The sequence below is a fragment of the Brevundimonas bullata genome (assembly GCF_014207965.1).
GTDB classification, from domain to species: Bacteria; Pseudomonadota; Alphaproteobacteria; order Caulobacterales; family Caulobacteraceae; genus Brevundimonas; species Brevundimonas bullata_A.
This window is the reverse complement of the sequence record NZ_JACHLM010000009.1, coordinates 1-53,233: the sequence shown is the minus strand read 5'-3', so window position 1 is coordinate 53,233 and position 53,233 is coordinate 1. Positions and strand designations below refer to the sequence as shown.

59 protein-coding genes and 7 tRNA genes are annotated in these 53,233 nt (G+C 66.4%); 33 read left to right on the top strand and 33 right to left on the bottom strand.

Annotated elements, in window-relative coordinates; translation table 11 throughout:
* The 3 genes from HNP51_RS17900 to HNP51_RS17890 form a co-directional block, all read right to left on the bottom strand.
* On the bottom strand, positions 1-212 hold a 212-nt coding region (locus HNP51_RS17900; RefSeq protein ID WP_260398582.1), incomplete at its 3' end, for a GTP-binding protein.
* Between the two features lie 60 nt (positions 213-272).
* Positions 273-346: transfer RNA gene (locus HNP51_RS17895), tRNA-Gly, on the bottom strand.
* Positions 347-443: 97 nt separating this feature from the next.
* Positions 444-527, bottom strand: a tRNA-Tyr gene (locus tag HNP51_RS17890).
* A 146-nt stretch (positions 528-673) separates the two neighbouring features.
* On the opposite strand from HNP51_RS17890, the gene rlmB reads away from it, so the two are divergent.
* Both rlmB and HNP51_RS17880 read left to right on the top strand, forming a co-directional pair.
* Positions 674-1,549, top strand: coding sequence for a 23S rRNA (guanosine(2251)-2'-O)-methyltransferase RlmB (rlmB, locus tag HNP51_RS17885; protein ID WP_184273944.1), 876 nt, complete (start codon positions 674-676; stop codon positions 1,547-1,549).
* A gap of 91 nt (positions 1,550-1,640) precedes the next feature.
* Positions 1,641-2,489, top strand: a complete 849-nt coding sequence (locus HNP51_RS17880; protein ID WP_184273941.1) for a TerC family protein — start codon at positions 1,641-1,643, stop codon at positions 2,487-2,489.
* Between the two features lie 51 nt (positions 2,490-2,540).
* Here HNP51_RS17880 and HNP51_RS17875 read toward each other — a convergent pair whose 3' ends face one another.
* The 7 genes from HNP51_RS17875 to HNP51_RS17845 all read right to left on the bottom strand — a co-directional run bounded on the left by HNP51_RS17875 (position 2,541) and on the right by HNP51_RS17845 (position 11,804).
* The gene (locus HNP51_RS17875) at positions 2,541-3,233 is read right to left on the bottom strand and encodes a 2OG-Fe(II) oxygenase family protein (RefSeq protein ID WP_260398581.1); all 693 of its coding nucleotides are present in this window, start codon (positions 3,231-3,233) and stop codon (positions 2,541-2,543) included.
* Between the two features lie 17 nt (positions 3,234-3,250).
* Positions 3,251-4,957 (bottom strand): methionine--tRNA ligase, encoded by a 1,707-nt coding sequence (gene metG / locus HNP51_RS17870; RefSeq protein WP_184273935.1) that lies wholly within the window; start codon positions 4,955-4,957, stop codon positions 3,251-3,253.
* Between the two features lie 73 nt (positions 4,958-5,030).
* Complete coding sequence (locus HNP51_RS17865) at positions 5,031-6,377, bottom strand: MATE family efflux transporter (RefSeq protein ID WP_184273932.1); 1,347 nt, start codon at positions 6,375-6,377, stop codon at positions 5,031-5,033.
* 65 nt (positions 6,378-6,442) lie between these two features.
* Positions 6,443-6,841, bottom strand: coding sequence for a DUF1489 family protein (locus HNP51_RS17860; RefSeq protein WP_184273929.1), 399 nt, complete (start codon positions 6,839-6,841; stop codon positions 6,443-6,445).
* Positions 6,842-6,991: 150 nt separating this feature from the next.
* Entirely contained in the window at positions 6,992-8,989 is a 1,998-nt protein-coding gene (locus HNP51_RS17855) for a biotin carboxylase N-terminal domain-containing protein (RefSeq protein ID WP_184273926.1), read from the bottom strand.
* A 193-nt stretch (positions 8,990-9,182) separates the two neighbouring features.
* Positions 9,183-10,085: an enoyl-CoA hydratase-related protein gene (locus tag HNP51_RS17850; RefSeq protein ID WP_184273923.1), complete on the bottom strand. Its 903-nt coding sequence runs from the start codon at positions 10,083-10,085 to the stop codon at positions 9,183-9,185.
* A gap of 126 nt (positions 10,086-10,211) precedes the next feature.
* The gene (locus tag HNP51_RS17845; protein WP_184273921.1) at positions 10,212-11,804 is read right to left on the bottom strand and encodes a carboxyl transferase domain-containing protein; all 1,593 of its coding nucleotides are present in this window, start codon (positions 11,802-11,804) and stop codon (positions 10,212-10,214) included.
* An 81-nt stretch (positions 11,805-11,885) separates the two neighbouring features.
* Between HNP51_RS17845 and HNP51_RS17840 the strand changes: the two genes are divergently transcribed.
* Positions 11,886-13,685, top strand: coding sequence for a patatin-like phospholipase family protein (locus tag HNP51_RS17840; protein WP_184273918.1), 1,800 nt, complete (start codon positions 11,886-11,888; stop codon positions 13,683-13,685).
* Here HNP51_RS17840 and HNP51_RS17835 read toward each other — a convergent pair.
* The 15 genes from HNP51_RS17835 to HNP51_RS17765 form a co-directional block, all read right to left on the bottom strand.
* A complete protein-coding gene (locus HNP51_RS17835) occupies positions 13,618-14,409 on the bottom strand; it encodes a methyltransferase domain-containing protein (RefSeq protein ID WP_184273915.1) in 792 nt (263 codons plus the stop codon). The two genes, HNP51_RS17840 and HNP51_RS17835, sit on opposite strands and share 68 nt — an antisense overlap.
* A gap of 43 nt (positions 14,410-14,452) precedes the next feature.
* Positions 14,453-14,529, bottom strand: a tRNA-His gene (locus HNP51_RS17830).
* 82 nt (positions 14,530-14,611) lie between these two features.
* Positions 14,612-15,361, bottom strand: coding sequence for a M48 family metallopeptidase (locus HNP51_RS17825; protein ID WP_184273912.1), 750 nt, complete (start codon positions 15,359-15,361; stop codon positions 14,612-14,614).
* Positions 15,362-15,491: 130 nt separating this feature from the next.
* Positions 15,492-16,211 (bottom strand): energy transducer TonB, encoded by a 720-nt coding sequence (locus HNP51_RS18920; protein ID WP_184273909.1) that lies wholly within the window; start codon positions 16,209-16,211, stop codon positions 15,492-15,494.
* Positions 16,212-16,229: 18 nt separating this feature from the next.
* Positions 16,230-16,661 carry a biopolymer transporter ExbD gene (locus tag HNP51_RS17815; protein ID WP_114817772.1) on the bottom strand — a complete coding sequence of 144 codons (432 nt, stop codon included), beginning with the start codon at positions 16,659-16,661 and terminating at the stop codon, positions 16,230-16,232.
* 5 nt (positions 16,662-16,666) lie between these two features.
* Entirely contained in the window at positions 16,667-17,581 is a 915-nt protein-coding gene (locus HNP51_RS17810) for a MotA/TolQ/ExbB proton channel family protein (RefSeq protein WP_184273907.1), read from the bottom strand.
* Between the two features lie 440 nt (positions 17,582-18,021).
* Positions 18,022-18,097: transfer RNA gene (locus HNP51_RS17805), tRNA-Phe, on the bottom strand.
* A gap of 72 nt (positions 18,098-18,169) precedes the next feature.
* Entirely contained in the window at positions 18,170-18,328 is a 159-nt protein-coding gene (locus HNP51_RS17800) for a DNA gyrase inhibitor YacG (RefSeq protein ID WP_311769974.1), read from the bottom strand.
* Positions 18,328-19,362 carry a ribonuclease E/G gene (locus HNP51_RS17795; RefSeq protein WP_184273901.1) on the bottom strand — a complete coding sequence of 345 codons (1,035 nt, stop codon included), beginning with the start codon at positions 19,360-19,362 and terminating at the stop codon, positions 18,328-18,330. Before HNP51_RS17795 ends, HNP51_RS17800 begins: the two co-directional genes overlap by 1 nt.
* A 1-nt stretch (position 19,363) precedes the next feature.
* A complete protein-coding gene (locus HNP51_RS17790) occupies positions 19,364-19,963 on the bottom strand; it encodes a nucleoside triphosphate pyrophosphatase (protein WP_184273898.1) in 600 nt (199 codons plus the stop codon).
* A gap of 8 nt (positions 19,964-19,971) precedes the next feature.
* Positions 19,972-20,190 (bottom strand): translation initiation factor IF-1, encoded by a 219-nt coding sequence (infA, locus tag HNP51_RS17785; RefSeq protein ID WP_008261544.1) that lies wholly within the window; start codon positions 20,188-20,190, stop codon positions 19,972-19,974.
* Positions 20,191-20,291: 101 nt separating this feature from the next.
* Positions 20,292-20,759: a UPF0262 family protein gene (locus HNP51_RS17780; protein ID WP_184273895.1), complete on the bottom strand. Its 468-nt coding sequence runs from the start codon at positions 20,757-20,759 to the stop codon at positions 20,292-20,294.
* Entirely contained in the window at positions 20,756-21,253 is a 498-nt protein-coding gene (locus HNP51_RS17775; protein WP_184273892.1) for a DUF2948 family protein, read from the bottom strand. The genes HNP51_RS17780 and HNP51_RS17775 overlap by 4 nt, the downstream gene beginning before the upstream one ends.
* A complete protein-coding gene (gene murA / locus HNP51_RS17770) occupies positions 21,243-22,532 on the bottom strand; it encodes a UDP-N-acetylglucosamine 1-carboxyvinyltransferase (RefSeq protein WP_184273889.1) in 1,290 nt (429 codons plus the stop codon). The genes HNP51_RS17775 and murA overlap by 11 nt, the downstream gene beginning before the upstream one ends.
* Before the next feature lie 102 nt (positions 22,533-22,634).
* Positions 22,635-22,841 (bottom strand): hypothetical protein, encoded by a 207-nt coding sequence (locus tag HNP51_RS17765; protein ID WP_184273950.1) that lies wholly within the window; start codon positions 22,839-22,841, stop codon positions 22,635-22,637.
* A 64-nt stretch (positions 22,842-22,905) separates the two neighbouring features.
* Here HNP51_RS17765 and HNP51_RS17760 point away from each other — a divergent pair.
* The 6 genes from HNP51_RS17760 (at position 22,906) to HNP51_RS17735 (ending at position 26,718) form a co-directional block, all read left to right on the top strand.
* Positions 22,906-22,980: transfer RNA gene (locus HNP51_RS17760), tRNA-Thr, on the top strand.
* Positions 22,981-23,231: 251 nt separating this feature from the next.
* The gene (locus HNP51_RS17755; protein ID WP_184273886.1) at positions 23,232-23,393 is read left to right on the top strand and encodes a hypothetical protein; all 162 of its coding nucleotides are present in this window, start codon (positions 23,232-23,234) and stop codon (positions 23,391-23,393) included.
* Positions 23,390-24,523, top strand: coding sequence for an AAA family ATPase (locus HNP51_RS17750; RefSeq protein WP_184273883.1), 1,134 nt, complete (start codon positions 23,390-23,392; stop codon positions 24,521-24,523). The genes HNP51_RS17755 and HNP51_RS17750 overlap by 4 nt, the downstream gene beginning before the upstream one ends.
* Positions 24,520-24,705 (top strand): hypothetical protein, encoded by a 186-nt coding sequence (locus HNP51_RS17745; protein ID WP_184273880.1) that lies wholly within the window; start codon positions 24,520-24,522, stop codon positions 24,703-24,705. Before HNP51_RS17750 ends, HNP51_RS17745 begins: the two co-directional genes overlap by 4 nt.
* Entirely contained in the window at positions 24,698-25,096 is a 399-nt protein-coding gene (locus HNP51_RS17740; protein ID WP_184273877.1) for an HNH endonuclease signature motif containing protein, read from the top strand. The genes HNP51_RS17745 and HNP51_RS17740 overlap by 8 nt, the downstream gene beginning before the upstream one ends.
* Positions 25,096-26,718: a terminase large subunit gene (locus tag HNP51_RS17735; protein ID WP_184273873.1), complete on the top strand. Its 1,623-nt coding sequence runs from the start codon at positions 25,096-25,098 to the stop codon at positions 26,716-26,718. Before HNP51_RS17740 ends, HNP51_RS17735 begins: the two co-directional genes overlap by 1 nt.
* On the opposite strand, the gene HNP51_RS18395 is transcribed toward HNP51_RS17735, so the two are convergent.
* Positions 26,715-27,017, bottom strand: coding sequence for a hypothetical protein (locus HNP51_RS18395; protein WP_184273870.1), 303 nt, complete (start codon positions 27,015-27,017; stop codon positions 26,715-26,717). The genes HNP51_RS17735 and HNP51_RS18395 overlap by 4 nt on opposite strands.
* A 325-nt stretch (positions 27,018-27,342) precedes the next feature.
* Here HNP51_RS18395 and HNP51_RS17730 point away from each other — a divergent pair, with 325 nt between their 5' ends.
* The 9 genes from HNP51_RS17730 to HNP51_RS17690 all read left to right on the top strand — a co-directional run bounded on the left by HNP51_RS17730 (position 27,343) and on the right by HNP51_RS17690 (position 36,724).
* Positions 27,343-27,660 carry a hypothetical protein gene (locus tag HNP51_RS17730; RefSeq protein WP_184273866.1) on the top strand — a complete coding sequence of 106 codons (318 nt, stop codon included), beginning with the start codon at positions 27,343-27,345 and terminating at the stop codon, positions 27,658-27,660.
* Positions 27,657-27,830, top strand: a complete 174-nt coding sequence (locus HNP51_RS17725) for a hypothetical protein (protein WP_184273863.1) — start codon at positions 27,657-27,659, stop codon at positions 27,828-27,830. The genes HNP51_RS17730 and HNP51_RS17725 overlap by 4 nt, the downstream gene beginning before the upstream one ends.
* Before the next feature lie 71 nt (positions 27,831-27,901).
* Entirely contained in the window at positions 27,902-28,540 is a 639-nt protein-coding gene (locus HNP51_RS17720; protein ID WP_184273861.1) for a hypothetical protein, read from the top strand.
* 129 nt (positions 28,541-28,669) lie between these two features.
* Complete coding sequence (locus tag HNP51_RS17715; RefSeq protein WP_184273858.1) at positions 28,670-29,926, top strand: phage major capsid protein; 1,257 nt, start codon at positions 28,670-28,672, stop codon at positions 29,924-29,926.
* Positions 29,926-30,465: an HK97 family phage prohead protease gene (locus tag HNP51_RS17710; protein WP_184273855.1), complete on the top strand. Its 540-nt coding sequence runs from the start codon at positions 29,926-29,928 to the stop codon at positions 30,463-30,465. Before HNP51_RS17715 ends, HNP51_RS17710 begins: the two co-directional genes overlap by 1 nt.
* On the top strand, positions 30,462-31,676 hold the full coding sequence (locus HNP51_RS17705; RefSeq protein ID WP_184273853.1) for a phage portal protein: 1,215 nt from the start codon (positions 30,462-30,464) through the stop codon (positions 31,674-31,676). Before HNP51_RS17710 ends, HNP51_RS17705 begins: the two co-directional genes overlap by 4 nt.
* Complete coding sequence (locus HNP51_RS17700) at positions 31,669-31,941, top strand: head-tail connector protein (protein WP_184273850.1); 273 nt, start codon at positions 31,669-31,671, stop codon at positions 31,939-31,941. The genes HNP51_RS17705 and HNP51_RS17700 overlap by 8 nt, the downstream gene beginning before the upstream one ends.
* 169 nt (positions 31,942-32,110) lie before the next feature.
* Positions 32,111-33,178, top strand: a complete 1,068-nt coding sequence (locus HNP51_RS17695) for a site-specific integrase (protein WP_184273846.1) — start codon at positions 32,111-32,113, stop codon at positions 33,176-33,178.
* 237 nt (positions 33,179-33,415) lie between these two features.
* Positions 33,416-36,724, top strand: a complete 3,309-nt coding sequence (locus HNP51_RS17690; protein ID WP_184273843.1) for an amidohydrolase family protein — start codon at positions 33,416-33,418, stop codon at positions 36,722-36,724.
* Positions 36,725-36,940: 216 nt separating this feature from the next.
* Here HNP51_RS17690 and HNP51_RS17685 read toward each other — a convergent pair whose 3' ends face one another.
* The 4 genes from HNP51_RS17685 to HNP51_RS17670 all read right to left on the bottom strand — a co-directional run bounded on the left by HNP51_RS17685 (position 36,941) and on the right by HNP51_RS17670 (position 40,529).
* The gene (locus HNP51_RS17685; RefSeq protein WP_184273841.1) at positions 36,941-37,597 is read right to left on the bottom strand and encodes a DedA family protein; all 657 of its coding nucleotides are present in this window, start codon (positions 37,595-37,597) and stop codon (positions 36,941-36,943) included.
* Positions 37,598-37,727: 130 nt separating this feature from the next.
* Positions 37,728-38,330 (bottom strand): hypothetical protein, encoded by a 603-nt coding sequence (locus HNP51_RS17680; RefSeq protein ID WP_184273838.1) that lies wholly within the window; start codon positions 38,328-38,330, stop codon positions 37,728-37,730.
* A 49-nt stretch (positions 38,331-38,379) separates the two neighbouring features.
* On the bottom strand, positions 38,380-38,871 hold the full coding sequence (gene msrB, locus HNP51_RS17675) for a peptide-methionine (R)-S-oxide reductase MsrB (RefSeq protein ID WP_184273835.1): 492 nt from the start codon (positions 38,869-38,871) through the stop codon (positions 38,380-38,382).
* Positions 38,872-39,050: 179 nt separating this feature from the next.
* Positions 39,051-40,529, bottom strand: coding sequence for a hypothetical protein (locus tag HNP51_RS17670; protein ID WP_184273832.1), 1,479 nt, complete (start codon positions 40,527-40,529; stop codon positions 39,051-39,053).
* 178 nt (positions 40,530-40,707) lie between these two features.
* Here HNP51_RS17670 and HNP51_RS17665 point away from each other — a divergent pair, with 178 nt between their 5' ends.
* A complete protein-coding gene (locus HNP51_RS17665; RefSeq protein WP_184273829.1) occupies positions 40,708-41,091 on the top strand; it encodes a DUF805 domain-containing protein in 384 nt (127 codons plus the stop codon).
* Here HNP51_RS17665 and lipB read toward each other — a convergent pair.
* Positions 41,088-41,804 (bottom strand): lipoyl(octanoyl) transferase LipB, encoded by a 717-nt coding sequence (gene lipB, locus HNP51_RS17660; protein ID WP_184273826.1) that lies wholly within the window; start codon positions 41,802-41,804, stop codon positions 41,088-41,090. The two genes, HNP51_RS17665 and lipB, sit on opposite strands and share 4 nt — an antisense overlap.
* Positions 41,805-41,813: 9 nt before the next feature.
* On the opposite strand from lipB, the gene HNP51_RS17655 reads away from it, so the two are divergent.
* The 7 genes from HNP51_RS17655 (at position 41,814) to HNP51_RS18715 (ending at position 47,020) form a co-directional block, all read left to right on the top strand.
* A complete protein-coding gene (locus tag HNP51_RS17655; protein ID WP_184273823.1) occupies positions 41,814-42,119 on the top strand; it encodes a FliM/FliN family flagellar motor switch protein in 306 nt (101 codons plus the stop codon).
* Between the two features lie 148 nt (positions 42,120-42,267).
* A tRNA-Leu gene (locus HNP51_RS17650) sits at positions 42,268-42,352 on the top strand.
* Positions 42,353-42,415: 63 nt separating this feature from the next.
* Positions 42,416-43,831 (top strand): magnesium transporter, encoded by a 1,416-nt coding sequence (gene mgtE / locus HNP51_RS17645; RefSeq protein ID WP_184273820.1) that lies wholly within the window; start codon positions 42,416-42,418, stop codon positions 43,829-43,831.
* A 74-nt stretch (positions 43,832-43,905) separates the two neighbouring features.
* Entirely contained in the window at positions 43,906-44,712 is an 807-nt protein-coding gene (locus HNP51_RS17640) for a lysozyme (RefSeq protein ID WP_184273817.1), read from the top strand.
* Between the two features lie 42 nt (positions 44,713-44,754).
* Positions 44,755-45,921, top strand: coding sequence for an isovaleryl-CoA dehydrogenase (locus tag HNP51_RS17635; protein WP_184273814.1), 1,167 nt, complete (start codon positions 44,755-44,757; stop codon positions 45,919-45,921).
* A gap of 52 nt (positions 45,922-45,973) precedes the next feature.
* Positions 45,974-46,162 carry a DUF3008 family protein gene (locus tag HNP51_RS17630; RefSeq protein WP_184273811.1) on the top strand — a complete coding sequence of 63 codons (189 nt, stop codon included), beginning with the start codon at positions 45,974-45,976 and terminating at the stop codon, positions 46,160-46,162.
* An 81-nt stretch (positions 46,163-46,243) separates the two neighbouring features.
* On the top strand, positions 46,244-47,020 hold the full coding sequence (locus HNP51_RS18715) for an exopolysaccharide biosynthesis protein (RefSeq protein ID WP_184273808.1): 777 nt from the start codon (positions 46,244-46,246) through the stop codon (positions 47,018-47,020).
* A 272-nt stretch (positions 47,021-47,292) separates the two neighbouring features.
* Here HNP51_RS18715 and flaF read toward each other — a convergent pair whose 3' ends face one another.
* Positions 47,293-47,655, bottom strand: coding sequence for a flagellar biosynthesis regulator FlaF (gene flaF, locus HNP51_RS17620; protein WP_184273804.1), 363 nt, complete (start codon positions 47,653-47,655; stop codon positions 47,293-47,295).
* Positions 47,615-48,040 carry a flagellar biosynthesis repressor FlbT gene (flbT, locus tag HNP51_RS17615; RefSeq protein ID WP_184273801.1) on the bottom strand — a complete coding sequence of 142 codons (426 nt, stop codon included), beginning with the start codon at positions 48,038-48,040 and terminating at the stop codon, positions 47,615-47,617. Before flbT ends, flaF begins: the two co-directional genes overlap by 41 nt.
* A gap of 178 nt (positions 48,041-48,218) precedes the next feature.
* Here flbT and HNP51_RS17610 point away from each other — a divergent pair, with 178 nt between their 5' ends.
* From HNP51_RS17610 to HNP51_RS17580, 7 genes are all read left to right on the top strand, one after another.
* Complete coding sequence (locus HNP51_RS17610; RefSeq protein WP_184273798.1) at positions 48,219-48,653, top strand: hypothetical protein; 435 nt, start codon at positions 48,219-48,221, stop codon at positions 48,651-48,653.
* On the top strand, positions 48,650-48,856 hold the full coding sequence (locus tag HNP51_RS17605) for a hypothetical protein (RefSeq protein ID WP_184273795.1): 207 nt from the start codon (positions 48,650-48,652) through the stop codon (positions 48,854-48,856). Before HNP51_RS17610 ends, HNP51_RS17605 begins: the two co-directional genes overlap by 4 nt.
* Before the next feature lie 76 nt (positions 48,857-48,932).
* Positions 48,933-49,793, top strand: a complete 861-nt coding sequence (locus HNP51_RS17600; protein WP_184273792.1) for a MoxR family ATPase — start codon at positions 48,933-48,935, stop codon at positions 49,791-49,793.
* A gap of 81 nt (positions 49,794-49,874) precedes the next feature.
* Positions 49,875-50,789, top strand: a complete 915-nt coding sequence (locus HNP51_RS17595) for a methyltransferase type 11 (protein ID WP_184273789.1) — start codon at positions 49,875-49,877, stop codon at positions 50,787-50,789.
* 156 nt (positions 50,790-50,945) lie between these two features.
* Entirely contained in the window at positions 50,946-51,539 is a 594-nt protein-coding gene (locus HNP51_RS17590; protein WP_184273947.1) for a YfbR-like 5'-deoxynucleotidase, read from the top strand.
* A gap of 7 nt (positions 51,540-51,546) precedes the next feature.
* A complete protein-coding gene (locus HNP51_RS17585) occupies positions 51,547-52,503 on the top strand; it encodes an NrtR DNA-binding winged helix domain-containing protein (RefSeq protein ID WP_184273786.1) in 957 nt (318 codons plus the stop codon).
* 95 nt (positions 52,504-52,598) lie between these two features.
* A tRNA-Ser gene (locus HNP51_RS17580) sits at positions 52,599-52,688 on the top strand.
* Positions 52,689-53,233: the final 545 nt, after the last annotated feature.

The following is a 53,233-nucleotide window of genomic DNA, read 5'->3' as shown; positions in this document are numbered from 1 at the left end:
TCATATTCCACGTGCGAGGTGTTGATCGTGATGCCGCGGGCTTTTTCTTCCGGGGCGGCGTCGATGTCGGCGTAGTTCATCGCCTTGCCGCCGCCGGCCTTCGCCAGCGTCATCGTGATCGCAGCCGTCAGCGTCGTCTTGCCGTGGTCAACGTGGCCGATCGTGCCGATGTTGCAGTGCGGCTTAGTGCGTTCGAACTTTTCCTTGGCCATGGCCAAACTCCTGTGGCCCGGGTCCAAAGCGGAGGGGCGCTTCTGCTCAGTTCAAAAATCTGGAGCGGGTAGACGGGATCGAACCGACATCCTCAGCTTGGAAGGCTGCTGCACTACCATTGTGCTATACCCGCGCGAAGAATGCGTTGCCCCGACCCGGTGAGAGGTCGGCGTTTCCGCACCCGATTCCTTTTCAGGGTTCCCGTACCTCTCGGCCTCGAAAAATGCGCGTGGTGGGGGAAGAAGGACTCGAACCTTCGAAGCTTACGCAGGGGATTTACAGTCCCCCCCCTTTGCCACTCGGGACATTCCCCCAGCGCGCATTTTCAAAACCGGTCTGGATACGCAACACCACGATCTTTCGATCATTTTGTCGCGAAAGCCTTCGTGTCCGGCGACGCCTGCAGTAGAGGAAGCGCCTGACCCGAAGCCCTAGGGCCCAAATCGGAGGCCGTCTTATAGTGTCGTCATTTTCAGAACGCAACGACCGGAAACCCGGTAAAAAGCAGTCTTTCCACAAACGCGTGGAAAGTCGGCCCGAGAAAGGTTGGTCGCCTGCGCCAACAGGCCGTTCCGGGGGCGATTCAGCCCCCAAAGGCACGCGCGGCAAGGCCGATGCGGATAATTTTGTCTGGGGCCGCCATCCCGTTTTAGCGGCTTTGGCCAATCCAGCCCGCCGCGGGATGGGTCGTTTGATGGTTACAGAGGACCGAGCCGCTGAAATAGAACGGGAAAATCTGGCGAATGGCCACCGAATCGAGGTGATTGATTCGACCGCTCTAGCCCGAATGCTGCCCGCCGGCGCCGTTCACCAGGGCATGGTGTTCAAGGTTCAGCCACTGGAAGGCGTCTCGCTGGAAGACATCGCCGAGGATCCCAGCGGCGTCATCGTCCTGTTGGACCAACTGACCGACACTCAGAACGTCGGCGCCATCTTCCGCTCGGCCCTGGCCTTCGGGGCCAAGGGAATCGTCGTGCAGGATCGGCATTCGCCCGCCCTGGCCGGCGCCCTGGCCAAGGCGGCGGCCGGCGCGACCGAGCGCCTGCCCTGCGCCCGCGTGACGAATCTGAGTCGCGCACTGGAAAAACTGGCCGATCTGGGCTGGCGCGCCGTCGGTCTGGACGGCTCGGCAGAACTGACGCTGGAACAGGCGCTTGATTCGCGCCCGACCGTTCTGGTCATGGGCTCCGAAGGCGACGGCGTGCGCCGCCTGGTAGCCGAACACTGCGACGTCATGGCCAAGATCCCCATGCCCGGCGGGTTCGAAAGCCTGAACGTGTCCAACGCAGCGGCCATCGCCCTGTATGAAGTCGCCCGCGCCCAGCGGTCGGCCTGATAGATCTCCCTCCCGTCGGCATTTGTCGGCGGGAGGACGACTTTAGCTGCGACGTCTTGGCGCAGCCTGTAGCGGCGCTTAAAGAGCGCTGATGGAATTCCTCTCAGATCCCCACCTCATCAGTCAGGCCACCGCCCTCGGCAAGGTCCTGATGATCGACCTGGTCCTGGCCGGCGACAACGCAGTGGCCGTGGGCCTGGCCGCCGCCGCCCTGCCCCAGGAACAGCGCCGCAAGGCCATCCTGATCGGCTTGGCCGCCGCCGTCGTCATGCGCATCGGCCTGGCCCTGATCACCGTCCAACTGCTGGCCATCGTCGGCCTGCTGCTGGCGGGCGGCTTCCTGCTGCTGTGGGTGTGCTGGAAGATGTGGCGCGAACTGCGCGAGCAGGCGACGCACGATCAGGCCGAGGCCGAGGCCGAGATCGAACGCGCCCTGGCCATCGAGCACGGCGGCGGCCCCAGCCCTGAGGAACTGGGCCTGAAGCGCAAGACCTTCGGCGCCGCCCTGATCCAGATCATGATCGCCGACCTGACCATGAGCCTGGACAATGTGCTGGCCGTCGCCGGCGCCAGCCACGACCATCCCTGGATCATGGTCTTCGGTCTGATCCTGTCGATCGCCCTGATGGGTCTGGCCGCCAGCTTTATCGCCAAGCTGCTGAACCGCTATCGCTGGATCGCCTACGTCGGTCTGATCATCGTCCTCTACGTCGCCCTGCACATGATCTGGGACGGCGGACGTTCGGTCATCGTGCGGACCGGCCACGCGGATCAGTTCAACGCCTCGGCCCCCGCCTTCCTCGACATCAGCCCCGAGGAGCAGGCCAAGCACATGAAGCACGCCAGCGCCGGCAGCAAGGACGCCACCCCAGCCGGCCTGCCCGGCGCGCGGGAGCAGCGGACGCCGCCTGGCGAGACGGCCCCCTCGCCCGCCAGCTGAAACGACGAAAGGCCCGGAGCGATCCGGGCCTTTTTCAATTCTGCATCAGGTTCAACGCCCGCGCAGCCAACCGGTCACCGAGTAGCGGTGCGCCCCCGCCGACAACGCCACCTGGGTGACGGAGTGCGGCGACGGCACCTTCAGCAGACTCAGCGCATTGAAGCGGGGGGTGAAGGCCTCGGCCACATTGCCGTCGTCGCCATGGAAAGCCAGAAGACCGCCCCAGTCGATCCGCCAGCGCGGCGTAAGCCCCAAGACATAGGCGAAGTAGCGCTGCTTGCCGTCCGCGCTGTCGTCATGCTCGGTCAGGAAGTGAGCGGGGCGAAAGCGCGTCAGCTGGGCATCAGCCAGGGTGATCCGCCCCTCGCCTGTCAGATCGCGCATCAGGCCCAGAAACGCCTCGCCATTGAGAAAGGCCACCAGTTCGGACCAAACGGCGTCCGCCTGCCCCGCCTGATCCAGATCGTAGATCGGGTGATTGTCATAGAGATACTGAAACGTATCCGTCGCCGAGGCTTGCACGCGCTCGCCCAACCCTTGCTTTTGTGCGGGCTCCAGACTGGCCAACCAGGCTGCGGGCAGATCGACATGACCGCTGGCCCGGCGCGTCACCGTGTTGAACGCCACGTTCGCTGCGCTGCTCGCCAGATGACCGGCATAGTCGCCGCTCAGCAGATCGATGACCTGCGCGCGCCCGGTGCGCGCCAGCCGATCCCGGATCGACTGACGTTGGGTCTCCGACAAGGAAGCGAGCTCTGGCCTCATTCAGCGCCGCCGAAGCGTTCGGTCCATTCGGCGACCTGGGCGTCCTCGATCTTGGCGAACAGGACGGCGGGCGCGGCGACCGTCTGACCCGCCGGGACCAGGGTCAGCAGGTCGGCGTCGGCGTCCGGCCACGACAGGTCGGTGGTGCCGACCGTGGCGCCGATGCGCTCGGCGCTGCCGGGCATGAAGGGCACGGTGATGCGCGCGAACAGGGCCACCAGGGACAGGCCGGTGCGGACCACCACGGCGGCGCGATCGCGGTCGGTCTTCAGCGCCGTCCAGGGAGCGGCTTCCTGAAGATACTCGTTGCCCATGACCCAGAGGGCGCGCGCGGCCTGGGCGGCCTTGCGGAACTCCATGGCCTCGAACTCGGCGGTCAGGGTTTCCAGACCGGCCTTGATGTCCGTCGCCAGCTTGGCTTCCAGCGGACCGGCTTCACCGCCCTCGGGCACGACGCCGTCGAACTTGGATTCCGTGAACTTGACGATGCGGTTGACGAAGTTGCCCAGCACGTCGGCCAGGTCCTTGTTCGTCGTCGCCTGGAACTGCTCCCAGGTGAAGGCGGCGTCGGAGTGCTCGGGGCCATAGGCCGTCAGGTGCCAGCGCCAGTAGTCGGCGGGCAGCAGTTCCAGCGCCTGATCCATGAAGACGCCCCGGCCCATGCTGGTCGAGAACTTGCCGCCGTACCAGTTCAGCCAGTTGAAGGCCTTGAGCTGATCGACCGTCTTCCACGGCTCGCCCGAGCCCAGGATGGTGGCGGGGAAGCTGACGGTGTGGAAGGCCACGTTGTCCTTGCCCATGAACTGGACGTAGCGGACATCGTCGGCGCCTTCATCCAGACGCCACCACGAGCGCCAGTCACCGCCGGTCGCTTCCGCCCATTCCTCGGTCGCGCCGATGTATTCGATGGGGGCGTCGAACCAGACGTAGAAGACCTTGCCCTCCATGCCCGGACGCGGGCCGCCGTCGGGACCGACGACCGGCACGCCCCATTTCAGGTCGCGGGTGATGCCGCGGTCGATCAGGCCTTCGTCCAGATGCTTGTAGGCGATGGAGCGGGCCAGCGGCTGCCATTGGGGCGAGCGGGCATCGACCCACCCGCGCACGTCGTCGGCCACCTTGGTTTGCAACAGATAGAGGTGGCGGGTGTCGCGGACCTCCAGGTTGCGGCTGCCCGAGACCGAGGAATAGGGATTGATCAGATCCATCGGGTCCAGCAGGCGGCCGCAGTTGTCGCACTGGTCGCCGCGCGCCTTTTCGTAGGCGCAGTGCGGGCAGGTGCCTTCGACATAGCGGTCGGGCAGGAAGCGGGCGTCGTCGATCGAATAGATCATCCGGTCCACGCGCTCCTCGATCAGGCCGCGCTCTTCCAGCACCTTGGCGAAGTGCTGGGTCAGGCGGGTGTTCGGGGCGTTGGAGCTGCGGCCGAAGACGTCGAAGGACAGGCTGAAGGCTTCGCCGGCCTTCTTCTGGACCTGATGCTGCTCGTCGCAATAGGTGCGGACGTCCTGGCCGGCGGCGGCGGCGGCCAGCTCGGCCGGGGTGCCGTGCTCGTCGGTGGCGCAGACATAGAGGACGTCGTGGCCGCGCCCGCGCATGAACCGCGCCCAGACATCGGCGGGCAACATGGACCCGGCCAGATTCCCAAGGTGCTTGATGCCGTTGATGTAGGGCAGCGCCGAGGTGATGAGGATGCGGGCCATGGTCGTCCAGTCTGCGGGAGGAAGCAGACGGATATAGAGGCCCGTTACGCCCGCGTCACCCCGCCGTCACGCCTCAGGCCGGAAGCCGCCGCGCGATCCGCACGAAGCGCCCGGTCAGTAGCGCGCCCGAGATCAGGCTGGCCACGATGACCGACCAGACCAGACCGTCCACGCCGATCCGGTGCGCCAGCCACCAGCCCAGCGGGATCATGATGACGCCGTAGGACAGCAGGTGCATCAAGGTCGGCCAGACGACGTCGCCCGCCGCACGGTTGGCCTGGGCCGCGACGACCTGCTGGGCGTCGGCGACGAAGAACAGGGTCGCCAGCACCAGGGCCGGGGCCGCGATGGCCAGGATGGCCGGATCGGTCGTGTAGGCGCCGACCACCAGAGGCGCGGTCAGCCACAGGCCGATGGCGATGATGAAGGCCAGGACCGTCACCACGCCGATGCCGGCCAGACCCCCGCGCATGACGCCGGCCCGGTCGCCGCTGCCGTAGCTGCGGCCCACCAGCACGGCGGTCGCGGACCCCAGCCCCATGGGAACCATGAAGACGATGGCGGAGACGTTGATGACGACGGCCCAGCTGGCGGTCTCGGCCGCGCCCAGTTGACCCGCGAAGACGGTCATGGCGGCGAATGCGCCGACCTCGATGAAGTTGGACGAACCGGCGCCGACGCCGACCTTGATCTGCTCGCGCTCGACGACCTTGTCGCGCTTGGGCTTGTTGAACAGGCCCCATTCCCTGGCCTCAGGCAGGCGCAGGATGAAGATGACCAGGAAGACGGCCAACGCCATGCGGGCGCCGAAGGTCGCCCAGGCCGAGGCGATGGCGCCGTCCAGACCAAGGCCCAAAATGTCGGGCACCAGCAGCAGGTTCAAAGCCAGGTTGACGGCATTGGCCACCCACATGGCGACCATGCCGGCCTTGGGCCGATGCAGGCCCTCAAGGAAGAACTGGGCCGCGACCGAAATCAGATAGGCGGGCATGGACAGGGCGAAGATGATCAGCACAGGCGACGCGCCCTCGCCCAGCCCATCTTCCAGGCCCATGTGCTTCAGCCCCAACGGCCCCAGCAGGATCAGGGCGATCATCGAGACGACGCCGATCTGCAAGGCATAGACGGTCCCGCGGCGCAGCACGGCTCCAACCTCGGCCTTGCGGCCCTCGCCCAGCAGGCGGGCGGTCATGACCTGCACGCCCATCATCAGGCCGACCGCCGTGGTCAGCACGACCGACGACGGCGCCCAGGCCAGGGAGTGATAGGCCAGCTCGCGGCTGGCGTAGTGGCCGACGACGATGGCGTCGGTCAGCCCCATGGTCATGATGCCCAGACGCGCCAGCACGACCGGCCAGGCCAGCTTCAGCAGCTCGGACAGGGTTTCGCGGATTTTGAAGCTGAACAGGGCGTTGGTCATGGGAGCCGGGACAGGCCACGACGGCGACCAAAGGTCAACACTTGCGGCCTAAAGCCACGAAAGGGTCACCAAGCGCCGAGTTCGCGTAGTTCACGCGCCAGGTCGTCGGGCAGGTCCGTCGCCTCGGCCACGGACAGGTCCGGCGGCGCGTCCTTGGGCTCGAAATAGCGCCAGCCTTGAAACGGTCGCCGGGCCAGGGGCGCGGTGCGGATGACCTGGCTGTCCAGCTTGATCTCGCAGCGGCTTTCCTTGCCCTCGCCCACGGTCGTGATGTCGAGGATGCGCTGACGGCAGGTCACCGAACCCTTCATGACCCAGTAGAGCGAGCCGCCGTCCTCGATCTCGGCGGCGCGCTTGGGCGTCATGCGGGTGTGGACGATGCGCCAGTCCGAACGCGCGGCGTTCGCCTCCAGCGTCTCGACCTCGGACACGCCGACGCAGAGTTTGATCATGTGAAGGGGCATGAAACCCTGCCTCGACTTCCGCTCATCCCGGCGGACGCCGGGACCCAGTAAGAGCCCCGCACGCGACGCTCGACAATTGCTCGGCCCCGTTCCCGGCCTCGTGGATGAGGCCAAAGAACTGGATCCCGGCGTCCGCCGGGATGAGCGGATTTAGGTAGCGTCCGCCGCCTTCACCACGGCCAGAACCGCGCCGTCCGTGACCTGATCGCCGACGACGACGTTGAACTCAGCCACAACGCCATCGAAGGGCGCGGTCAGGGCGTGCTCCATCTTCATGGCTTCCAGAACGACGATGGGCTGGCCCTTGGTTACAACATCGCCGGCCTTGGCGGGCGCGGCGACGATCTTGCCCGGCATGGGGGCGCGCAGGCCGCCGTCGGAGGCGGAGCCGCCAGCGCTGGTGCTGGACTTGCGGCGACGGAACTCGATGACGTCGCCGTCGTCGAAGACCACGATCCGCTCGGCGTCCGGGGCGAAGGCGGTGACGACATCGCCGTCGACCACGACCAGATCGGTCTCACCATAGACGCGGGCGGTTTCGCCCTCCACGCCGACGTCAAAGCTCGACTGACGGCCGTGCCAACCCGGCTCGCCAGCCAGGGTCACGGCGTGCTGCTGGTCGCCGTGGTGCAGGGCCGTGCGCGACTGGGCCGCGCCATTCATGCGGAAGCCGAACAGGCCCGCCCGCCACGGAGCCAGCGCCTTGTCCTCGACGTCAAAGGCGGCAGCGTCCGCCTCAAGGCCGATCAGGCCAGCAGCGCCAGCCAGAGCCTGCGCCGAGACGGGCGCGGCGATCAACGCCCCCTCCTCGGCAGCGATAAAGCCGGTGTCCACGTCGCCCTCGACGAAGCGCGGATGGTCCAGGCAGCGGGCCAGGAAGCCGGCGTTGGTGCGGACGGGCCAGACCTCGACCTCGCGGCAGGCGTTGGCAAGTCGGGCGGCTGCGGCTTCGCGGCTGTCAGCGTGGACGATCAGCTTGGCGATCATCGGGTCATAGAATTGGCTGACCTCGCCGCCCTGCTCCACGCCCGTATCGACGCGAATGTCATCAGGCATGACGAAGTGATCCAGCCGTCCGATGGACGGCAGGAAGCCGTGGGCCGGGTCCTCGGCATAGAGGCGGGCCTCCATGGCCCAGCCCTTCATCGGGATGTCGGCTTGGGCCAGCGGAATCGGCTCGCCCGCCGCGACGCGCAACTGCCATTCGACCAGATCGACGCCGGTGATGGATTCCGTGACCGGGTGCTCGACCTGAAGCCGGGTGTTCATTTCCATGAACCAGATGCGGTCGGCCTTCAACCCGTCGGAAGCGTCGGCGATGAACTCGATGGTGCCTGCGCCCTGATAGTTCACGGCCTTGGCGGCGCGGACAGCGGCGGCGGTGACGGCGTCGCGCGTGGCCTGATCCATGCCCGGCGCGGGCGCCTCCTCGATCACCTTCTGGTGTCGGCGCTGCAGCGAGCAGTCGCGCTCATGCAGATGGACGACATTGCCGTGACTGTCGCCGAAGACCTGCACCTCGATGTGGCGCGGGCGGGTGATGTAGCTCTCGATCAGGACGCGCGGGTCGCCAAAGGAGGACTGGCCCTCGCGTTGCGCCGAAGCCAGACCGTCGGCGAAATCCTCGGCCCGGTCGACCTTCTTCATGCCCTTGCCACCGCCGCCGGCGACCGCCTTGATCAGGACCGGGAAGCCAATGCGCGCCGCCTCGGCCGTCAGGGTCTCGACTGACTGGTCCTCGCCCTGATAGCCGGGGGTGACGGGCACGCCCGCCTCTATCATCAGCTTCTTGGCCGCGTCCTTCAGACCCATGGCGCGGATTGAGGACGGCTGCGGGCCGATCCAGACGATGCCGGCCGCCATGACCGCCTCGGCGAAGTCGGCGTTCTCCGACAGGAAGCCGTAGCCGGGGTGGATGGCCTCCGCCCCCGTCGCCTTGGCCGCCGCCAGCACCTTGGCCGCATCCAGATAGGATTCGCGCGCCGCCGCCGGGCCGATCAGCACCGCCTCGTCCGCCTCGCGCACGTGCAGGGCGGCCGCGTCGGCCTCGGAATAGACGGCGATGGTGCGCAGGCCCATGCGGCGGGCGGTGCGGAAGACGCGGCAGGCGATCTCGCCGCGATTGGCGACCAGGACGGACTTGAACATGGCGGTCTTGAACTCTGCCTCTGCAAATGGGCGGCCTGCTCCACCTTGCTCCTCCCTGTTCGCAAAGCGAATGGGGAGGTGGCGCGGCGCCGAAGGCGACGTGACGGAGGGGGCGACTCCACGGCTGACGTTTACGTCGCCCCCTCCACCACTTCGTGGTCCCCCTCCCCACTGCGTGGGGAGGAAAGAAGTCTTATTGCGCCCAGCTGGGGGCGCGCTTGTCGAGGAAGGCGCGGACGCCTTCCTGGCCTTCTTCCGAGACGCGGGCGCGGGCGATGCGCTTGGCGGTCTCTTCCAGCAGGCGATGGTCGATGGACTCGCCCGCCAGGTCGTTCACCAGACGCTTGGCCTCGCCCATGGCGCCGGGGGCGCAGGTGGTCAGGCTGTCGGTCAGCATGGAGATGAACTCGTCCATCGAACCTTCAGGCAACACCATGTCGATCAGGCCCGCGTGCGCGGCGTAATCGGCGTCGAAGGTGTTGGCCGTCAGGAACAGCTGGCGGGCGCGACGGGCGCCGACGGCCTCGATGACATAGGGGGCGATGGTCGCCGGGATGAGGCCCAGCTTGACCTCGGAGAAGGCGAAGCGCGCGCCCTCGACCGCCACGGCCATGTCGCAGGCGGCGACGATCCCCGCCCCGCCGCCCATGGCCGCGCCCTCGACCAGAGCCACCGTCAGGGCCGGCACGTCGTGCAGGGCCTTGAGCATTTTCGCCAGCCCCATGGCGTCGTCGCGGTTGTCGCTCTCCGACCAGCCAGCGGCGTCCGCCATCCAGTTCAGGTCGGCGCCGGCGCTGAAGGTGCCGCCCGCGCCACGGATGAAGACCACGCGCACCCGGTCGGCGCCCTGCAGGGTCTCGAAGGCCTCATAGAGGGCCGCGATGGTGGCGGCGTCGAAGGCGTTCTTCTTCTCGGGCCGGTTGATGGTGATGAAGACCACGCCCGACGGCAGGGCGTCGATCTGCACCAGATCATTGTCCGCGTCCGGCGCCGGATCGGCGACGAAGGGATGAGCGATGGCGTTGATCTCGGCGGCCTCGGCGTCGGTGACGTCCAGGGCGTTCAGGTCTTCTTCGGTCGGCTTCTGGTCGGTCATTCTGATCTTCTTTCCTGGTCATCCCGGACACGGCGAAGGCGTGATCCGGGACCGCTCAAAACTCTAACGCCTGACGTCCGTGACGGTCCCGGATAATCGCTGCGCGATTTCCGGGATGACAGACGATTACATCCGGAACACGCCGAACGTCGTCTCGGGGATGGGGGCGTTCAGGCTGGCGCTGATGGCCAGGCCCAGGACGTCGCGGGTCTGGGCCGGGTCGATGACGCCGTCGTCCCACAGGCGGGCGGTGGCGTAATAGGGATTGCCCTCGTCCTCGTACTTCTGACGGATCGGCGCCTTGAAGCTCTCGGCTTCTTCCGACGTCCAGGTGTCGGCGTCGCGGTGAACGGTGGCCAGCACCGAGGCCGCCTGCTCGCCGCCCATCACGCTGATCCGGCTGTTCGGCCAGGTGAAGAGGAAGCGCGGGCTGTAGGCCCGGCCGCACATGCCGTAGTTGCCGGCGCCGAAGCTGCCGCCGATCAGGACAGTGAACTTGGGCACCTCTGCGCTGGCGACCGCCGTGACCAGCTTGGCGCCGTGTTTGGCGATGCCCTCGGCCTCGTACTTGCCGCCGACCATGAAGCCCGAGATGTTCTGCAGGAAGAGCAGCGGAATCTTGCGTTTGCAGGCCAGTTCGATGAAGTGCGCGCCCTTCTGGGCGCTTTCCGAGAACAGGACGCCGTTGTTGGCCAGAATGGCGACCGGTTGGCCCCAGATGCCGGCGAAGCCGCAGACCAGCGACGTGCCGTACAGGGACTTGAACTCGTCCAGCTCCGAACCGTCGACGATGCGGGCGATGACCTCGCGCACGTCATAGGGGGCGCGGACGTCGTCGGGGATGATGCCGTATAGTTCAGACGGGTCATAGGCCGGGGCGCGCGGCTCGCGCACGTCCAGCGGCTGGGGCTTGACCGTGTTCAGGTTGGCGACGATGGAGCGGACGATCTCCAGCGCATGCTCATCGTTCTCGGCCACGTGGTCGACCACGCCGGACCTGCGGCCGTGGGTCTCGGCGCCGCCCAGTTCCTCGGCCGAGATGACCTCGCCGGTGGCGGCCTTCACCAGAGGCGGACCGGCCAGGAATATGGTGCCCTGGTTGCGCACGATCACCGTCTCATCCGACATGGCCGGGACATAGGCGCCGCCCGCTGTGCAGGAGCCCATGACGCAGGCGATCTGCGGGATCGCCTTGGCCGACATCCGCGCCTGGTTGAAGAAGATGCGGCCGAAGTGGTCACGGTCCGGGAAGACCTCGGCCTGGTGCGGCAGGTTGGCGCCGCCCGAATCGACCAGGTAGACGCAGGGCAGATTGTTCTGCTCGGCGATTTCCTGCGCCCGCAGGTGCTTCTTTACCGTCAGGGGATAGTAGGCGCCGCCCTTCACCGTCGGGTCATTGGCGACGATCATGACCTCGCGGCCCGAGACGCGGCCGACGCCGCAGATCATGCCCGCGCCGGGGGCTTCATCCCGATACATGCCGTTGGCGGCCAACTGGCCGACCTCGAGGAAGGGCGAGCCGGGGTCCAACAGGCGTTCGACCCGGTCGCGCGGCAAGAGCTTGCCCCGCGCCACATGGCGGTCGCGGCTGGCGTCGGAGCCCCCGCGCGCGGCCTGGGCCACCTTCTCGTAGAGCTCATCCCGCAGGGCGCGATTGTGCGCATCCAGCGATTTGAAAGCAGGACTGTTGCGATCGACAGCAGAAATCAGCTTGGGCATGCCCCAAGGTTTAGGAGGCTTCCGCCTCTGGTGGAAGTCGTTCTGTTTCCTGTCCGCCGGAATCCGGCCTAAACCCCAAACATGGCTGCTGAACGTCCCCATACGCCACCCGACTCGCTGGAGGCCGCCCTGGCGCGCGTCTTCGAGGGCACGAAGAACACCCGCGCCAGCTGGTTCGCCCTGACGCGGGGCGAGCGGCTGTTTTCCGCCGGCGATCCCGCCGACACCCTCTACCTGCTGCGCGCCGGGCGACTGGGGGTGTTCAAGGACGACAACGGACGCGGCCAGCAGTTCATCGGCGTCATCAAGCCCGGCGATCCGGTCGGCGAAATGGCCATGCTGGCGGGCACCACCCACATGGCCAATGTCGTGGCCCTGCGCGACAGCGATGTGGTCGCCCTGCCGCGCGACGCCTTCTTCGAGGCCGCCCGCAACGAGCCCGCCCTGATGGCCGAGCTGGGCCAGATCATGCTGATGCGGGCGCGCGATCGGAACTCCACCGGATCGGACCCGACCGTCTTCGGCTTCGTCTCGGCCCGCGCCCAGCCGATTCGCAGCTTCGTGGAGCGCGTGGCCCGCGCGGTCGAGGCTCAGGGCTTCAGTTGCCGCGTCATCGACCACACAGCCCTGTCGTCCGCCGCCGAATGGTTCTCCAGCGTCGAGGACGCCCACGACTACGTCCTCTATGTCGCTGAGTCGGACGAGCCTGGCTGGGCCTCGCTGTGCGCCCGACAGGTCGACCGCGTCTTCGTCGTGGGCGACGCCGATCACAAGCCGCACGCCCCCGTCCTGCCGCCCGAGATCGAGGACGAGGCCCACCCGCTGACCGACCTGATCCTGCTGCGTCCGCCGCACATGGCCCGGCCCACCCGAACGCGCGCCTGGCTGGACGCCTTCAAACCCGGTCGCTGGTTCCATGTGGTCGAAGGGCTGTTCGACGACACTGCGCGGATCGCCCGGGTCGTCACTGGTTCGGCGGTCGGGGTGGTGCTGTCGGGCGGGGGCGCCCGCGCCTACGCCCACATCGGCGCGTTGAAAGCCCTGCGCGAAGCGGGGATGCCGATCGACTTCATCGGCGGCTCCAGCATGGGCGCCGTCGTCGCCGCCGGCCCCGGTCTCGGCTGGTCGGACGATGAACTGGACGAACGAATCCGCAAGGCCTTCGTCGAATCCGACCCCCTGTCGGACATCGCCTTCCCCATCATCGCCATGACCCATGCCCGCAAGGTCGCGCGTCTGATGCAGGACGCCTATGGCGACGTGAACATCGAGGACATGCCCCTGCCCTTCTTCGCCGTCTCGACCAATCTGACGTCAGGCAAGGTCGAGGTGCATCGCGAGGGCATGCTGCGTCACGCCCTACGGGCCTCGATCTCTATTCCCGGCGTCATGCCGCCGGTGGTGATGAACGGTCAGGTGCTGGTCGACGGGGCCGTACTGCGCAACTTCCCCAGCGAGGTCATGCGTCGCCTGAACAGCGGCCCCGTGGTCGGGGTGGACGTGTCCCAGACGCGCGGCGTCGATCCCAAGGCGCTGGAGGACCCGCCGTCCTGGTGGCGCTGGATCGTCTCGGGCGCGTGGAAGAAGGGACCGCCGATCGTGTCGGTGCTGATGCGCTCCGCCACCCTGACGACCGAGGCCGAACTGATGCAGGCGCGGGCCGATACCGACCTGCTGATCCTGCCTCGACCCGAGGGCGTCGATATCCGCGACTGGAAGGCCTACGCCCCGGCGGTGTCCTCAGGCTATGCGGCGACCAAGGCCGCGCTGGCGACGCTGAAATGCCCGGTCGAGCACCTGCACCGCCACCGCATCAACGACGCCGCGCGACAAGAAACAGACGAGGAAATGGCAGAAGAGTCGCCCCGTCGGCCCGTCTAGGGAAGGCTGAGGATAGCCGCGCGCCCAGCGCCCCCCGGAAAGCCTCCTGCATCGCAGGATCGCCCGCCAGCGCGGTCAGATAGGGTCGCAACGCCGTCCCCTTCATCCATTCCAGCACGGCTTTGTCGCCCGCCAGAACGTGCAGATAGGTGGTCGACCAGATGTCGATGTCGTCGCACAACGGCGCCAGGGCTTCGTAATAGGCTTCGGCCGCCAGCAAGGGCGCGATCGTGTCCACGCCGGTCAGAACCGAAGCCCACGGCCCCTCAGCCGCCGTCTCGCGCATGATCGTATGGTGGCGCGTCTCCCAGGCCATGGGCATCTGCACCGCCAGCAGGCCGCCGGGCGCCAGGGCTTCAGCCAGATGCGCGAACAGAGCGGCGTGATCGGGCAGCCATTGCAGCGAGGCGTTGGCCAGAATCAGATCGGCCGACTGTTCCGGCCTCCAACTCGCGATATCGCCGACGGACCAGTCGACATCGGCGGAAAGGGCGCGGGCCTGCTCCAGCATGGCCGCGCTGGCATCCATGCCATGCACATGGGCGTTGGGGTGGCGGCGCTTCAGCAGGGCCGCGTGTTGACCGGTTCCGCAGCCCAGATCCCAGATCTCGGCGGGCGCAAAATCCTCGGGCAGACGCACCAGCAGATCAAGCGCGGCGCGATCGCGCTGAGCCTCGAACCGATTGTACTGGTGGGGATCCCACACGAGGGAAGCGTCGCTCATATCGTCACCACTCCAGGTCGCTGAAAGCGATTCGTGGGAGTGATGGTACCGCCTCTCAGGCTTGAACTGAGGACCTCCGGTTCCACAAACCGGCGCTCTAACCAACTGAGCTAAGGCGGCGCGATCAACGCGAGGCCGGTTCTCTAGCGGGCCTCGCCTCGGTCAGCAATACGCTTATTCAGGAATTTCACTTTATCCCCCGTCAGTTCCAGCCTCGGCTGGCGATATACTGCTGCAAGGCGGTGATCCGGGTCTGGTCGGATGGGTGGGTCGAGGCGAATTCCGGGGTCCCCGACTGACGCTGCTGCGCCATCACCCGCCAGAGAGCGATGGATTCCGAGGGCTTGTATCCGGCGGCGGCCAGGTAATCCACGCCCAGTCGGTCGGCTTCCAGCTCATGGCTGCGCGAGAAGGGCAGCAGCAGACCCACTTGCGCGCCCATGCCGCCCAGGGCGCCGACGGCCTGCGCATAGTCCCCTGCCCGGCTCTGCACCGCCCCCAGGAACACGCCTGTCGTCGTCTGGGTCGAATAGCGTTCGGCGGCGTGGCGGGCGACGACGTGGCCGACCTCGTGGCCCAGGACGGCGGCCAGTTGGTCGTCGTTCTGCACCAGCTTCAGCAGACCCGTCGTGACGCCGATCTGGCCCGACGGCAGGACGAAGGCGTTGGGGCTGGCGTCTTCGAACACCGCATAGTCCCAGCTACGGCCCGCCAGACCGGCCGCCTGAACCACGCGTCCGCCGACACGGCGCACCCGCTCATTCTGGGCCACGTTGGCGGACACCTTCTGGGTTTTCAGCGTCTCGGCCCAGGCCGCATTCGACTGCTGGATCAGGGCGCTGTCATCCACGATCAGGAACTGGCTGCGACCCAGGCTCTCATTGTAGGCGCAGGCGCCGAGGCTGAGCGCAAGAAGTCCTGTCGCGAACACGGCAACGCAAGTTCTGGTCATAAGCACTCCCCTTGATCCGTCACCGTCAACATAGGCACGACGAAGAGGACGGTTCCAGCACGTATCAAACAAAGAAAAACGCTCCGAGGCAAAGCCCCGAAGCGTTCTTCATATCGACTTATCGACCGTGTCAGTCGCCCAGATTGAAGGGCACTCGCACGACGAATTTGGCGTTCGTGGCAGCACCATCGACCGTACGAGGCGATAGTTGCCCGCGCTGGACGATACGGACTGCGGCTGCGCCGAAGCCCATCCCGGACGGCTCTTCCGAAACAACACGGCAGCCTTCGGGGCGACCGTTCGGTGTCACCGTGCATTCAACCGTGGCCGAGCCGCCCACGCCGCGATCGATAGCGCGTTGCGGGAAGTCCCGTTCGGTCGGACGCGGCGGACGCGCCCAGCTCGGGTTGGTGATAACCGAAGGTTTCGGCGGTGCGGGAGGAGCCGGCGGAGGCGGAGGTCCGGGGACGATCACGGGCGGGCCCGAGTATTCGACGCGGTCATCCTTCTTCGTCGGTTCGATCGCCACAGTCACCGGAGGCGGAGGCGCCTGGGTGTTGATCTGCGGTTCACGCACCTGAAGCTTCGGCGGCGGAGGGGTGTCCGGCGGGGGCGGCGGCGGCGGCGGCGGCGGCGGCGGAGGCGGAACCTCCATCAGCTCGACGTCGACGGCCTCGTCCTCGTAGGTCATTTCCTTCAGCACGAACTTGTTGTTGTACAAGTACAGGCCCGCCAGGGCGTGGACGATCACCGAAACGGTGATGCCCACGATGGCGCCGGTCGAAAGCTTCTTCTTCTTCTTCGGCGGATCCAGGATCGGATCACGGTGGACGTGAGGTTCAGCTGTCATGCTATGCGCCCCGCCCCCTTACGAGTTGTCTTCGCCAACCAGGGCGACGCTGTAGAAACCATTGTCCTGGAGGGCGTTCATGACCTGCATGAAATCGCCGTACCGGGTCTGCTGGTCTGCACGAATGAAAATACGTTCTTCCGAAGGGTTCCTGCGTCCGATCTGCACCCGAAGGTCATCGCCCAGCGCACCGGGAGAAGACTTAAGGTCGCCAATCCACACGTCGCCATCGTTCTGGATGGAGATGAAGACCGGCGTCGGCGGATTCTTGCCCGGAGGAGCAACGGCGCGAGGCAGTTTCACCGGCACCGACACGGTGGCGAGCGGAGCCGCCACCATGAAGATGATGAGGAGCACGAGCATGATGTCCACGAAGGGTGTGACATTGATCTCGGCATTAGCCTCGACGGTGTACTTGCCGCCGCCGGAACCGGAAAGTTTGGCGGCCATCCGTCTTACGCTCCCTTGTCGAGCTGACGCGAGATGGCGTTGATCAGTTCAGCGTTGAAGCCGTCCGAACGAGTGCCGTAGTTCGAGATGCGCGTGTTGAAGTAGTTGTAGAAGATAACGGCCGGGATAGCGGCGAACAGGCCGATACCGGTAGCCAGCAGGGCTTCAGCAATACCCGGAGCAACGACGGCCAGGTTGGTCGTGTTGGACTCGGCGATGCCGATGAAGGAGTTCATGATGCCGTAAACGGTGCCGAACAGACCGACGAACGGACCGGTCGAACCCGTCGAAGCCAGGAACTGCTGGCCGCCCGAGAGGCGCTTCGGCAGACCCGATTGAACGGCGGCGACGGCGGTTTGCGCACGCAGCAGAGCCGAGTCGCGGTGATCGCCGGTCACTTGCAGACCTGCTTGACGCGACAGTTCGATTTCTTCGGTGGCGGCAGCGGCCATGTCGGCCAGCGGGTTGCCGTCAAACTCTTCCGAAGTCGACACGCGACGCATGTCGGCGATGGTGCGAGCGCCGCGGAAGGCTTCCAGGAAGCGGTCGGTGGCTTTGTTCAGAGCGCCGAACTCGAGCAGCTTGATGAGCAGCATGGTCCACGACAGGACCGAGGCCAGCAGCAGGCCGATCATGACGATCTTAACGACCGCGGTGGCTTCCATGAACATGGAGACCGGGGTGATGCCGCCGCTGCCGTGGCCGCCGCTGACCGAGTCAGCAACAGTGGTCGGGTCAACAGCGGGAGCGGCGTCGGCGGCGGGAGCAGCAGCGTCGGCAGCCGGAGCGGCGGTCGAGGCAGCGGCTGCCGGAGCAGCGGCCGGGGTTGCGGCGTCTTGCGCCAGAACCGGCGAGCTCGCCATCAGGACGGCAGCGCCGGCCAGTGCGAGGAGGATATTCGTCTTCTTGCTATCGAGCATTGTTCGCCAGTTCCTGCTTTGGTCTGACACGTGGAACCCAAGACACGGACCGCGTCAGTCGGCCGTCCCTATAATGAAATTTCACCACCAACGAGATCGAGCCCGCCGAGTGGAACCGCCGCCTGCCACGATCGTTCGAAAACGGTCGTCGCCGCCAAGGTCTAGGACACAATATCCCGGTGACCTCGGCCTGCAAGCAGGAATGCGGTTAAGACCCTTTGGCGAACGGCCATCTTAGCGTCAAGTCCGCAAAGTTTCTTTTCCCCTTCGCACGTGCAGCAATCGGGAAGATCGGCAAAATATTTTCGATTTTTGCAATAACGGCGACATGAAAACGTCGCATCACGCCATGTTACGGGAATGCAATTCCCAAGGCGAAATTTAGGCCATTTAAAGGCAAAGGTTTCCCGGAACGGGAAAGACCAAATTGTAGGGAGGAGTGGTGCCTGGAGGCGGGTTCGAACCACCGACACGTGGATTTTCAATCCACTGCTCTACCAGCTGAGCTATCCAGGCGCACGACGTCGTCGCGAGAGGCGGGTCTATAGGCGAGGCTGGCGGGGCTGTCCAGACGCCAATTCACTCAATTCAGCGATCTTTTTCATCTTCGACCACATCGTCGGTCGGAATGGCGTAGCCGCCGGTGAACCAGCGCTGCAGATCAATGTCGGCGCAGCGCTTGGAACAGAAGGGCTTGTAGGCCGGGTCGGGCTTCTGACGACGGCAGATGGGACAGAGCGACATGATCAGGCCTCTTCTATTTTCACGACGCCGACGGCCATCGACGGATCGGCCAGGACTCCTGCCCTCGGCCCCAGAGCCTCGATCAGCGGCGCGGCCAGGGCGGCGACCTCGGGCGTGCAGCGCGCGACGAGGCGCGGCGCAGCGGAATCGGTCAGCAAGGCCAGTCGCAACTGGCGCACCATATCTATGGCTCGGGTTTCGAGCCGGGGGCGTCCGTCTGCGTCCAGCAGGCGCTCGTCCAGCGGCGTCCGCCGCCACGGCAAGGACACCTGCATCAGGCCAAACCGGCTCAGGGGGCCGAAGGCGGCCAGGGGCTCTGCGGCGAAGGCGGCGCGTACGCCCTTCATTATAGTGTCGCCGTGCAGACCGACGCCGATCAGGTCGATCACCACCAGGCCGCCCCACCCCTTCAGGGTCAGCAGGCGGGCGGTATGGAGCAGGCCCTCGCGATTCGCCGCCTCGCGCCCTTTGCGGGAATCCCGACCGGGCGCGGGAGCGTGGTCAATGTCCACAGCGATCAGGGCGCGCGTGCGCTGGACCATAAGGTCAAGGCCGCTGGCGGGATCGAGAAGGCTGGACGCCAAAGCATCCTCCTCGGCCTCCAGCGCAGCGCGGATTGCGACCACACCCGTTTGCGGCGCCACGCCGGGCGCCAATGCGGCGAGAATCGCCACGACATCCGGTCCAGGCGCCAGCAGACGCGGCTCGCCGGTCGCTTCGCCCAGGCGGCGCAACACCGGCCCCTTGCGCTCGCGCGGCTCGGCTGTGACCTCGACCTCGACCTTGGCCCCCTCTCCCAGCTTTTCCTTCTGACCCAGCGGCAGGAAGCCGAACGGTTCCCCCGCGCCCAGATCGACGAAGGCGCCGCGCAGGCCCGGCTCGACCCGCGCGATACGGCCGACGCAACGCGCGCCCAGCCGATCGCTCGGCCGGTCGCTGTCACGCTGGATGATCAGATGGTGGTAGCGCCCCTTGCGGGCGATGACGCCGCGGGTCTCGCCCGGCGTCTGATCGAGGAAGACCTCGATATCAGCCATGTCAGGCGCTCTGGGGCCGCCAGCCGGCGCCCCGAAGCAGATTGGCCGCCTCATAGAGGGGCAGACCCATGACCGCCGGGTGACTGCCGACGATACGTCGCACGAAGGCGGCGGCCGCCCCCTGGATGCCGTATCCGCCCGCCTTGCCGCGCCATTCGCCCGAGGCGACATAGGTGGCGATCTCTTCAGGGGACAGGGTCTTGAAGGAGACGCGGGTGTCGACGACGCGGCAGGTCGTCTGGCCGCCCGCGATCACGACGACGCCGGTGAAGACGCGGTGATTGCGGCCCGACAGCAGTTCGAGGAAGCGCTTGGCCTCAGCCTCGTCCGCCGGCTTTTCCAGCAGGCGACGGCCCAAGGCGACGACGGTGTCGGCGGCCAGGACAATGGCGTCGGGCGAACGCGCGGCCACGACCTCGGCCTTGCCGCGCGCCAGGCGCTCGGCCAGACGCGTCGGCGTCTCGCCCTTCAGCGGGGTCTCGTCGATGTCGGCGGGATCAACATGATCAGGAACCACCCCGATCTGCGCCAGAAGCTCGATCCGGCGCGGGCTCGACGAGGCCAGAATCAGTCTCGGAGCCGAAAGGTCAGGACGCGACACGCGCGTCCTTACTTGAAGCGATAGGTGATGCGGCCCTTGGTAAGGTCGTAGGGCGTCATTTCAACCAGCACCTTGTCGCCCGCCAGGACGCGGATGCGGTTCTTGCGCATCTTGCCGGCGGTGTGGGCGATGATCTCGTGGTCGTTTTCCAGCGTCACGCGGAAAGTGGCGTTCGGCAGCAGTTCGCTGACGGTGCCGGGGAACTCGAGAAGCTCTTCCTTGGCCATGCGGTCTCTCTCACCCGAAAAACAGCTTAAGGCTCGCGTCGGGTGTGAACGCGAGCCGTGAAGGAGGCGCCTAATGCACCAAAATGCCGAAATAGTCGAGTTCAGCCGCGTCGATAGACAGCGCAAACCAGCGTGAACAGCCGACGAGCGGTTTCCTTGTCCATCTCGACCTTGCCTTCGAGGCGACCTTTAAGCAGTTCGGCGCCCTCGTTGTGCAGACCACGACGGCCCATATCGACCGACTCGATCTGACTGGGCGAGGAGCCGCGCAGGGCCTCGTAATAGCTTTCGCAAATCAGGGCGTAGTCGCGGATCACCGTCTTCATCGGCGACAGCGACAGGACGTGGGTGCGGGCGAAATCCGGTCCGGCGATGTCGAAGGCCAGGCGGTTGTCCTGCGAAGACAGGCGCAGGGTATAGGGCCCGCCCTCGGCTCCCTCGGGCGTAAAGCTGTTGGCCTCGACTAGATCGAAGATGGCGACGCGTCGCTGATGCTCGATCTCGGCGGTGGGCGCCGGCAGCGTGGCGGCGTCGATCTCGATGGATGACAGCTTGTGAGGTGCGCTCACGACTTGACCTCGTCAGAAGGCGCGTCGTCCAGATGAGTGGGCGCCATACGGGCCGGCCAGCGGTCGGACAGGTCCGTCAGCACGGCGTCCAGGCATTCCACGTCGATGCGCAGATCCCCGCCGCCAGCGAACATCAGGATGACCCGGCCGCCGGGGGCCTCGGTCGGTTCGAAATCCAGCGCCAGCAACTCCAGCGCCGCTTCGGGCGCGCGGGGCAGGCGGCGGCTCTTGACCGCCTCGACGTCGCCGAACTGCATGGCCGCCATGACGCGCGTGCCGCCGCACTCCCAGCAGAAACGCGACAGGACGATGGTCAGGCGCCGCGCTTCCTTTTCCCAGCTGATGTCGACGGGACGCATGATGGCGTCCTGAAGCGCGGCCGAGATGATCTGAAGATCGACGGCGTCCTCGGCCAGCAGGCGCAGGGGCGCCATCGGGGCCAGGGCTTCCGCCGCCGCGTCGTTGTCAGAGATCGCCTCGACCTCAGTGCTCATCCGCCTCGCCTTTCACACGCCGCACATCGGCGCCGCAGGCTCCCAGCTTTTCTTCCATCCGCTCGAAGCCGCGATCCAGATGATACACACGACCGACCGTGGTTTCGCCCTCGGCGACCAGACCGGCCATGACCAGGCTGATGGACGCCCGCAGATCGGTGGCCATGACGGGGGCGCCGGTCAGCTTCTCGACGCCGCGCACATGGGCTTCACCCGCATGGACCGAGATGTCGGCGCCCAGACGCGCCAGCTCGGGCGCGTGCATGAAGCGGTTCTCGAAGATGTTTTCGTGGATGATGCTCTCGCCCTCGGCGGTCGTCATCAAGGCCATGAACTGGGCCTGCAGGTCAGTGGCGAAGCCGGGATAGATTTCCGTCGTCACATTGACCGCCTTCAGCCGCTGCGTCGGGTCGCGACGGACGATGACGCCGTCAGCGGTCGGCTCGACCTCGACCCCGGCCTCGATCATCTTGTCGGTCAGGGCGGTGATCAGGTCGGCACGACCCTTGGTCAGGCGCACCTCGCCCCCGGCCATCGCCGCGGCGAGCGCATAGCTGCCCATTTCGATGCGGTCGGGAATTACCGACCAGGTCGCGCCGTTCAGCGACGAGACGCCGGTGATGGTCAGGACGTCGGTGTCCAGCCCCTCGATCTTGGCGCCCATGGCGATCAGGCAGCGGGCCAGGTCGCCGATCTCGGGCTCGCGGGCGGCGCGTTTCAGCACCGTGGTCCCGTTGGCCAGGACGGCGGCCAGCAGGGCGTGTTCGGTGGCGCCGACCGAGACAAAGGGAAACTCGATCTCGGCCCCGCGCAAACCCTTGGGCGCATGAGCGGAGACATAGCCCTCTTCCAGCTCGATCGCAGCGCCCATGGCCGACAGAGCCATCAGGTGCAGATCAACCGGACGCGCGCCGATAGTGCAGCCGCCGGGCAAGGAGACCTTAGCGTGGCCAGTGCGCGCCAGCAGCGGTCCCAGGACGTTGAACGAGGCCCGCATCTGGCGAACCAGCTCATAGGGGGCGAAGGTCGAGGTCAGTTCCGGTGCGTGGAACAGGGTCTCCTGCCCGTCCGCGCCGTTCCGCTCGGTCACCTCGACCCCGAACTGTTGCAGCAGTTGGCCGAGGAATCGGGTGTCCGCCAGACGCGGCATATTGGTCAGCAGCAGGGGCTGATCCGTCAGGATCGAGGCCGCCATCAGCTTGATGGCCGAATTCTTGGCGCCGCTGACCTCGATCTGGCCGTTCAGGCGGTTGCCGCCGTGGATGACAATGCTGTCCATGGAATCTTTCGCGGCCGGAAACACTGCGCCCCGGCGAGCCGCTTATCTAGCAAGCCCTTACGCCCTCGCGAAAGAGCCGTGTGCGCGCAAGGACGATGACTTTCAGTTGCGCTCGGTAGCAGGCCGGGGCGCCACGGTCGGCGCCTTGCGACGCTTCAGGTTGGTGCGAAGCGCAGCGGCCAGGCGAATGGCCCGTTCGGCCTTGGCCTTCTGTTCGCGTGTCGGCTCCACGACCTGGGCGGCGGGAACGGCGTCTTTGGGCGGGGTATCCATGTTGCGCAGCAGAGCCCGAGCAAAGTTTTTGATCAAGCATGCATTTTCCGCTTGTGCCGCCCCGAAGTCGTTGGCTATACGGCCGCTCTCCTCGTTGAGGGCCGCCGTAGCTCAGTGGTAGAGCGCATCCTTGGTAAGGCTGAGGTCGGCAGTTCAATCCTGCCCGGCGGCACCATCGGAACCCAGACCCCACAAGGGTTTGGGTTCCGGCCATCATCCCTTTCCCCATTCAGTCAAAGCGGAACGCTCCGCGAACACTCGCCCCCAATGTGGGGAAAATGCGGGGACGCTGTTCCGCGTTCGTTCGCGCGCGCCTGCCGGTGAAACGAAAAACCCCGGCTCGCGTGCAGGCGAAACCGGGGTCGATAATCGTTCAGCTTGGCGGCCAGAACGGCAGCAAACCTATCAGACGATGGGGGCGCTGTCATGATGGATTTCGACCTGACCGAATGGGCCGCCGCCTGCGACTCCTTCTTCGAGTTCACTGAGCGCAACGCGCGCATCGTCGCCGCCTACCGCGTGCTGGCCGAGCTTCTACCTGACAACGACAACGGTTCCGAGCTGTGGGAACGGGCGGTGCAGGCATGAAGACCGCCGAAGACTACGAACGCGAGTTCGAGCAGGCTGCCGCTGCCGTGCAGGCGAAGCAGACCGGCCGGGGCGCGTTGCGCGTCGTGGCGAGGGGCGATCATGTCGAGATGGAAAGCTATCTCGACCCTCTGGACGAACCACTAGACCGCCCGGCCAAGCCGAAGCGCCAGGCCAAGTTTAGCGCCCCCGAACTGTGGGACATGCACTTTCCCCCCGTGTCGTGGATCGTGCCCGACTACATCGCCGCCGGTCTGACGCTGCTGGTCGGAGCCCCGAAGCTGGGCAAGTCCTGGTTGTCCCTCGATATCGCCCGCGCCGTGGCCGAGGGTGGGTTCGTGCTGGGTGATCGGCACTGCGTCCAGGGATCGGCCCTCTATGCCGCCCTGGAAGACCCGCCGCGCCGCCTGAAGGACCGCCTGCGCCGCGTATGCGTCAACAAGCCGACGAACGCCCTGACCATCTGGACTGAGATGCGGATGCTGGACGCTGGCGGGCTGGACGACCTGCGTGACTGGATCGCACAGGCGGACAACCCTCGCCTGATCGTGCTCGACGTGCTGAACAAGGTGCGCGCCGCGCCGATGAAGGGAGAGGCGCCCTATGCCTACGATTACCGCAGCGTGGAGGGGCTGAAGGAACTGGCCGACGAGTTCAACATCGCCATCGTCGTCGTGCACCACACCCGGAAAGCTGAGGCCAGCGACAAGCTGGAGAAGGTCAGCGGAACGAACGGCCTGCCCGGCGCTGCTGATACGACGATCATTCTCGACCGCGATGGCGAAGGCGTCACCCTGTCAGGCCGGGGGCGGGACATTGAAGAGTTCGAGACGGCGCTGGAGTTCGACAAGGACACCTGCCGCTGGCGCGTCCTGGGCGATGCCCGCGAGGTCAGGGTGTCCGACGAGCGCAAGGCGATCCTGGAGGCGCTGGCGGGTGAATGTGAGCCTGTCGGGCCGAATGTTATCGCTGATGTTAGCGGGCTGGCCAACGGCAACGTCCGCTATCTCCTGCACAAGATGGCCAAGGCGGGTGAGGTCCAGAAGGTCGGGCGAGGCAAATACCTGCATCCTGATACTACCCCCCCTAACATCGCTAACAACGCTAACATTGGGGAGGACGAAGCGTGAACGGTCCCCCTGTCATTGTGAGGGGTGTTAGCGATGTTAGCGCCCCCCACACCCTGCGCCTGATCGCGGACAAGGTGCGGCGCCTATCGCCCTCTCACCGCAACCCGGAACGCTTCCATGAGGACAAGAGCGAGATAGAGCGCGACCTGCGCCGTCTGGCCCGGAGGGTGGGCAATGGCTGACTGGCCGTATTCAACCGCCCGGTGGCAGCGCCTGCGCAAGGCCAAGCTGTCGGAGAGCCCATTGTGCGAGACGTGCGAGCGTCGCGGCCGGAAGGTGGAAGCGCAGCACGTTGACCACATCGTCGCCATCGCAGCGGGCGGGCCTGCCTTCCCGGTGATGGATGGACTGCGTGCCCTGTGCGCGTCGTGTCACTCGATCAAGACCAATGCGCTCGACCGTGCTGGCGGCAAGGGCGTCGCCATCAAGGGCTGCGGCGTGGATGGCCTGCCGCTCGACCCCGACCATCCGTTCCTGACCGGAGGGGATACCCCCCTCGAAGGACGAGGAGCTGTCGCTCAAAGACCGGCCGCCCATACGGCTTCGCAGTTAGTTCGGGATTGGGGCGTCTGATGGGGCTGCGTGGACCCGGCGCCAAGCCGATGAAGAAGAAGGCCGTGGAGGCCGTTCAGGAGCCCGTGGGGCCGCTTCCGTGGGAGGTTGAGGGGATGTCCCGCGTCGAGCGGGTGGTGGCCTTCCTGGAGTTCCTGCCGGTCACGACGGGCGCGCTTGCTGGAACGACGATGAAGGTCCGGCCGTGGCAGCGCGACTTCCTGGAGGCTGTCTATGGCGTGGACGGCGACGGATCGCGGCCGGTGCGGACGGCGGTGCTGTCGATGGCGCGCAAGAACGGCAAGACCGGCATCGCGGCTGGCCTGGCCCTATGCCACCTGTCAGGCCCGGAGGCCGAGCCTCGCGGTCAGGTCTATTCGGCGGCGAACGACCGGGCGCAGGCGGCGATCCTCTACAACGAGATGGCGGCCATCATCGCCCAGGTGCCCTTCCTGGACGAGCGGGTGAGTCTGCGGCGTCACGCGAAGGAGATGGAGGACTTTGAGAACGGGTCTGTCTATGCGGCCCTGTCGGCCGACGTGCCCGGCAAGCACGGCCTGAGCCCGTCGTTCGTGGTCTATGACGAGCTAGGTCAGGCCCCTAAGCGCGACCTGCTGGATGCGCTGGATACGGCGATGGGCGCCCGCGCCGAACCCCTGATGCTGGTCATCTCGACCCAGGCGGCGGATGATCTGGCGCCCATGTCGGAGCTGATCGACTACGGCCAGCGGGTGACGGCCGGCGACATTGACGACCCGTCGTTCCACCTGACGCACTACGCCGCGCCCGAGGACGCGGACCCGTGGTGCCCTGAGACGTGGAAGCTGGCCAACCCTGCCCTTGGCGACTTCCGCTCGCTGGAGGACGTAGCGCGGCAAGCCGCCCAGGCGCAGCGCATCCCGTCGAAAGAGGCCGCGTTCAAGAACCTGATCCTCAACATGAGGGTGGCCGCTGAGACGAAGTTCCTGCCGCTGTCCGAATGGAAGGCGTGCGGTGCTGACCTGCGGCCCGACCTGGAGGGCAAGCCTTGCTGGCTGGCGCTGGACATGGCCGCGACCCGTGACCTCACGGCGCTGGTGGCCGTCTTCCCGGACGACGACGGCGGCGTTGACGCTATGGCGCAGTTCTACCTGCCGGGCGACGGTCTGGCGGATCGCGGCGAGCGGGACCGGGTGCCCTATACCGTCTGGCGAGACATGGGGTTCCTGACGGCGACGCCGGGAGCGGCGACTGATCCCCGTTTCATCGCGGCGACGGTGGCGCAGCTCTGTTCGCGGTTCAATGTGCAGGCGCTGGCCTATGACCGCTGGCGGATCGAGACGTTCAAAATGGCGCTTGCCGACGAGGGCGTCACCGATCTGGAGATGATCGAGCACGGCCAGGGCTATCGGGACATGGCCCCGGCAGTGGACATTCTGGAGCGCATGGTGGCCGAGCGGAAGCTTCGCCACGCGAACAACCCCGTCCTGACGTGGTGCTTGTCCAACGCGGTGGTGACGAAAGACCCGGCAGGCAACCGCAAGCTGGACAAGAGCAGGGCCACAGGCCGCATCGACGGCGCCGTGGCCCTGGCGATGGCGTTGCACGCGATGGAGATGAAGCCGCGAGAAGAGGCCTGGGAACCGTGGGTGGATGCGGCTTAGCCGTAGGGGTTCGGGTCGCTATCAGGGGGCCAGGGCAGGCCCTCGCGCCGGGCGCGCTGTTCGATGGCAGACGGCCCCTGATAGCCCCACCACGGATGAAGCGGGTCTAGCGGCTCGCCTTTAATATCGCATCCGCTCTTTTCGTCGCCCGTGGGAGGCTCAATGGAAAGCGCGGCCTCGACCTGAGCGCCGACTGCGCCCGCTGGGCCGAGGCGAGCCGCTGCGTTCTCATCGCCGTGCATCTTGAGCAGCCAAGCGTCGCGCCAACGCTGAATCTCTTCCCGGCGTTCGCTATTCACCGGCTTCACCTAACAAGGGAGGAAGGGTCTTCACGCCTCGAGACGCGACAGTCCGACCCCACGCGTGTTCCAACAGCTTGCGGATAGCCTCTGGCCGAGAGAACCGTCCGCCATCTTCCTCGATCCAGTCGTCAAGGCGCTGGAGCTGATCGGGCTGTAAACGGACGCCTATGAGCGTCCCCTTGCCCGTCGCCGGGCGGCCTCTTGATTTTCTGTTATCACGGCTTGACGTCATGGTTAAAGTGATAACATAAAAGACGGACCGAGCAAGCGCTGGAACGCTTCGCCCGGCCCTAACCGCAACCGATCCTTAGGAGATCAGGTCATGGCTGAACACGCCAATAGCACAACTGCGCCCAGTGGGCAGATCGTTACTTTTCCACGCGCCTGTCGCCCCCCTCTTGATTCTGGCCGCCTTAATGCAGGCGACCCCCTCCCGGCAAACGTCGCTTGGCTGCGGGCTCCGCACGTTGTGCAGCGGGATTACACGGCAACATCAATCCTGTTGGGCGCGATAGTCAGCACTTTGACTCCCAAGCAGTTTGCCAAACTCACCGGAGATTTGCGCGCGCGCTGGCTGGCGGGAGACCACAGGGCGATGGCCGCGTTCAATCTGGGCGTGGAAGGCGCTTACGTGCAATGACCGTCGTCGCCCTCGATCCCGCCCGCACCTTCCGCCTGCGCCAGCGACTGGAGCGCGCCGTGGAAACCGCCATCGCCGCGCTCGACGCCCTAGATGCCGAGACTGAGGACCTGGAGGACGGCCACGACCAGGAATGGATCGATGAACGGGAACGGGAGGGGTATTACTGACCCATTGGTGAAAACTCCGTTGACAGTCGCGCGGCCTCATGGGACAAATCTCCCATGATGGAGATTGACCTGTGAGCGCCACGCCTGGACAACTGAAAGCGAAGGTCGCGGAGCTGTTCAAGCTCCCGGCCAACGCTGTCGATTACCCGTGGCGAGTGCTGCGCGAGGCGGGATTCGTGACCAAGGGCGGGCGCGGCGCAAGCGCAGCAAAGGTAACGCCTCACGATGCCGCCTTCCTTCTGATCGCAGTGGCCGGGCCGTTGCCTGCTGCTGATGTGCTGACCTCGGCGCTCCGTTACGGTGGTCTGCCGCTGCGCGATTCCAGCGTTGAAGGCCCAGACCTGCCGGAAGTGATCGCCTCCGCTGATACCTTCGTGGATGGGCTGGCGGGCCTGATAGCTGCGGCCGGCGATGGCACCCTGGAAGAGTATCGCGCCGCCATCGTGCGCAAGCCTGAATCTGATCCCCGCGTCCCCGGTCACTTCGGCATCGAAGTGACGCTCTACGGCGCTTACCCGCAGGCCGGTTTCCGAGTTTACGGCTCTAATGGACGCGCCGAGCGTCACTATAGCGCCCTGCCGACTGATCTGGACGCCCTTCAGTCTTGGGAAACAACCCAGCCCGGCGACGACAGCGACCTGTCCACCGTCAATCGTTTCAGCGGCCGCACGATTAGGGCGCTTGGCCAACTGATCGGAAGCGCCAAGTGAGCGCCGCATCCCCCTTTGCCGTCGTGAGACGCCAATTCCCCGCGCCCGTCCTGGGCCTGATGGAAACCCCCGCCGTCGTGAGACGCCCTTTCCCCGTGCCCTGCGTGGGCCTGATGGAGCTACCTACCTATGCGTAATCTGCCCGCCCTCCGCGAAAAGCGAGCCGCCAAGCGCGACGCCCTCAAGGCGATCGTGACGAAGGCGGAAAACGACAACCGCGACCTGACCGCCGAAGAGACGCAAGCCTTCGATGCTGGCCAGGCCGAAATCCGATCCCTCGATCAGCAAATCCAGCGCGCCGAGTTTTTGGCCGAGGACGAGCGCCGCGCCGACGCCGATCCGGTGGACGGTTCTGGCCGTCCCCGTGAGCTGCGCAACTACAGCCTGGCCCGCGCCCTGCAAGGCTCGATGACGGGCAAGATCACCGGCCTGGAGGCTGAGGTTCACCAAGACCTCGCTCGCGGCCGGGAGACGCGCGGCGTCATGGTCCCTACCGAGATCCTGATGGAAGCCCGCGCCCTGACCACGACGACCCCGGCGGGCGCCGCTGGCGGCAATCTGGTCCCGACCTCCCTCTATCCCGTCCGCGATCACCCGCGCCCCCGCCTGCTGGTGGAGAGCATGGGCGCCACGGTCCTGCGCAACCTGACCGGCAACATCGAACTGCCCCGCCTGTCGGATAGCGGTTCAGTGTCGTGGGTCGGTGAACATGAGGCCGTCACCCGCTCTGATCCCAAGTTCGCCAAGCAGGCGATGGGTCCGAAAACCGTGGGTGGCGAATACGAGATCAGCCGCCGCATGATCCTGCAATCGGCCGAAAGCATCGAAGACCTGCTGCGCCGCGACCTGGGCCAACTGCTGCAACAGGCGCTCGATAAGGCCGCCATCGCTGGCGCCGGTGGTGACGAGCCGGTGGGCATCCTGAACACGCCGGGCGTGCTGGCGGTGCCGCTGGAAGGCTCCCTGGCGGACACGACCAATGAGATGATCGCCGCGCTGGAGCTGGACGACCTGACCGGCACCACGGCCTTCTTGACGAACCCCGGCGTCATGCGCCTGGCGCGTCGCCAGAAGGACGCGGACGGCCACACCTTCAGCCTGGCCGAACTGTTCCACGGCCAGCGGGTCGAACAGACGACCCAGGTGCCCAACAACCTGGGCGACGACGAAGACCTGAACGCGCTGATCTACGGCATCTGGTCTGAACTGGTCATCGGCTACTGGTCGGGCGTCGATATCCTGGTGAACCCGTATCACAGCGACGTGGCCTCGAAGGGCGGCGTCCTGATCCACGCCTTCCTCGACGCTGACGTGGCCGTGCGCACCCCGGACGCCTTCAAGAAGGCTCTGGTTGCGGCCAACAGCTTCGCCCCGGTGGTCCCCTAATGGCTGGGCTCGCTCCTGAACGTCGGTCCGCTCCGGTCGAGGTCCGCGCTCGCGGCCGTCGGCTGGAGGGCTACGCCGCCCTGTTCGGGGTGCGAGCCCGGATCGGCACGACCGATGAAGAAATCCGGCAGGGGGCCTTCGCGGGCTCCCTGACCGCACGTCAGGACATTCTGGCCCTGGTGGATCACGACCCGAGCCGCCTGCTGGCCCGCACCCGCTCCGGCACGCTGCGGCTGTCGCAGGACTCGACCGGCCTGGCCTTCGACCTGGACGTGCCCGACACGACGGAAGGGCGCGATATCCTGGCCTTGGCCGAGCGCGGCGACCTCGGCGGCATGAGCTTCGGCTTTGACGTGCCCCCAGGCGGCGAGAGCCGCGCCAATGGGGTGCGCCAGCTTGAACGGGTGAACCTGCACGAAATCAGCATCGTGAAGGCGTGGCCAGCCTATGAGGGCACGGTGGTCACGGCTCGCTCGAAACAGGCCGAACGTCTCATGCGCATCGCTCACGCGCGGCTATATCTGGAGGCGCTGGCATGATCTGGCCCTTCAACAAGCGCGAGACGCGCGCCGCTGAAACCATCACCGCCTCTGATCCCTACCTGGCCGAATGGTTTGGTCTGCGTGGCATGGGCGGCGCTGGCGTGAACCCTGACACCCTCATGTCCAACAGCGCCGTTGCGGTGCGCTGCGTCAACCTGCGTTCGGAGATGCTGGCCAGCGTTGGCCTGTTCGTCTTCCGGCGCACCGCTGACGGCGGCCGCGAGCGCGCGAACGACCTGCCCCTGTATCCGGTCCTGCACGACCTGATGAACCCGCAAATGACGGCCTATGAGGGCCGCGAGTTCCTGATCCGCTCGCTGGACCTGCACGGCAACGCCTTCGCCCGCATCGAGCGCGACAACAGGGGCGCGGTGGTGGCCCTGTATCCGCTGGCGCCCGGCATCGTCACCGTCGAGAAGCTTTCGAGCGGTCGCCTGCGCTATCGCGTCAGCGAGCCCTCTGGCGGCGTCACCATCCTGCTGCAAGAAGAGATGCTGCACATTCGCGGTCCCTCGCGCGACGGCATGATGGGCGTGTCGGCCATTCAGTTCGGCCGGGCCTCGATGGGCCTGCGCATCGCCCAGGCGGAAACCGCCCAAAGCCTGATTGAGAACGGCCTGCGTCCCTCGGGCGTCATGTCCTACGACGAGCGCCTGACCGGCGACGCGCGGGTGAAGATCAGGGAGGCCGTCGCAGACCGCCTTCAGGGCGCGAACAACGCGGGCCAGCTCCTGATTATGGACGGTGGTGCAAAATACACGCCCCTGTCGTGGACGGCCGAAGACGCCGAGTTCCTGGGCAGTCAGAAGCTGTCCAATGAGGATGTGGCTCGCCTGTTCGGGGTTCCGCCTACGTCGGTCGGCATCACCGACAAATCGACCTACAGCAACACCGAGCAAGAGGCCCGGTCGCTGGTGGCGAACTGCCTGGGGCCGCTGGCCAGCCGGATTGAGGCGGCCATGCTGCGCTGTCTGCTGACGGATGAAAGCCGCCGGTCGCTCTACATCGAGCACGACCTTGCCGCGCTGCTGAAGGGTGACGTGCAGGCCCGCTTCGAGGCTTACCGCATCGGCCGCGAGATCGGGGTGTTCAGCCCGAACGATATCCGCCGCCGTGAGAACGAGACGCCCATCCCCGGCGGTGACGTTTACCATCAACCGGCGAACTGGACGCCGCTGGGCTCTGCCCCGGAGGCCGCCAATGGCTGATCCGATCATCACCCTGGACGAGGCCAAGGCCTACCTCCGCGTCGATTACAACGAAGAGGACGACCTGATCGAGCAGCTGATCGCGACGGCTTCGGAAAGCGCCCTGGCGCACGCCGACGGCCTGCAACCCGGCGACGACGTGCCCGAGAGCGTCCGCACGGCGGCGCTGATCCATGTCGCTCGCCTGTTCGATAGCCGCCACAACGAAGAGCAGCCCCCGGCCGCCCTCACGCTCGCTAACCGCTATCGGAGGTGGGACGTCTGATGGGGTGGCCGGTCATCAAAACGGCGAAGAGTCTGGTCTCCGAGGGCTTGGTCCCTTGGTCAGAAACCGCGCTGGTCAAGATGGCCCGCACATATGGCGTCGGGCGCAAGCACGGCCGAACCTACGTCTTCACCCCGAGCGACATCGAGAACCTTCTGGAGCGTCTGCCATGCCCCTCACCCTCAAACGACGACACGGCTCGCCATACTGGTATCTCCGCGGGACCATCCGGGGCCTCGTCGTTGACGAAAGCACTCGCACTAGCGACCGCAAAGCCGCGGAAGAAATCCGTGCGATCCGCGAAGCCGAGCTCCTCAAGCGATCGGTCCACGGTGATTCCGCTACACGCACATTCGCGGAGGCCGCGCTGAGCTACATGGAGACTGGCGGGGAAGGCACACACTTGGCCCCCATCCTAAAAGCCATCGGCCTGAAACCGCTTGCGGCAATCGGCCAAGCCGAGATCGACGCCTTGGCGAAGAAGCTGAAGCCTAGCGCCGCCCCCTCGACGCTGAACCGCCACATCTACACGCCTGTCGCCGCCGTGCTGCACCACGCCGCCCGCAAGCGGTGGTGCGAAAAGCCGGTGATCGCTCGCCCCAAAGAGCCGAAGGGCCGTATCCGGTGGGTGACGCACGAAGAAGCTGAGCGGTTGATACAAGCCGCTGCGCCCCATCTGCGCCCTCTGGTGGTCTTCCTGTTCTCGACCGGCGCCCGCATCTCCGAGGCGCTGTATCTGGACTGGCGCGACGTGGACCTCGAACGGGCGCACGTCGTGTTCCCCAAAACGAAGAATAACGAGCCGAGAGGCGTCCCGCTGCACCCGCGCGCTGTCGCGGCCCTCTCGACCCTCCCCCATCGTGACGGAGCCGTTTTCCGGCGCTCGCTCCCCACCACGCTGGCGAACGGTCGGACCACGCCGCTGGGCGATCCCTATGAGATCCGAGAGGGCGGTGGTGGGCAAATCAAGACGGCCTGGGCCGGTATGATTCGCCGAGCGGGGATCGACGACTTCTCGCCGCACGACTGCCGCCACACCTGGGCCACTTGGCACTATCAGGCCAACCGCGACCTGACCGCTCTGATGGAGCTGGGCGGCTGGAAGAGCGCCGCAATGGTCATGCGCTACGCCCACGTCAACACTTCCCACCTCGCCGGTTCGATTGGCGAGATATGGGGAAAATCCGGGGACCGGGGACACTCGGGAACCATCAAACCCAAGCACGGAGCCGCTTAGAGCGATGTTCGGAATTTCCTTGGTAAGGCTGAGGTCGTGGGTTCGATTCCCCCCGGCGGCACCATCCGGACCCTTGCAGATCAATGATTTGCAAGGGTCCGGTCCAATCTTCCCGACAATCCGATGCGATATCTTGACGCGGTCGAATTGCGTCCCTTCGACGCCTGGCGTCTGGTCAAGACCGCTCCGCTCCCGCTAGACCTTCCGACCTCGGTTTGAGGGGTATGGGGGCTTTCCATGAAGCGTAGTTTGTTGACCACCGTCGCGGCTCTGGCCGTGGCCTTCCCGGCGTTCGCGCAAAACACGGCTCAGACCGCACCGGCCAGCGATTCGACAGCGACCGCCGCGACCACGCCCGCCAAGCCTAAATGGGACGTCCAGAACCCGCCCGGCGCGTCGCACGACGCGACCATCGACGTCACCGAGGGCACCTGGATGTCGCTGGACGTCAGCCCTGACGGCCGCGAGATCGTCTTCGACCTGCTGGGCGACATCTATGTCATGCCGATCAGCGGCGGCGAGGCCCGCGCCATCGCCTCGGGCGTCGCCTGGGACATGCAGCCCAAGTTCTCGCCAGACGGTCGCTCCATCGCCTTCACCTCCGACCGGGGCGGCGGCGATAACCTGTGGGTCATGGACCGCGACGGCTCCAACGCCAAGCAGGTGTCGAACGAGACCTTCCGCCTGCTGACCCAGCCCGACTGGTCGCCGGACGGCCAGTTCGTCGTCGGCCGCAAGCACTTCACCTCGTCGCGCTCGCTGGGCGCAGGCGAGATGTGGATGTATCACCGCGCGGGCGGCGGCGGCGTGCAACTGACCGAGCGCCGCACCCAGCAGAAGGACACGGGCGAGCCCGCCTTCTCGCCCGACGGCCGCTATCTCTACTTCAGCGATGATTCCACGCCGGGCGGCGTGTTCGACTATTCCAAGGACCCGAACACCCAGATCTATGTGATCCGGCGCCTGGATCGCGAAACGGGCGAGATCACGCCCTTCGTCACCGGCCCGGGCGGCTCGATTCGTCCCACCCCCTCGCCTGACGGCAAGTCCTTGGCCTTCATCCGGCGCGACCGGTACAAGTCCGTCCTCTACGTCATGGACCTCGAATCGGGCCGCGAGACCCCGATCCACGACGGCCTGGACCGCGACCTGCAGGAAACCTGGGCCATCCACGGCGTCTATCCGACGATGAGCTGGACGCCCGACAACCGTTCGATCGTCTTCTGGGCCGGCGGCAAGATCCATCGCATCGACGTGGCCTCCAAGGCCGTCAGCGAAATCCCCTTCCACGTCGCCGACACCCGCCGCGTGCAGGAGGCCGTGCGCTTCCCCGTCGAGGTCGCGCCTGACCAGTTCGACGTGAAGATGGTCCGCTGGGCCCAGACCTCGCCGGACGGCTCCAAGGTGGTGTTCGAGGCCCTGGGCAACCTGTGGATTCGCGACCTGCGGAACGGCGTCGCCGGCGCCCCGCGCCGCCTGACGCGCCAGAGCGACCACTTCGAACTCTACCCCTCCTGGTCCCGCGACGGCCGCTCCATCGTCTATACGACCTGGAATGATCAGGACCTGGGCACGCTGCGCGTGATTCCCGCCGCCGGCGGCGAAGGCCGCGTCATCAGCGCCCATCCCGGTCACTACCTTGAGCCGCAGTTCTCGCCGGACGGCCAGACGATCGTCTATCGCACCTCCAGCGACGGCTTCCTGCGCACCGCCCTGTGGAGCCGCGAGCCGGGCGTCTATCGCACCTCGGTGCGCGGCGGCGAGCCGACCCTGATCACCGAGAACGGCTCCAACCCGCAGTTCGGCGCCCGCAACGACCGGATCTTCCTGACCGCGCGCGACGGCGACAAGCGCGTGCTGAAATCGGTCAACCTGTCGGGCGACGACGAACGCAAGCACCTGAGCAGCGAATGGGCGGCCGAGTTCTCGGTCTCGCCGGATGAGCATTGGGTGGCCTGGACCGAGCGTTTCAACGCCTATGTCACGCCCTTCGTCGCCACGGGCCGCGCCGTCACGGTCGGCGCGGAGACCAAGGCCCTGCCCCAGACCCGCGTGACCCGCGACGCGGGCGAATGGCTGCACTGGTCCGGCGATTCCAGCCGCCTGCAATGGTCGATGGGACCGGAGCTGTTCTCGCGCCCGCTGAGCGAAAGCTTCGCCTTCGCCGAGGGCGCACCGGCCGACCTGCCCAAGCCCGCCGAGCATGGCGTCAAGATCGGCTTCAGCGCCGACTACGCCAAGCCGACCGGCCGCGTGGTCCTGAGCGGCGCCCGCCTGATCACCATGAAGGGCGACGAGGTCATCGAGGACGGCGTGGTCGTGATCAACGGCAACCGCATCGAGGCCATCGGCCCGCGCGGCTCCGTCACGGTTCCCGCTGACGCCCGCGTCATGGACATGGCGGGCAAGACCATCATCCCCGGCCTGGTGGACGCTCACTGGCACGGCTCGATGGGCTCGGACGAGATCATCCCGCAGCAGTCCTGGGTCAACTACGCCGCCCTCGCCTTCGGCGTGACCACCATCCACGACCCGTCCAATGATTCGAGCGAGATCTTCGCCCACAGCGAACTGGCCAAGGCCGGCAAGGTGGTTGGTCCGCGCATATTCTCGACCGGCACCATCCTGTACGGGGCGGCGACGCCCTTTACGGCCCAGGTCAATGATCTGGACGACGCCCTGTCCAACCTACGCCGGATGCAGGCCGTCGGCGCCTGGAGCGTCAAGAGCTACAACCAGCCCCGCCGCGATCAGCGTCAGCAGATCCTGGAGGCCGCGCGCGAACTGGGCATGATGGTCGTGCCCGAGGGCGGGTCCCTGTATCAGCATAACATGAGCATGGTGGTGGACGGCCACACCACGATCGAGCACTCGATCCCGCTGGCCCGTCTCTATGCCGACGTGCATCAGCTGTGGCGTCAGACCAAGGTGGCCTACACCCCGACCCTGGTCGTGGCCTATGGCGGCAACTGGGGCGAGAATTACTGGTATCAGGCCACGGACGTCTGGAACGACCCGATCCTGACGAAGTATGTGCCGCGCCGCATCCTGGACAGCCGCGCCCGTCGCCCGGTCCACGTGCAGCCGGACGAGCTGAACCACATCTCCATCGCCCGCGAGGCCAAGCGCCTGTCGGACGAAGGCGTGTCGGTGCAGATCGGCGCCCACGGCCAACGCGAAGGCCTCGGCGCCCACTGGGAGCTGTGGATGTTCGAACAGGGCGGCATGACCCCGCACGAGGCCCTGCGCGTCGGCACGCTGAACGGCGCTGCGGCGCTCGGCATGGACAAGGACATCGGCTCGCTGGAGACCGGCAAGCTGGCCGACATGGTCGTGCTGGACGCCAACCCGCTGGAGAACCTGCGCAACACGGTCAAGATCGGCTACACCATGATCAACGGCCGTATCTTCGACAACCACATGAACGAGGTGGGTCAGGCCCCGCGTCAGCCCTTCTGGCACCAGAGCGCCGAAGGCCAGGCCTGGAGCGCCGGCGCCGCCTCCGCCGAGGCCGATGCACACGGCCACGCGCACGGTCACGACTGACGCGCGTCAGTCCTGAAAACGAAGAAGGCCCGACCATCCGGTCGGGCCTTCTTTCATGGGCGGCGTGCGCGGCCCACCCTCTCTCACCGTCATCCTCGGGCTTGACCCGAGGATCGGATTGTCCGCCTACGCGACGCTAGCAAGGGCGAGTTCGCCCCTCCGCTCGATCCTCGGGTCAAGCCCGAGGATGACGGCCGTTAAATGCGGATGGGGGAATTACTTGACCGCCGCAGCCAGCAAGGCCGACCGCTTGGCCGCCCTGCCCTTCATCCAGCGCATGGCGACGACGGCGACGACGACCAGAGCGCCAAAGGCGATCAGCATTAGAGTGGGCCCGTGAGCCTCGCTCATGAACTCCAGTTGCGCCAGACCCTTGGCTGCCAGATAGCCCGGCGCCAGCATGGCCAGAACCCAGACAAAGGCCGAGGTGACGTTGGCCAGCTGGAACACCCGCTGACGCATCCGCAGCACGCCGACCATGACCGGCACGAAGGCGCGCAGCGGACCGAAGAAGCGACCGATAAAGATGGAGGCCACGCCGTAACGACGGCAATAGAGCCGCGTCCAGGCGATCTTGCGACGGTGGGGCAACAGCAGGGGCTGGCGCAGCACGCCCGTGCCCAGGCGGCGACCGATCCAGTAGGAGATGGCGTCGCCCATGACCGCGCCGATGACGCAGCCGGCGATGACGGTCAGGGGGTCGAGCACGCCCGCGGCCACCAGACCGCCTGCGGCGACCAGCAGACCCGTGGCCGGCACAAAGGCGCCGATCACCACCAGCGACTCGAAGAAGGTGACAGCCCCTAGAACGACCCCGGCCCAGACATGGTGTCTGGCGATGAAATCGGCGGCCGAACTAAGCAAACTATCCATACTGGTCCTCTAATCTCCCGAGGCATATGGGAGATCGCCCCCGAAAGGGAATGCGGCGATGGGACGCTTCGGCGGAAACAGTCCCCGCCGTGGCGCGAACGCCTCAGTCCCATTCGAGGCCTAGAGGTCTTTAGCGGCCGATTTCGAGCGAAACGCCGGCGGAACTGGACGTGCCCTGGGCTGTGTCGGGGCGAACGCGCAGCGGCGCATAGGGCCGACCACGGAAATAGGTCCCCTCAAAGCCCGGCGGCTCCATCACGCCGAACGGACGGGCGTAGCCGCCGTAGGGACCGCCATAGCCCCAAGGCGAGCCGTAGCCATAGCCCCAGGGGCTGTTCTTGGTCTGGCTGACGCTGAGGTTCAGTGTTCCAGTCTCGCCCAGCGGCAGCGACACCGCCGCCGCATAGTCCTCATAGCCGCCGGTGCCGAAGCCCACGCTGAATTCGCCGTGCATCTTGCGCGGCTCGCTTTCGGCCCAGGGATCAGCCGGCGCGTTGCTGACGGTCTCCGCCGTGCGTTCGCCGATCCAGCGAGCGATCTGCTCGTCAGTGGACAGCCCATGCGGGGCGGCGCTCTGCACCGTCGTGCTGGGCGAAGCATCGGTTGTGGATGCGGCAAGGGCGGCGGCGGTCGCCGTCAGCACGGATTGATCGCCGCGCGGCGCGGTCGTGACCACGCCCTCAGGGTCCATGTTCGCCAGCATCATCGCGGCGGCGGCCAGTTCGATCATCATGCGCCCGTACTCCCGTTCATCATCACCCTAACTGTAAATGCGGCTAAGGTCAGGCGGTCCCGTCGCCGCGCCCCAGGGGATCGGGCAAGGCCCCACCTTCCGGCACGAAGCTGAGGGCGACCGAGTTGATGCAGTAGCGCAGGCCGGACGGCGGCGGGCCGTCGGGGAAGACATGGCCCTGATGACTGTCGCAGCGGGCACAACGCGTTTCGACCCGGACCATGCCATAGGTCTCGTCACGAACGGCCCGAACATGGGCCTCGTCCACCGGGACGCTGAAACTGGGCCAGCCGGTGCCGCTCTCGAACTTGGTCGCCGAACGGAACAGCGGCAGACCGCATTCGCGGCAGCAGAAGACGCCTGCCCGCTTCTCGCCCAGCAAGGTCCCGCAGAAGGGCGCCTCGGTGCCGTGGGCCAGCAGGACGCGCTTTTCCTCTGGCGACAGATCAGCCTCCAGCGCCACACGCTGGCTCTCGCTCGGCGGGGTCAGATCAAAGCCCGAGGGCGAACGCAGCGGCGTGGGGGATTCGGTCTGGGTCATATGCCCAAAATAGGAAGGGCCGGACGATGTTTCCACCGTCCGGCCCCTTTAGTTCAAATCGCTTCAACGGGCCTCAAGTAGCCCGCGGGCGGTAGGCCCCTAGAACATGGCCTCACGTAGCGCGAAGCGCGGCAGGCCCTAGATCATGGCCTCAAGTAGCCCGAAGGGCGGTAGGTCTACTAGAAGAGGCCACCGACCCAGGCGCGCACCGCGGCTTCGTCGGTCGGGTTGCCGGTGTAGGTGAGGCCTTGCGCGGGGACATAGCCCTGGTTGTTGCCGCGCTGACGCGTGGTCCAGGCCTTGTGGCCGTAGCTGAGGTCCGAATAGTTCGACGGCAGACGCTGCACGGTCGGCTCGATGAAGATCGAGTCCACGCCGGTGGCCGAACCCGCCAGTTGCACGTTCGGCAGTCGGGTCAGCAGGTCCAGGGTGTCGAGGCAGCCGTTGGTGCAGCCGCCGTCGACCAGAACCACGACCTTGCCCTGCACCGGGTTGGCGGCGCCGGTGTCGGCGACCGACGGACGGCCCGGCATGACGAAGGTCGGCTGACCGGCGGCGATGGCCGAGTCGAAGGCGGCGACGATAGCCTGGGTCTGTTCGATGACCGGAGCCGATTCCTGCACAAAGCGCGGGTCGGCCTGCATACGGCCGAGCGTATCGGCGAACCACTGGCGGTTGGCCGGGGTGGCGCGATAGGTGACCTGACCGGCCTCCGGCTGGCGGCTGACGGTGAACTCGGGCGTCCAGATGCGGTTGGCCAGGCCATAGCCGCGCGCCGTGGCGTTGGCCGAGTCGCCGTCGGCGGCCCGCAGGTCGATGACCAGGCCTTGCGCGCCGCGCAGCGTGCCGACCTGGGCCTCGACCTGGGCGAAGAAGGCGTCCCAGCCAGCGTTGTCTTCCATCGAGTTCACATGAACCCACGGGCGACCATCGACCTGTTCGATCGACAGCTTGGTCGCGCCCGGCGTGAACACCGAAGCCCGGTAGGCGGCCTCCAGATTAGCCGGCGTCGCGGGTTGAGGGCTGAGGGTATAGTCGCGGGTGCGGCGGCCGACCTGGAACTCGCAGGTCGACGGCACGCCGCCGGCCATCGGGTTGTTACGGTTCCACAGCAGATAGGGGGCGGTGCGAACGCGACCGGCCTCGGTCGTCAGGTCGCCTTCGAAACGATCCAGCTTGGCCTTGGCGACCTCTTCGATGGGCTGGATGTTGCAGCTCTTGACCACGGCGCCGAGCGGCGGCGCGCCGCGCACGCCGGGCTGAACGTAGGAAACGACATACTGACCGTTGCGCCAGGCCGTGGCCACGCCGGGCCAGCTGGTGGCGAAGAAGGGGCTGGCCCCTTCAAACGTCGGCCGCGTTGCGATGTTGGAATCGCGGAAACCCGTCGCGTAGTAGCGCAGCAGATAGGCGTGGCTTTCGCCGCTGTTGACTTGACCGGCCTTGCCCAGGGCGTCCTGCAGGCCGGCGTCGATCCAGCTGCGGAAGGCCTCGCTGGCGGCGCCCGGCACCACGGCGGCGGGGTGGTTGGCCTTCAGGGCGTCGTGCGTCGCCTGAAGGTCCTGACGCGCGAGGTCGCTGAAGTTCTGGGCGGAAGCGCCGCCGGCCGCAAAGGCCAGAGCGAGAACAGCCGCCGAGGCGGTGAGCAGACGTTGCATGGAGGATACTCCCAGAGGGCCGTCGAAACGCGGTTTCGCCGTGTTTAAACCCAAGAAAGGCCCGCGTTAAAGCCCCGCGACGAATTGACCGCGACGCTTGCCCTCGCCCCGGCCGGTTTACTCATGTCGGTCAGCGCCCTAAGCGACATTGGTTCACCCTTGCCAGAGCCGCAGTCGGATGCACCGCTTCTCAGATCTGTTCCTGACGTCCAGCGGCCGCATCGGCCGCATCGCCTTCATCCTGGGCGCAGGTCTCGTGTTGGCGATCTGGGCGACGTTCGACCTTTTGGCCCCCCTGAAGGCGCGCGACCTCGCGGGATGGCTCGTGGCGGCCGCCCTGCTCTACAGCGGCGCCTGCCTGCTGTCGCAGCGGCTTCACGATCGGGGGCGTTCGGGCTGGTGGAGCGGGCCGATCCTGCTGGCCTTCGCCATGGCCTGGCCTCGCCCCCAGGCGCCGTTCGACTGGATCGCTCTGGGGCTGCTGGTTCTGGTCGCCGTCGACCTGATCCTGCTGCCCGGGCAGAAGGCGTTCAACCGCTACGGCGCGCCGCCACAGACCTAAAGAGGAGCTTCGCCCGTTTCGACCGCGCCGAACACGCGCTGGAACGAGGCCTTCAAGGCTCCGTCCGCCTCGTCCATGGTCGCCAGAACGCCCAGATCAACCAGACTGGTGACGCCATGCTCGGTGATGCCGCAGGGCACGATGCCGCCGAAATGATCCAGGTCCGGCTCCACGTTCAGGCTGATGCCGTGGAAACTGACCCATTTGCGCACCTTGACGCCGATGGCGGCGATCTTGTCCTCGCGAGACCAGCCCGCGCCCTTGCGCTCGACCCAGACGCCGACGCGCCCCTCGCGCATGCCAGCATCGACGCCGAACTGGTCCAGGGCGCCGATGATCCAGTCTTCCAGACCATGCACGAAGGCGCGCACGTCCTTGCCGCGCTTGTTCAGGTCCAGCATGACATAGGCCACGCGCTGGCCCGGTCCGTGATAGGTGAACTGCCCGCCCCGCCCCGTGCGGTGGACAGGGAAACGGTCGGGCGCCAGCAGGTCGTCATCCTTGGCCGAGACACCCGCCGTATAAAGGGGCGGATGCTCCAACAGCCAGACCACCTCCTCGGCCTCGCCCGCCGCAATGGCCGCAACGCGGGCCTCCATGGCGGCAACGGCAGGTTCATAGTCGACATAGCCGGTAGAGACCGCCCATTGCACGGGGCGACCGTCCATGCGGATCAAAGAAGGTTCGGAGATACTTAACGGGTCGGCAAGCATGACGCTTCAATGTGTCTCTCGACGCGGCGGCGCAAGGGCCTCCCGTTCATAGTGAGTATCATCTTGAGCCAGATCGAAGCCGTCGAAGTCGAGATTTCGGTCGTGCTGGGCCGTTCGGTCCTGCCGATGCAACAGCTGCTGCGCATGGGTCGCGGCGCGGTAATCCCGCTCGACGCCTCGGAACGCGACGAGGTCTGGATCCTGGCCAACAACCACCCGGTGGCGCGCGGCGAGATCGAGATTCGCGACGACCGCATCGCCATCACTGTCACCCGCCCCGCCGACATCTACGACTTCATGGCCGGGGCGGCTTGATGTGGAGCCGCGGTCAAAAGGCTCCGCCTTTTCGACCCGACGCGGCTCAGGAGAGCAAATCGGCAGGAAAATCGCCGCCTTCGCCTATTTCCGCAAAAGCCTCTTTTCTTTCCGTCGCCTCTCCGCTATTGCCCGCCCTCCGATGCGAGCGGTCGTGGCGGAATTGGTAGACGCGCAGCGTTGAGGTCGCTGTGGGGCAACCCGTGGAAGTTCGAGTCTTCTCGACCGCACCATCGACCTGACAGGGCGACATTCGGCTTTCTACCAAGGCTGAAAACATTCGGGGAGGCAGACACGTGACCCACACGGATTCCGCCTCCCCGGCCCCTGCAGCCGAAATCGAAACCGAAGATCACGTCGCCCTCGGCGAGGACTATGCCCTGACGGCGTCCTTCGTCGAAAAGGTCGTGGACGCCGCCGACGACGGCGACGGCATGCGCCTGCGCGGCCTGCTGGAAGACCTGCACCCCGCCGACGTCGCCGACCTGATGGGCTTCCTGACGTCAGAGCACCGCGCCGTCGTGGTGCAGTGGCTGCCGCCGGAACTTTTGGCCGACACCCTGCCCGAGCTCGACGACGGCATCCGCGAGGAAGTGCTGGAGCGGGTGCCTCACCTGACGCTGGCCGAAGCCCTGCAGGAACTGGACTCCGACGACGCCGCCGCCGTGGTCGAGGACCTGGAGGACGACCAGCGCGAGAAGGTGCTGGCCGCCATGCCCGAGGGCGATCGCGCCGCGATCGAAAGCTCGCTGGGCTATCCCGAGGATTCCGCCGGCCGTCTGATGCAGCGCGAGGTCATGGCCGCGCCCCTGTTCTGGAACGTCGGCGACACCATCGACCATGTCCGCCGCCAGGGCGAGGACCTGCCCGAGCTCTTCTTCGACATCTATGTGGTCGATCCGTTGAACCGCCCGGTCGGCGGCGTGGCCATCAGCCGCCTGCTGCGCGCGCCGCGGGAGACGCCGCTGTCCGAGCTGATGCAGCCGGTCAACGCCATCGACGTCGATGTCGACCAGGAAGAGGTCGCCTACATCTTCGAGAAGTACAACCTGATCTCGGCCCCCGTCGTCGACACCGGCGGGCGGCTGGTCGGTCAGCTGACGGTCGATGACATCGTTCACATCATTCAGGAAGAAAACCGCGAGGACATCCTGCGGCTGGCCGGCGTCTCGGACGAAGACCGGGCGTCGGGGGTGTTTGAAATTGTGCGCGGTCGCGTGCCCTGGCTGGGCATCAACCTGTTCACGGCCGTCCTCGGCGCCGGGGTCATCGCCTTCTTCGAGGGCACGATCGAGCAGATCGTCGCCCTGGCCGTGCTGATGCCCATCGTCTCGGCCATCGGCGGCAACGCCGGCACCCAGGCCCTGGCGGTGACGGTCCGCGCCTTGGCCACGCGTGAGCTGACCTCGTCCAACGCCGTGCGCACCTTCTGGCGCGAGATGATGGTGGGCCTGGTCAACGGCCTGGTGCTTTCGCCTCTGATCGGCCTGGCGGCGGGCGTCTGGTTCCAGGACTGGCGCCTGGGCGCGGTGATCGCCACGGCCATGATCCTGAACCTGCTGGTCGCGGCCACGGTCGGCGTGCTGACGCCGCTGACCCTGTCCAAGCTGAAGTTCGACCCCGCCGTATCGTCGGCCGTCTTCGTGACGGCCACGACAGACTTCTTCGGCTTCCTGATCTTCCTCGGCCTGGCGACCATCGTCCTTCTCTGAGCCGACGCGGTTCGGAACGCGGTTTGCTGCTTCGCCTTTCGGGCGAGCGCGCCCGTACCGAATTGGGTCAGTCCGTGTCCGCAACTCCGTTCCAGCGACTGAAGGTGTCCCGCGAGGGCCTGCTTCTGATCAAGAGCTTCGAGGGCTTCCGCCCCCGGACCGTACGTCGTCGCGACGGCGTGCCGGTCATCGGCTATGGCCACACCCAGTCCGCCCGGCCCGGCGCCGCGATCAGCGAGGCCGAGGCGGAACTGCTGCTGCAATACGACCTGCTGCCCATTGTCGAGGCCATCAACAGCCGCGTCTCGATCCCCCTGAACCAGCATCAGTTCGACGCCCTGGCCAGCTTCATCTTCTCGGTCGGCGTCCAGCGCTTTGAAAGCTCCGACGTACTGGAGCAGTTGAACGCGGGCGCCCCCGCGCGCGCCGCCGAGGCCCTGAGCGGCTGGCCGGATCGAGTCCAGCCGCCCGTCGACGCCCCCTATCGCCGCCGCTCCGCCGAACGCGCCCTGTTCGACGCCGCGCCCGACCGTCCCGCGCCGCTGGACCTGCTGCTGACCGCCCCCGTTCAAAGCCCAGCCGCCAAGGCCGAGGCGTCCGCCGAGGACGAAGCCCCCGCCACGGTTCAGATTCTGCGCCACGAGAAGCGCCCGCCCCAGAGCCCTGCCTGGAACGACACCGGCGCCGTCGTCTTCATCGGCGGCATCGGCCTGCTGGCCTTTGCCGCGGGCATCGCCGCCTTCCGCCGGGTTCTGGCGGGCCATCAAGCCACGGACGGCACCATCCTGATCGGCGGCGTCCTGGCCGCCATCGGCCTGATTTTCATCAGCGTCGCGGGCTGGAACCTGACGCGCAAGCGGAACAATAAGAGCGTCGCCTGACGCCACTTTGCGAAGCGCGTGCGCGATGCTACGCCTTGCGGCATGAGCATTCCCTTCGCGCCCCAATCCATGGAATTCGGCCTCGGCGAGAACGCCGACGCCATTCGTGAAACCACCGCCCGCTGGGCCGCCGACCGGCTGGCCCCCCTCGCCGCCGAAATCGACGAGAAGAACGAGTTCAAACGCGAACTCTGGCCCGAGATGGGCGAGCTGGGTCTGCACGGCATCACGGTTGAGGAAGAGTTCGGCGGCCTCGGCCTCGGCTACCTCGAACACGTGGTGGCGATGGAGGAAGTGTCGCGCGCTTCGGCCTCGATCGGCCTCAGCTACGGCGCCCACTCCAACCTGTGCGTCAACCAGATCCGCCGCTGGGGCACGCCGGAGCAGAAGCAGAAATACCTGCCCAAGCTGATCTCCGGCGAGCACGTCGGCTCGCTGGCCATGTCGGAAGCCGGTTCGGGCTCGGACGTCATGTCGATGCGCACCCGGGCCGACAAGAAGAGCGACCGCTACGTCCTGAACGGCACCAAGTTCTGGATCACGAACGCCCCCTCGGCCGACACCCTGGTCGTTTACGCCAAGTCCGACCCCGAGGCCGGCTCCAAGGGCTGCACCGCCTTCATCGTCGAGCGCGGCATGAAGGGCTTCAGCGTCTCCAAGAAGCTGGACAAGATGGGCATGCGCGGCTCCGACACCGCCGAACTGGTGTTCGAGGACTGCGAGATCCCGGAAGAGAACGTCATGGGCCCCGTAGGCGGCGGCGCCGGCGTGCTGATGAGCGGTCTGGACTATGAGCGTGCCGTCCTGTCGGGCGGACCGCTGGGCATCATGCAGGCGGCGCTGGACGTCGTCCTGCCCTACGTTCGGGATCGCAAGCAGTTCGGTAAGCCCATCGGCAGCTTCCAGCTGATGCAGGCCAAGGTCGCCGACATGTACGTCGCCCTGAACAGCGCCCGCGCCTATGTCTATGCCGTGGCCCGCGCCTGCGATCAGGGCAAGACCACCCGCTACGATGCAGCCGGAGCGATCCTGCTGGCCTCGGAAAACGCAGTGAAGGTGTCGCTGGAGGCCGTTCAGGCCCTGGGCGGCGCCGGCTACACCAAGGAATGGCCGGTCGAGCGCCTGGTCCGCGACGCCAAGCTCTATGACATCGGCGCCGGCACCAACGAAATCCGCCGCTTCCTGATCGGGCGCGAGCTTCTGGGCTGACGGAACGACACGGCGGGCGGACGGTTTCTTTTGCTCACGCAGGAGAGCCGCCATGCCCGCCAAATCCGCCGCTCAACAGAAGGCCGCCGGGGCCGCCCTGTCCGCAAAACGCGGCGAAACGCCGAAATTCAAGCTGAAAGGCGCGTCGAAATCCATGATGGAGTCGATGAGCGAAAAGCAGCTTGAGGAATTCGCCCATACTCCGCGCAAGGGCAAACCCGAGCACGTGACGAAACATTAAGCCGCACCCTATGCGTGAGGGATGGCGCAGGGTTCGCGCCGCCCCTAACTTGGCGAACATTCGCTCCCCGAGTCTCGCCTGATGACGCTTGTTTCCCCGCCGCCGCCCGATGAGAGCCGGACGTTTTCGGACGTTCTGGAATCTCTGGGCCATGGCGACGATCCCAAGCTGACCTTGAAGGAAATGGTCGAGGCCTTTGGCGAACGGGGCTTCGGCGCCGTCATCCTGATGCTGTCGCTGATGGCCCTGCTGCCCTGGCCCCCAGGGGGAAAGGCGGTATTCTCGGCCCCCATCATCCTGATCGCAGCCGAACTGGCCCTGCAACGCGACAAGGTCTGGCTGCCGCGCTGGCTGATGAAGGTCACGCTTGGCCGCGAGACCTACCGGCGGCTGCTGGCCTCTCACTTCGCCGCCCCGCGCTGGCTTCGTCGCTGGGTTCTGCTGTGCGAGGTTCAGATCGGCTTCGGTCGATGGTCCGCCCGCTACGGCTTTTCAGACTGGGTTCGGCAAGCGGTCAGGAAGCGCCCCGACAGCCCGACGACCATTGAGCTTCTGCGGCGCGCCGAACGCCTGACCCGACCCCGCTGGCCCGTAATGACAGGCGAGGCCGCCGATGTCGTGATCGGGATCATCTGCATCCTTCTGGCCATGATGATGGCCTTGCCCGTGCCGTTCGGCGACGCCCTGCCCGGCCTGACGCTGGCCATCTTCGGCCTGGCCATCATTCAGAGAGACGGCGTCTTCATCGTCGCAGGACTGACCGGGACGGCCATCTGCACTGTCTATCTGGCCCTGGTGTGGACCACCGTCGTAGCCATTGTTCACGGCATCGCGCACTGGTTCGGCGCGCTGTTCTAGCGCTCAAGCAGCGCGCAGCGCGATAGCGCACATATCAAGATACAAAAAGCGCCGCCGGGTTGCCCCAGCGACGCTTCATTGTCTGACCGCGAACGGTCTAACCGCTGCCTCCCCGAAGGATCAGGCCCGGACCTCCCGCGAGGTCCAGATCGCGGCTGGCGCTCGCGATTGATGACAATGAGACACTGGCCACCTCCTTTCAGCTGCTTGAACAGGAAGGTCAGGCTAGGACTGGTCGCGGCCTGACGTAAAGGCCGCTCCCGCCATCGTGATCAGGCCGGTTGAGGCGAGGGCGCGAGGCCCTGCATGACCATGCGATTGATGTCGATCAGGGTCTCGAAATCCCCCTCGCCGCGCATGACCGCCGAGCTGTGGCGACCGATGAACAGATCCAGTGAAATGATCTGCGCCCGCAAAGCCTGCGGCATGGCGTTGGTCGAGTCGCTGCACGACGTGGACAGGGTCGACCACAATCGACGGTTCCAGTCGATCGCGTCGATCCGGGTGGCGATGTCCGACTTGTCGACCGTGGACGCGTGCATCAGGGCGCGCGTCACCTGGCCGAACAGCCGGTATTCCATTTCGCGCGGTGATTCAGCCCGCGTCGCCGCCGTCTTGTACGCTTGAAGCGACATTGCCGAGCCTTTGGTCTTCGTAATCCACGATCTTACGGGCGCCCATCAGGGCCTTGTAGTACTGTCGCGCCAGTACGTGCTTGGAGCAGGCCACGCATTCCGTCAAAATGTCCGGGTTGCGGACCGCGCCCATGAATTCGGTCAGGCGCAGAGCGAACTCGTCATAGAAGTTCGCGGCGGACGCCTCGTCCAGATACATCATCATGACGGGGAAATAGATGCGGCGCGCGGGCGTGGTGACGTCCTCGGGCTGCATGATGTCCTTCTCGCGAAGAACGCTGGCCTTGTTCTGCAGGACCAGCACGCCGCGCCGGTCGCCGTTCTGGACGACGGCGCCGTTCAGGACGAATTTCTCGCCGGGCTTGAGCGATAGTTTCAGCGGCAAAAGGGAATCTCCGTGGCGCGCCCCAACCTGAACGGTCGGCGGCTGAAGAACTGTAAAGCAGCGTGGTTAACCATCTCTTCACTCGCGACTGCGGGAAACGCCGCGTGGATTGACGCCTGGCGAAAGAACGGAACGTCGCGCCAGCCTGCGCCGTTACCTCTTCACCTAGGAGGCGCAGATGAGCAGACCGGAGATCGATTTCGACGCCCAGGATCACGCCGAGGTCTATGACGAGACCCACATCGACGATGAAGGCGACGGCGAGTTGTCGCTGGACGAGGCGGACGACGTTCTGGATGTCACCCAGGCCGATGGCGACGCGGACGACGAAACCTTTGACGAGGATGATCTGGACCTGGATCGTGACCTGGCTCTGGACGGCGTCGAAGCCGAGGCCGACGCCCTGCTGGGGGTCGATTCGGTCCGCCTCAGCGAGGCCGACGCCAATGGCGAAGTCGCCTCCGCGCCCGACGAAGTTGAACTGGTCTACGCCGGTCTGATGCGCAACCAGCGCGGGGCCCAGGCCAGCGCCGCCCACTGGGAGGCCAAGCGCCTCTCCGACGACGACATTGAGGACCTGGGCTACGGCCCCGACACCGAGGAGAGAGCATGAGCGAGCATCACCCCACCAAGGCCCACGAAGACGCCGATCCCAACACCCCGCCCGCCAAGAAGGCCCCGCGCGAGGAAGGCAAGCCGGACCAGCTGAAGGACAAGGAAAAAGAGGCCGAGAACCGCCAGGAAGCCCTGCTCGACGAAGGCGTCGAAGAAACCTTCCCCGCCAGCGATCCCGTCTCCGCCAAACGCATCACCTGACCCTCGCCACGCAGCCTGTTCAGCCGCGTCCTGATAAGCTACCTGCTCCTGTCCCCCCGATTGGAGCAGGTCTTTCATGAGCCGGTTCGAAGGCACATCCGACTATATCGCCACCGATGATCTGAAGATCGCGGTGAACGCCGCCGTGGCGCTGGAGCGCCCGCTGCTGATCAAGGGCGAGCCGGGCACCGGCAAGACGGTTCTGGCCTATGAACTGGCGCGGGCGCTGAACGCGCCGCTGATCACCTGGCACGTCAAGTCGACGACCAAGGCCCACAACGGCCTCTATGAATACGACGCCGTCAGCCGTCTGCGCGACAGCCAGCTGGGCGACGCGCGGGTCCACGACGTCCGCAACTACCTGAAGAAGGGCAAGCTGTGGGAGGCCTTCACCGCCCCGACCCGGCCCGTCCTGCTGATCGACGAGATCGACAAGGCCGACATCGAGTTCCCCAACGACCTGCTGCAGGAACTCGACCGCATGGAGTTCTACGTTCAGGAGATCGACGAGACGATCCGCGCCGAAATCCGTCCCGTCGTCGTCATCACGTCCAACAATGAAAAGGAATTGCCGGACGCCTTCCTGCGCCGCTGCTTCTTCCACTACATCCGCTTCCCCGACGCTGAGACCATGCAAGACATCGTCGAGGTCCACTTCCCCGGCATCAAGCCGCGCCTGGTGGCCGAGGCCCTGCGGACCTTCTACGAAATCCGCGATACGCCGGGCCTGAAGAAAAAACCTTCGACGTCGGAGCTTCTCGACTGGCTGAAACTGCTCCTGGTCGATGATGTCTCGCCCGAGACCTTGCGTGAGAAGACCCCGGGCAAGCTCATCCCGCCGCTGCATGGCGCCCTGCTCAAGAATGAGCAGGATGTGCACCTGTTCGAACGGCTGGCCTTTCTGAATCGGCGCGAAGGCGGCCGTCCCGGAAGCTGACTTCCGCCGCGACGATTACCGCGATTTCACTGGATTACGCGTCCCCAAGGCGCACTATCGGGCCTCGAACAGGAGCCGACCATGCACCATCTCGTTTGGCCCGTTTGCGCCCTGGCCCTGATGACCGCCGCTTGCGACGACGCCGGCGTCAGCAGCAAGGTGCGCATCACCACCAGTTCGTCCGACAGCGACGGCAAGGGCGTGCTGAAGGTCGTCGACACCCTGCAATGCCCACAGACCCAGGGCGTGCTGACGCGCAAGGGCTCGGCCCGGGCCGACGGCGCCACCTGTGTTTACAGCGGGCCGCGCGGCGCCGAGGTGACGCTGCATCTGGTGGCGTTGAACGGCGGTTCCAGTCAGGAGGCGCTGAAGGCCTTCGAAGACAGGCTGTCCGCCAGCCTGCCCGAAGCCCTGGCCGACGCTCGGGCCGACGACGCCCGCAGCCAGGCCGAAGCTGCACGCGCCGATGCGGAGGCCGCGCGCGCCGATGCTGACGCCGCCCGCGCCGAGGCCGATGCGGCCAGAGCTGAGGCGCAGGGCGGACCGGGCTCGACCGCCCCCCGCTCGACTGCCCACGTCAGCGCGCCCGGCGTCCATATCGAAGCCCAGGACGAAAAGGCCACGGTTCGCCTGCCCGGCATGCGGATCGAGGCCGACGGCGATCGCGCCAACATCAAGATCGGCGGCATCACCATTCGCGCCGACGACAAGTCTAGCCAGGTCAACGTCCGCTCCAAGGACGACGTCGTCAGCATCGACGCTCACGACGGCGCCGCCCGCATCCGCACCCAGGCGCCGGGCCAGGCGGTGCGCGCCACCTTCCTGATGACCACCAACACCCCATCGGCTGAAACCGGCTGGCGCATGGTCGGCTATGAGGCGCGCGGTCCGGTTGGCGGCCCGATCGTCGTCGCCGCCATCCGCACCAAGGATCGCAATGAAAACCGCATCGTAGACGCCGCCAAGGCCCTGGTGACCCTCAACGTCGGGGATTAACCCCCACGAATCGCAACGCTTGCCCTTGATCGGGCGTTCGGGATGGGTCACCTCACCTGCCCCATGCGCAGGACCCCGAACTTGGCCGAAGAACACGAAGACCTGGCGCCCAAGCCCAAGCCCAGAACCCCCAAGCCCCCGCGCGCCTGGCAGCGGATGCTGTCCGGCCGCCGCCTGGACCTGCTCGACCCCTCGCCGTTCGACATCGAGATCGAGGACATCGCCCACGGCCTGGCCCGCGTTGCCCGTTGGAACGGCCAGACCATCGGCGAGCACGCCTTCTCGGTCGCCCAGCACTCCTTGGTGGTCGAAGAGATCGCCGCCCACATCCGTCCGGGTCTGGAGCCGAAATGGCGGCTGGCCGCCCTGCTGCACGACGCCTCTGAATACGTGATCGGCGACATGATCTCGCCGTTCAAGTCGGCGCTCGGCGCCGGCTACAAGGACTTCGAGGCCCGTCTCGAAGCCGCCATCCACGTCCGCTTCCAGCTGCCGCCCAAGACGCCACAGACCATCAAGACCCTGATCAAGAAGGCCGACCGCGCCTGCGCCTTCTATGAGGCGACGCAGCTGGCGGGCTTCAACCGCCGCGAGTCGCTGCAGATCTTCGGCACCCCGCCCGCCGGCTACGACCTGATCATCGACCCCCTGCCCGCCTCGGTGGCGCAGCAGCGCTATCTGGACCGCTACCGCGTTCTGGCCGAAGCTGTCGGCATCCTGCCCGGCGCCGACGCCTGGCACACGGAATAGGGACTGCATGACGCAAGGGGCGGCGACCCAGGGCAACGAGCAAGGCGTGCGGATCGGCCTGTCGGCCGTGGTCATCGCCCTGCGCGCCGGTCAGGCCGTGGTCCTGACCACCCACGCCGCCGACGGCGCCCCGGCCCTGCCCTTCGGCCCCTTCGACCCGGCCCGCGATCGCACCTTCGAACTGGCCCTGCGCGCCTTCGTGACCCAGCAGACCGGCTTTCCGCTCGGCTTTGTCGAACAACTCTACACCTTCGGCGACGCGGGCCGCGCCTCGCCACGCGCCACGCCGGGCCCTGAGCGCGCACGCGAGGTCTCGGTCGGCTATCTGGCCCTGACCGCTGACGCGCCCGAGGCCCCCGGCCTGGACGCCGCCTGGACCCCCGTCTTCGACATCTTCCCGTGGGAGGACTGGCGCGACGGCCCGCCCCCCGTGATGACGACCCTCTCGCCCGCCCTGCGCGCTTGGGCTGCTGATGACGCCCGCCGCCTGGGTCGGGCCGAGACCCTGTTCGCCCTGACGCCGGATCGCCGCTGGAACGAGGAGCGGGTGCTGGAACGCTATGAGCTGCTCTACGAGGCCGGGCTGGTCGCCGAGTCGGCCCGCGACCACGATCGCCCCGCCTCGCCGCCCCTGAGCGATATGCCGATGGCCTCCGACCACCGCCGCATCGTCGCCACAGCCCTGGGCCGTCTGCGCAGCAAGCTGAAGTACCGGCCTGTCCTGTTCGACCTGACGCCCGACACCTTCACCCTGTCCGCCCTGCAGGCCGCCGCCGAGGCCGTGGCGGGGCTGTCCCTGCACAAGCAGAACTTCCGCCGTGGCGTCGAACGCGCCGGCCTGGTTCAGGCCACAGGCGTGTTTTCCAGCGATACCGGCGGTCGTCCGGCAGAGCTTTTCCGCTTCGTCGGCGTCGATCCCCTGGGCGGTCCCGCCCCCGGCCTGACCCTGCCCGGACAGCGCTGAAACTTTTATCGAATTTCTTGTCTAGAATCGCTTGCGGCCCGCCGCGCCTTTGACTAGAGAAGCCCCTCGCTCGACCAAGCGAATATCGGCCCCGCGGAGAGGTGGCAGAGTGGTCGAATGTACCGCACTCGAAATGCGGCGTACGTGGAAGCGTACCGTGGGTTCGAATCCCACCCTCTCCGCCACCGGCCTTGATTTCATTGAACTTTTCCCCACTCGGGGGCCTCACCCATCAAACCACCCATCAAAAACTCTACGCCTGAATCCCACCTTTTCACGGCTGTTCAGGTGGCGCCATGGTGTTTCAAAGACCTTGAGGCCGCGCCGCTCTCCGCTTGATCATGCCAGATGGCTTCGCCCCCACGCCTTCGCCTCGACGAAGCCAGGTCATATAGAGATTGAACAGAATCTCCCCCTTGGCGACGCCCACGCGACGCGCGCGCCGGCCCTTGCCGCGATAGACTTCGAAACCTGCTAGTCGCCCGGTCCGCTTCGCCATCATCCGTCTCCGACTCATTCTCGCACGAGCTTCACCCATTCTCGGGCTTCCCTGAACCCACGACCGCGCGGGCCCCATCCCGTCACTCGGACGATCTTTGTCCGTCGCCCGCCACCTAGGTCGGCAAAGCGCCAGTAGCATGCGTAATCGGGCGGTCCTGCGAAGGGGCAAGCTCCCATAGAGTGCTCGGCTCAGTCCGAGATGAAGGGAGACGACGATGTTCTACGCTGC

What these genes read in the sequence shown, in the direction of transcription:
- HNP51_RS17880 (WP_184273941.1), top strand. Translation starts at nt 1,641, where the DNA reads ATGGAATTCCTCTCAGATCCCCACCTCATCAGTCAGGCCACCGCCCTC.
- metG (WP_184273935.1), bottom strand. Translation starts at nt 4,957, where the DNA reads ATGGCCCGCATCCTCATCACCTCGGCGCTGCCCTACATCAACGGCATC.
- HNP51_RS17865 (WP_184273932.1), bottom strand. Translation starts at nt 6,377, where the DNA reads ATGACCAACGCCCTGTTCAGCTTCAAAATCCGCGAAACCCTGTCCGAG.
- HNP51_RS17860 (WP_184273929.1), bottom strand. Translation starts at nt 6,841, where the DNA reads ATGCCCCTTCACATGATCAAACTCTGCGTCGGCGTGTCCGAGGTCGAG.
- HNP51_RS17855 (WP_184273926.1), bottom strand. Translation starts at nt 8,989, where the DNA reads ATGTTCAAGTCCGTCCTGGTCGCCAATCGCGGCGAGATCGCCTGCCGC.
- HNP51_RS17850 (WP_184273923.1), bottom strand. Translation starts at nt 10,085, where the DNA reads ATGACCGACCAGAAGCCGACCGAAGAAGACCTGAACGCCCTGGACGTC.
- HNP51_RS17845 (WP_184273921.1), bottom strand. Translation starts at nt 11,804, where the DNA reads ATGCCCAAGCTGATTTCTGCTGTCGATCGCAACAGTCCTGCTTTCAAA.
- HNP51_RS17840 (WP_184273918.1), top strand. Translation starts at nt 11,886, where the DNA reads ATGGCTGCTGAACGTCCCCATACGCCACCCGACTCGCTGGAGGCCGCC.
- HNP51_RS17835 (WP_184273915.1), bottom strand. Translation starts at nt 14,409, where the DNA reads ATGAGCGACGCTTCCCTCGTGTGGGATCCCCACCAGTACAATCGGTTC.
- HNP51_RS17825 (WP_184273912.1), bottom strand. Translation starts at nt 15,361, where the DNA reads ATGACCAGAACTTGCGTTGCCGTGTTCGCGACAGGACTTCTTGCGCTC.
- HNP51_RS18920 (WP_184273909.1), bottom strand. Translation starts at nt 16,211, where the DNA reads ATGACAGCTGAACCTCACGTCCACCGTGATCCGATCCTGGATCCGCCG.
- HNP51_RS17815 (WP_114817772.1), bottom strand. Translation starts at nt 16,661, where the DNA reads ATGGCCGCCAAACTTTCCGGTTCCGGCGGCGGCAAGTACACCGTCGAG.
- HNP51_RS17810 (WP_184273907.1), bottom strand. Translation starts at nt 17,581, where the DNA reads ATGCTCGATAGCAAGAAGACGAATATCCTCCTCGCACTGGCCGGCGCT.
- HNP51_RS17795 (WP_184273901.1), bottom strand. Translation starts at nt 19,362, where the DNA reads ATGGCTGATATCGAGGTCTTCCTCGATCAGACGCCGGGCGAGACCCGC.
- infA (WP_008261544.1), bottom strand. Translation starts at nt 20,190, where the DNA reads ATGGCCAAGGAAGAGCTTCTCGAGTTCCCCGGCACCGTCAGCGAACTG.
- HNP51_RS17775 (WP_184273892.1), bottom strand. Translation starts at nt 21,253, where the DNA reads ATGAGCACTGAGGTCGAGGCGATCTCTGACAACGACGCGGCGGCGGAA.
- murA (WP_184273889.1), bottom strand. Translation starts at nt 22,532, where the DNA reads ATGGACAGCATTGTCATCCACGGCGGCAACCGCCTGAACGGCCAGATC.
- HNP51_RS17755 (WP_184273886.1), top strand. Translation starts at nt 23,232, where the DNA reads ATGATGGATTTCGACCTGACCGAATGGGCCGCCGCCTGCGACTCCTTC.
- HNP51_RS17750 (WP_184273883.1), top strand. Translation starts at nt 23,390, where the DNA reads ATGAAGACCGCCGAAGACTACGAACGCGAGTTCGAGCAGGCTGCCGCT.
- HNP51_RS17740 (WP_184273877.1), top strand. Translation starts at nt 24,698, where the DNA reads ATGGCTGACTGGCCGTATTCAACCGCCCGGTGGCAGCGCCTGCGCAAG.
- HNP51_RS17735 (WP_184273873.1), top strand. Translation starts at nt 25,096, where the DNA reads ATGGGGCTGCGTGGACCCGGCGCCAAGCCGATGAAGAAGAAGGCCGTG.
- HNP51_RS17730 (WP_184273866.1), top strand. Translation starts at nt 27,343, where the DNA reads ATGGCTGAACACGCCAATAGCACAACTGCGCCCAGTGGGCAGATCGTT.
- HNP51_RS17725 (WP_184273863.1), top strand. Translation starts at nt 27,657, where the DNA reads ATGACCGTCGTCGCCCTCGATCCCGCCCGCACCTTCCGCCTGCGCCAG.
- HNP51_RS17715 (WP_184273858.1), top strand. Translation starts at nt 28,670, where the DNA reads ATGCGTAATCTGCCCGCCCTCCGCGAAAAGCGAGCCGCCAAGCGCGAC.
- HNP51_RS17710 (WP_184273855.1), top strand. Translation starts at nt 29,926, where the DNA reads ATGGCTGGGCTCGCTCCTGAACGTCGGTCCGCTCCGGTCGAGGTCCGC.
- HNP51_RS17705 (WP_184273853.1), top strand. Translation starts at nt 30,462, where the DNA reads ATGATCTGGCCCTTCAACAAGCGCGAGACGCGCGCCGCTGAAACCATC.
- HNP51_RS17700 (WP_184273850.1), top strand. Translation starts at nt 31,669, where the DNA reads ATGGCTGATCCGATCATCACCCTGGACGAGGCCAAGGCCTACCTCCGC.
- HNP51_RS17695 (WP_184273846.1), top strand. Translation starts at nt 32,111, where the DNA reads ATGCCCCTCACCCTCAAACGACGACACGGCTCGCCATACTGGTATCTC.
- HNP51_RS17690 (WP_184273843.1), top strand. Translation starts at nt 33,416, where the DNA reads ATGAAGCGTAGTTTGTTGACCACCGTCGCGGCTCTGGCCGTGGCCTTC.
- HNP51_RS17685 (WP_184273841.1), bottom strand. Translation starts at nt 37,597, where the DNA reads ATGGATAGTTTGCTTAGTTCGGCCGCCGATTTCATCGCCAGACACCAT.
- HNP51_RS17680 (WP_184273838.1), bottom strand. Translation starts at nt 38,330, where the DNA reads ATGATGATCGAACTGGCCGCCGCCGCGATGATGCTGGCGAACATGGAC.
- msrB (WP_184273835.1), bottom strand. Translation starts at nt 38,871, where the DNA reads ATGACCCAGACCGAATCCCCCACGCCGCTGCGTTCGCCCTCGGGCTTT.
- HNP51_RS17670 (WP_184273832.1), bottom strand. Translation starts at nt 40,529, where the DNA reads ATGCAACGTCTGCTCACCGCCTCGGCGGCTGTTCTCGCTCTGGCCTTT.
- HNP51_RS17665 (WP_184273829.1), top strand. Translation starts at nt 40,708, where the DNA reads ATGCACCGCTTCTCAGATCTGTTCCTGACGTCCAGCGGCCGCATCGGC.
- lipB (WP_184273826.1), bottom strand. Translation starts at nt 41,804, where the DNA reads ATGCTTGCCGACCCGTTAAGTATCTCCGAACCTTCTTTGATCCGCATG.
- HNP51_RS17655 (WP_184273823.1), top strand. Translation starts at nt 41,814, where the DNA reads ATGTGTCTCTCGACGCGGCGGCGCAAGGGCCTCCCGTTCATAGTGAGT.
- HNP51_RS17635 (WP_184273814.1), top strand. Translation starts at nt 44,755, where the DNA reads ATGAGCATTCCCTTCGCGCCCCAATCCATGGAATTCGGCCTCGGCGAG.
- HNP51_RS17630 (WP_184273811.1), top strand. Translation starts at nt 45,974, where the DNA reads ATGCCCGCCAAATCCGCCGCTCAACAGAAGGCCGCCGGGGCCGCCCTG.
- HNP51_RS18715 (WP_184273808.1), top strand. Translation starts at nt 46,244, where the DNA reads ATGACGCTTGTTTCCCCGCCGCCGCCCGATGAGAGCCGGACGTTTTCG.
- flaF (WP_184273804.1), bottom strand. Translation starts at nt 47,655, where the DNA reads ATGTCGCTTCAAGCGTACAAGACGGCGGCGACGCGGGCTGAATCACCG.
- HNP51_RS17610 (WP_184273798.1), top strand. Translation starts at nt 48,219, where the DNA reads ATGAGCAGACCGGAGATCGATTTCGACGCCCAGGATCACGCCGAGGTC.
- HNP51_RS17605 (WP_184273795.1), top strand. Translation starts at nt 48,650, where the DNA reads ATGAGCGAGCATCACCCCACCAAGGCCCACGAAGACGCCGATCCCAAC.
- HNP51_RS17600 (WP_184273792.1), top strand. Translation starts at nt 48,933, where the DNA reads ATGAGCCGGTTCGAAGGCACATCCGACTATATCGCCACCGATGATCTG.
- HNP51_RS17595 (WP_184273789.1), top strand. Translation starts at nt 49,875, where the DNA reads ATGCACCATCTCGTTTGGCCCGTTTGCGCCCTGGCCCTGATGACCGCC.
- HNP51_RS17590 (WP_184273947.1), top strand. Translation starts at nt 50,946, where the DNA reads ATGCTGTCCGGCCGCCGCCTGGACCTGCTCGACCCCTCGCCGTTCGAC.
- HNP51_RS17585 (WP_184273786.1), top strand. Translation starts at nt 51,547, where the DNA reads ATGACGCAAGGGGCGGCGACCCAGGGCAACGAGCAAGGCGTGCGGATC.